63 protein-coding genes, 1 other RNA gene and 3 pseudogenes (1 of these 67 running past the window's edge) are annotated in these 56342 nt (G+C 39.4%); 29 read left to right on the top strand and 38 right to left on the bottom strand.

Annotation, left to right across the window (positions count from 1 at the left end):
- The 7 genes from atpE to zapB all read right to left on the bottom strand — a co-directional run.
- Positions 1-159: the 5' portion of a F0F1 ATP synthase subunit C gene (gene atpE, locus DK415_RS07600; RefSeq protein ID WP_005702422.1), read on the bottom strand. The gene continues 96 nt to the left of window position 1, outside the view; only the first 159 of its 255 coding nucleotides appear in the window; it begins with the start codon at positions 157-159; its stop codon lies beyond the left edge, outside the window.
- 57 nt (positions 160-216) lie between these two features.
- Complete coding sequence (gene atpB / locus DK415_RS07595; protein WP_109433116.1) at positions 217-1005, bottom strand: F0F1 ATP synthase subunit A; 789 nt, start codon at positions 1003-1005, stop codon at positions 217-219.
- Positions 1006-1023: 18 nt separating this feature from the next.
- Entirely contained in the window at positions 1024-1398 is a 375-nt protein-coding gene (locus DK415_RS07590; protein WP_109433115.1) for an ATP synthase subunit I, read from the bottom strand.
- A gap of 108 nt (positions 1399-1506) precedes the next feature.
- Positions 1507-2136: a 16S rRNA (guanine(527)-N(7))-methyltransferase RsmG gene (rsmG, locus tag DK415_RS07585; protein WP_109433114.1), complete on the bottom strand. Its 630-nt coding sequence runs from the start codon at positions 2134-2136 to the stop codon at positions 1507-1509.
- Positions 2136-4025 (bottom strand): tRNA uridine-5-carboxymethylaminomethyl(34) synthesis enzyme MnmG, encoded by a 1890-nt coding sequence (mnmG, locus tag DK415_RS07580; RefSeq protein ID WP_109433113.1) that lies wholly within the window; start codon positions 4023-4025, stop codon positions 2136-2138. Before mnmG ends, rsmG begins: the two co-directional genes overlap by 1 nt.
- A gap of 422 nt (positions 4026-4447) precedes the next feature.
- Complete coding sequence (gene mioC / locus DK415_RS07570) at positions 4448-4909, bottom strand: FMN-binding protein MioC (RefSeq protein WP_109433154.1); 462 nt, start codon at positions 4907-4909, stop codon at positions 4448-4450.
- 58 nt (positions 4910-4967) lie between these two features.
- Positions 4968-5186: a cell division protein ZapB gene (zapB, locus tag DK415_RS07565; protein ID WP_006719913.1), complete on the bottom strand. Its 219-nt coding sequence runs from the start codon at positions 5184-5186 to the stop codon at positions 4968-4970.
- A 193-nt stretch (positions 5187-5379) separates the two neighbouring features.
- On the opposite strand from zapB, the gene glpX reads away from it, so the two are divergent.
- Positions 5380-6393, top strand: a complete 1014-nt coding sequence (glpX, locus tag DK415_RS07560; protein ID WP_048749148.1) for a class II fructose-bisphosphatase — start codon at positions 5380-5382, stop codon at positions 6391-6393.
- A 64-nt stretch (positions 6394-6457) separates the two neighbouring features.
- Here the strand turns inward: glpX and cysE are convergent, their stop codons facing one another.
- The 4 genes from cysE to DK415_RS07540 all read right to left on the bottom strand — a co-directional run bounded on the left by cysE (position 6458) and on the right by DK415_RS07540 (position 9310).
- Entirely contained in the window at positions 6458-7255 is a 798-nt protein-coding gene (gene cysE / locus DK415_RS07555) for a serine O-acetyltransferase (RefSeq protein WP_109433111.1), read from the bottom strand.
- A 3-nt stretch (positions 7256-7258) separates the two neighbouring features.
- Complete coding sequence (gene gpsA, locus DK415_RS07550; protein ID WP_109433110.1) at positions 7259-8272, bottom strand: NAD(P)H-dependent glycerol-3-phosphate dehydrogenase; 1014 nt, start codon at positions 8270-8272, stop codon at positions 7259-7261.
- A gap of 76 nt (positions 8273-8348) precedes the next feature.
- Positions 8349-8855 (bottom strand): protein-export chaperone SecB, encoded by a 507-nt coding sequence (gene secB / locus DK415_RS07545; protein ID WP_109433109.1) that lies wholly within the window; start codon positions 8853-8855, stop codon positions 8349-8351.
- Positions 8856-8869: 14 nt separating this feature from the next.
- Positions 8870-9310 carry a rhodanese-like domain-containing protein gene (locus tag DK415_RS07540; RefSeq protein WP_109433108.1) on the bottom strand — a complete coding sequence of 147 codons (441 nt, stop codon included), beginning with the start codon at positions 9308-9310 and terminating at the stop codon, positions 8870-8872.
- Between the two features lie 322 nt (positions 9311-9632).
- Between DK415_RS07540 and DK415_RS07535 the strand changes: the two genes are divergently transcribed.
- The 3 genes from DK415_RS07535 to cydC all read left to right on the top strand — a co-directional run bounded on the left by DK415_RS07535 (position 9633) and on the right by cydC (position 14532).
- Entirely contained in the window at positions 9633-10955 is a 1323-nt protein-coding gene (locus DK415_RS07535) for an anaerobic C4-dicarboxylate transporter (protein ID WP_109433107.1), read from the top strand.
- Between the two features lie 177 nt (positions 10956-11132).
- Positions 11133-12881: an ABC transporter ATP-binding protein/permease gene (locus tag DK415_RS07530; RefSeq protein WP_109433106.1), complete on the top strand. Its 1749-nt coding sequence runs from the start codon at positions 11133-11135 to the stop codon at positions 12879-12881.
- A complete protein-coding gene (cydC, locus tag DK415_RS07525) occupies positions 12874-14532 on the top strand; it encodes a thiol reductant ABC exporter subunit CydC (protein ID WP_109433105.1) in 1659 nt (552 codons plus the stop codon). Before DK415_RS07530 ends, cydC begins: the two co-directional genes overlap by 8 nt.
- Positions 14533-14657: 125 nt before the next feature.
- Here cydC and DK415_RS07520 read toward each other — a convergent pair whose 3' ends face one another.
- Both DK415_RS07520 and DK415_RS07515 read right to left on the bottom strand, forming a co-directional pair.
- The gene (locus DK415_RS07520; RefSeq protein ID WP_048749132.1) at positions 14658-14750 is read right to left on the bottom strand and encodes a methionine/alanine import family NSS transporter small subunit; all 93 of its coding nucleotides are present in this window, start codon (positions 14748-14750) and stop codon (positions 14658-14660) included.
- Between the two features lies 1 nt (position 14751).
- Entirely contained in the window at positions 14752-16251 is a 1500-nt protein-coding gene (locus DK415_RS07515; RefSeq protein WP_109433104.1) for a sodium-dependent transporter, read from the bottom strand.
- Positions 16252-16576: 325 nt separating this feature from the next.
- On the opposite strand from DK415_RS07515, the gene DK415_RS07510 reads away from it, so the two are divergent.
- Both DK415_RS07510 and DK415_RS07505 read left to right on the top strand, forming a co-directional pair.
- Positions 16577-17278: an rRNA large subunit pseudouridine synthase E gene (locus DK415_RS07510; RefSeq protein ID WP_109433103.1), complete on the top strand. Its 702-nt coding sequence runs from the start codon at positions 16577-16579 to the stop codon at positions 17276-17278.
- A gap of 4 nt (positions 17279-17282) precedes the next feature.
- On the top strand, positions 17283-17999 hold the full coding sequence (locus DK415_RS07505; RefSeq protein WP_109433153.1) for an MgtC/SapB family protein: 717 nt from the start codon (positions 17283-17285) through the stop codon (positions 17997-17999).
- A gap of 37 nt (positions 18000-18036) precedes the next feature.
- Here the strand turns inward: DK415_RS07505 and DK415_RS07500 are convergent, their stop codons facing one another.
- From DK415_RS07500 to selA, 3 genes are read right to left on the bottom strand one after another with little or no spacing between them, the layout of a single operon-like run.
- A complete protein-coding gene (locus DK415_RS07500) occupies positions 18037-18942 on the bottom strand; it encodes a DUF3298 domain-containing protein (RefSeq protein WP_109433102.1) in 906 nt (301 codons plus the stop codon).
- Between the two features lie 45 nt (positions 18943-18987).
- Positions 18988-20847, bottom strand: coding sequence for a selenocysteine-specific translation elongation factor (gene selB / locus DK415_RS07495; protein ID WP_109433101.1), 1860 nt, complete (start codon positions 20845-20847; stop codon positions 18988-18990).
- Positions 20844-22238, bottom strand: a complete 1395-nt coding sequence (gene selA, locus DK415_RS07490; protein WP_109433100.1) for an L-seryl-tRNA(Sec) selenium transferase — start codon at positions 22236-22238, stop codon at positions 20844-20846. Before selA ends, selB begins: the two co-directional genes overlap by 4 nt.
- A 153-nt stretch (positions 22239-22391) precedes the next feature.
- Here selA and proS point away from each other — a divergent pair, with 153 nt between their 5' ends.
- The 9 genes from proS (at position 22392) to DK415_RS07445 (ending at position 29611) form a co-directional block, all read left to right on the top strand.
- Positions 22392-24107: a proline--tRNA ligase gene (proS, locus tag DK415_RS07485; RefSeq protein WP_109433099.1), complete on the top strand. Its 1716-nt coding sequence runs from the start codon at positions 22392-22394 to the stop codon at positions 24105-24107.
- Positions 24108-24172: 65 nt separating this feature from the next.
- Entirely contained in the window at positions 24173-24502 is a 330-nt protein-coding gene (locus DK415_RS07480; RefSeq protein WP_048749121.1) for a DMT family transporter, read from the top strand.
- A 38-nt stretch (positions 24503-24540) separates the two neighbouring features.
- Positions 24541-24795, top strand: coding sequence for an FAD assembly factor SdhE (locus DK415_RS07475; protein WP_109433098.1), 255 nt, complete (start codon positions 24541-24543; stop codon positions 24793-24795).
- Between the two features lie 124 nt (positions 24796-24919).
- Positions 24920-25495 (top strand): RNA polymerase sigma factor RpoE, encoded by a 576-nt coding sequence (gene rpoE / locus DK415_RS07470; RefSeq protein WP_006719952.1) that lies wholly within the window; start codon positions 24920-24922, stop codon positions 25493-25495.
- Positions 25496-25536: 41 nt separating this feature from the next.
- The gene (locus tag DK415_RS07465) at positions 25537-26124 is read left to right on the top strand and encodes a sigma-E factor negative regulatory protein (RefSeq protein WP_109433097.1); all 588 of its coding nucleotides are present in this window, start codon (positions 25537-25539) and stop codon (positions 26122-26124) included.
- Positions 26125-26209: 85 nt separating this feature from the next.
- Positions 26210-27169: a sigma-E factor regulatory protein RseB gene (rseB, locus tag DK415_RS07460; protein WP_109433096.1), complete on the top strand. Its 960-nt coding sequence runs from the start codon at positions 26210-26212 to the stop codon at positions 27167-27169.
- Between the two features lie 11 nt (positions 27170-27180).
- The gene (locus DK415_RS07455) at positions 27181-27618 is read left to right on the top strand and encodes a SoxR reducing system RseC family protein (protein WP_109433095.1); all 438 of its coding nucleotides are present in this window, start codon (positions 27181-27183) and stop codon (positions 27616-27618) included.
- A 79-nt stretch (positions 27619-27697) separates the two neighbouring features.
- Positions 27698-28207, top strand: a complete 510-nt coding sequence (gene mobB, locus DK415_RS07450) for a molybdopterin-guanine dinucleotide biosynthesis protein MobB (protein WP_109433094.1) — start codon at positions 27698-27700, stop codon at positions 28205-28207.
- A 12-nt stretch (positions 28208-28219) separates the two neighbouring features.
- Positions 28220-29611 (top strand): MDR family MFS transporter, encoded by a 1392-nt coding sequence (locus tag DK415_RS07445; protein WP_109433093.1) that lies wholly within the window; start codon positions 28220-28222, stop codon positions 29609-29611.
- A gap of 430 nt (positions 29612-30041) precedes the next feature.
- Here the strand turns inward: DK415_RS07445 and DK415_RS07440 are convergent.
- The 14 genes and pseudogenes from DK415_RS07440 to DK415_RS07375 form a co-directional block, all read right to left on the bottom strand.
- A pseudogene (locus DK415_RS07440) lies at positions 30042-30245 on the bottom strand (integrase); the annotation flags it as partial.
- 569 nt (positions 30246-30814) lie between these two features.
- Entirely contained in the window at positions 30815-31057 is a 243-nt protein-coding gene (locus DK415_RS07435; protein WP_109128968.1) for a hypothetical protein, read from the bottom strand.
- A gap of 196 nt (positions 31058-31253) precedes the next feature.
- Entirely contained in the window at positions 31254-31904 is a 651-nt protein-coding gene (locus DK415_RS07430) for a hypothetical protein (protein WP_109433091.1), read from the bottom strand.
- The gene (locus DK415_RS07425; protein WP_239305638.1) at positions 31891-32082 is read right to left on the bottom strand and encodes an iduronate-2-sulfatase; all 192 of its coding nucleotides are present in this window, start codon (positions 32080-32082) and stop codon (positions 31891-31893) included. The genes DK415_RS07430 and DK415_RS07425 overlap by 14 nt, the downstream gene beginning before the upstream one ends.
- Positions 32079-32324: a hypothetical protein gene (locus DK415_RS07420; RefSeq protein ID WP_109433089.1), complete on the bottom strand. Its 246-nt coding sequence runs from the start codon at positions 32322-32324 to the stop codon at positions 32079-32081. The genes DK415_RS07425 and DK415_RS07420 overlap by 4 nt, the downstream gene beginning before the upstream one ends.
- Positions 32317-32781: a host cell division inhibitor Icd-like protein gene (locus tag DK415_RS07415; RefSeq protein ID WP_204098404.1), complete on the bottom strand. Its 465-nt coding sequence runs from the start codon at positions 32779-32781 to the stop codon at positions 32317-32319. The genes DK415_RS07420 and DK415_RS07415 overlap by 8 nt, the downstream gene beginning before the upstream one ends.
- Positions 32782-33152: 371 nt before the next feature.
- On the bottom strand, positions 33153-33575 hold the full coding sequence (locus DK415_RS07410; protein WP_109433087.1) for a winged helix-turn-helix domain-containing protein: 423 nt from the start codon (positions 33573-33575) through the stop codon (positions 33153-33155).
- A gap of 72 nt (positions 33576-33647) precedes the next feature.
- A pseudogene (locus DK415_RS09570) lies at positions 33648-34413 on the bottom strand (antA/AntB antirepressor family protein).
- Positions 34414-34444: 31 nt separating this feature from the next.
- Complete coding sequence (locus DK415_RS07400) at positions 34445-34675, bottom strand: hypothetical protein (RefSeq protein ID WP_109433086.1); 231 nt, start codon at positions 34673-34675, stop codon at positions 34445-34447.
- Positions 34672-34998, bottom strand: coding sequence for a hypothetical protein (locus tag DK415_RS07395; protein ID WP_109433085.1), 327 nt, complete (start codon positions 34996-34998; stop codon positions 34672-34674). The genes DK415_RS07400 and DK415_RS07395 overlap by 4 nt, the downstream gene beginning before the upstream one ends.
- A 2-nt stretch (positions 34999-35000) precedes the next feature.
- Positions 35001-35273: a helix-turn-helix domain-containing protein gene (locus tag DK415_RS07390; RefSeq protein ID WP_109433084.1), complete on the bottom strand. Its 273-nt coding sequence runs from the start codon at positions 35271-35273 to the stop codon at positions 35001-35003.
- Between the two features lie 10 nt (positions 35274-35283).
- Complete coding sequence (locus tag DK415_RS07385) at positions 35284-35493, bottom strand: helix-turn-helix transcriptional regulator (protein WP_109433083.1); 210 nt, start codon at positions 35491-35493, stop codon at positions 35284-35286.
- Between the two features lie 187 nt (positions 35494-35680).
- Entirely contained in the window at positions 35681-36601 is a 921-nt protein-coding gene (locus DK415_RS07380; RefSeq protein WP_109128979.1) for a hypothetical protein, read from the bottom strand.
- Between the two features lie 174 nt (positions 36602-36775).
- Complete coding sequence (locus tag DK415_RS07375; RefSeq protein ID WP_109433082.1) at positions 36776-38014, bottom strand: integrase arm-type DNA-binding domain-containing protein; 1239 nt, start codon at positions 38012-38014, stop codon at positions 36776-36778.
- Positions 38015-38441: 427 nt separating this feature from the next.
- On the opposite strand from DK415_RS07375, the gene DK415_RS07370 reads away from it, so the two are divergent.
- The 5 genes from DK415_RS07370 (at position 38442) to DK415_RS07350 (ending at position 41517) form a co-directional block, all read left to right on the top strand.
- Entirely contained in the window at positions 38442-38864 is a 423-nt protein-coding gene (locus DK415_RS07370; protein WP_109433081.1) for a tetratricopeptide repeat protein, read from the top strand.
- 45 nt (positions 38865-38909) lie between these two features.
- Positions 38910-39545: an SEL1-like repeat protein gene (locus DK415_RS07365; protein WP_109433080.1), complete on the top strand. Its 636-nt coding sequence runs from the start codon at positions 38910-38912 to the stop codon at positions 39543-39545.
- A 281-nt stretch (positions 39546-39826) separates the two neighbouring features.
- On the top strand, positions 39827-40123 hold the full coding sequence (locus DK415_RS07360; protein WP_109433079.1) for an ArsR/SmtB family transcription factor: 297 nt from the start codon (positions 39827-39829) through the stop codon (positions 40121-40123).
- Positions 40120-41121, top strand: coding sequence for a permease (locus tag DK415_RS07355; RefSeq protein ID WP_109433078.1), 1002 nt, complete (start codon positions 40120-40122; stop codon positions 41119-41121). The genes DK415_RS07360 and DK415_RS07355 overlap by 4 nt, the downstream gene beginning before the upstream one ends.
- Before the next feature lie 30 nt (positions 41122-41151).
- On the top strand, positions 41152-41517 hold the full coding sequence (locus tag DK415_RS07350; RefSeq protein WP_109433077.1) for a thioredoxin family protein: 366 nt from the start codon (positions 41152-41154) through the stop codon (positions 41515-41517).
- A gap of 151 nt (positions 41518-41668) precedes the next feature.
- Here the strand turns inward: DK415_RS07350 and DK415_RS07345 are convergent, their stop codons facing one another.
- Positions 41669-41899, bottom strand: a complete 231-nt coding sequence (locus DK415_RS07345; protein WP_005564317.1) for a helix-turn-helix domain-containing protein — start codon at positions 41897-41899, stop codon at positions 41669-41671.
- 303 nt (positions 41900-42202) lie between these two features.
- Between DK415_RS07345 and DK415_RS07340 the strand changes: the two genes are divergently transcribed.
- Positions 42203-42706: a hypothetical protein gene (locus tag DK415_RS07340; protein ID WP_109433076.1), complete on the top strand. Its 504-nt coding sequence runs from the start codon at positions 42203-42205 to the stop codon at positions 42704-42706.
- 19 nt (positions 42707-42725) lie between these two features.
- On the opposite strand, the gene DK415_RS07335 is transcribed toward DK415_RS07340, so the two are convergent.
- From DK415_RS07335 to DK415_RS07325, 3 genes are read right to left on the bottom strand one after another with little or no spacing between them, the layout of a single operon-like run.
- Positions 42726-43661 (bottom strand): hypothetical protein, encoded by a 936-nt coding sequence (locus DK415_RS07335; RefSeq protein ID WP_109433075.1) that lies wholly within the window; start codon positions 43659-43661, stop codon positions 42726-42728.
- On the bottom strand, positions 43661-43840 hold the full coding sequence (locus tag DK415_RS07330) for a hypothetical protein (RefSeq protein WP_005564322.1): 180 nt from the start codon (positions 43838-43840) through the stop codon (positions 43661-43663). The genes DK415_RS07335 and DK415_RS07330 overlap by 1 nt, the downstream gene beginning before the upstream one ends.
- A 21-nt stretch (positions 43841-43861) precedes the next feature.
- Positions 43862-44677, bottom strand: coding sequence for a hypothetical protein (locus tag DK415_RS07325; RefSeq protein WP_109433074.1), 816 nt, complete (start codon positions 44675-44677; stop codon positions 43862-43864).
- Between the two features lie 242 nt (positions 44678-44919).
- Here DK415_RS07325 and DK415_RS07320 point away from each other — a divergent pair, with 242 nt between their 5' ends.
- A complete protein-coding gene (locus DK415_RS07320; protein ID WP_109433073.1) occupies positions 44920-46308 on the top strand; it encodes a coiled-coil domain-containing protein in 1389 nt (462 codons plus the stop codon).
- 29 nt (positions 46309-46337) lie between these two features.
- Positions 46338-46799, top strand: coding sequence for a hypothetical protein (locus DK415_RS07315; protein WP_006719971.1), 462 nt, complete (start codon positions 46338-46340; stop codon positions 46797-46799).
- Between the two features lie 524 nt (positions 46800-47323).
- On the opposite strand, the gene DK415_RS07310 is transcribed toward DK415_RS07315, so the two are convergent.
- Together DK415_RS07310 and DK415_RS07305 are read right to left on the bottom strand one after the other, a co-directional pair.
- Positions 47324-48220 (bottom strand): cation efflux transmembrane domain-containing protein, encoded by an 897-nt coding sequence (locus DK415_RS07310; protein WP_005564326.1) that lies wholly within the window; start codon positions 48218-48220, stop codon positions 47324-47326.
- Between the two features lie 169 nt (positions 48221-48389).
- Complete coding sequence (locus DK415_RS07305; RefSeq protein ID WP_005564327.1) at positions 48390-48812, bottom strand: hypothetical protein; 423 nt, start codon at positions 48810-48812, stop codon at positions 48390-48392.
- Between the two features lie 395 nt (positions 48813-49207).
- Here DK415_RS07305 and DK415_RS07300 point away from each other — a divergent pair, with 395 nt between their 5' ends.
- The 5 genes from DK415_RS07300 to DK415_RS07285 all read left to right on the top strand — a co-directional run bounded on the left by DK415_RS07300 (position 49208) and on the right by DK415_RS07285 (position 53010).
- Positions 49208-49471 (top strand): hypothetical protein, encoded by a 264-nt coding sequence (locus DK415_RS07300; RefSeq protein WP_005564328.1) that lies wholly within the window; start codon positions 49208-49210, stop codon positions 49469-49471.
- A 48-nt stretch (positions 49472-49519) separates the two neighbouring features.
- Entirely contained in the window at positions 49520-49687 is a 168-nt protein-coding gene (locus tag DK415_RS09515; protein WP_005564329.1) for a hypothetical protein, read from the top strand.
- Positions 49684-50652 carry a YadA-like family protein gene (locus DK415_RS07295; protein WP_109433072.1) on the top strand — a complete coding sequence of 323 codons (969 nt, stop codon included), beginning with the start codon at positions 49684-49686 and terminating at the stop codon, positions 50650-50652. Before DK415_RS09515 ends, DK415_RS07295 begins: the two co-directional genes overlap by 4 nt.
- Positions 50653-51531: 879 nt before the next feature.
- Positions 51532-51744 (top strand): helix-turn-helix transcriptional regulator, encoded by a 213-nt coding sequence (locus DK415_RS07290; protein WP_109059627.1) that lies wholly within the window; start codon positions 51532-51534, stop codon positions 51742-51744.
- A gap of 9 nt (positions 51745-51753) precedes the next feature.
- Positions 51754-53010 (top strand): hypothetical protein, encoded by a 1257-nt coding sequence (locus tag DK415_RS07285; protein ID WP_109433071.1) that lies wholly within the window; start codon positions 51754-51756, stop codon positions 53008-53010.
- A gap of 294 nt (positions 53011-53304) precedes the next feature.
- On the opposite strand, the pseudogene DK415_RS07280 reads toward DK415_RS07285, so the two are convergent.
- Positions 53305-54554 (bottom strand): annotated as a pseudogene (locus DK415_RS07280) (integrase arm-type DNA-binding domain-containing protein).
- A 237-nt stretch (positions 54555-54791) separates the two neighbouring features.
- Positions 54792-55158: a transfer-messenger RNA gene (gene ssrA / locus DK415_RS07275) on the bottom strand.
- 245 nt (positions 55159-55403) lie between these two features.
- On the opposite strand from ssrA, the gene DK415_RS07270 reads away from it, so the two are divergent.
- Positions 55404-56039, top strand: coding sequence for a TfoX/Sxy family DNA transformation protein (locus DK415_RS07270; protein ID WP_048749105.1), 636 nt, complete (start codon positions 55404-55406; stop codon positions 56037-56039).
- Positions 56040-56342 lie beyond the last annotated feature (303 nt).

Here is a 56342-nt window from a genome sequence, read left to right as displayed (position 1 = left end):
AAACATTTTAGTTAATAGGCTAGATGCAAGCTCAGGTTGACGGGCAGAAGATTCTAAGAATTTACCACCTAAGATAGCAAAGCCGATAGCTGTACCTAATGCAGCGAATGCAAGAAGGATTGATGCACCGATGATTGTAGCTGTAATTACAGTTTCCATAATGTTCTCCAATAGAAGTTAAGTTTAGCCCTAGAGCTGGTTAATAAAAAAATAAAATTAATGATCTGCTTTGTTATAAGCAATACTCAAGTAAACAACCGTCAACATCATAAAGATGAATGCTTGTAACGTAATAACCAAAATATGGAAAATAGCCCAAGCGAGGTGTAACGGGATTCCCAATGCTGCAAGTGCCATATCCGCAGAATACATCACAGCGATAAGAATAAAGATCAATTCCCCTGCATACATATTACCGAACAAACGGAAAGCCAGAGAAATCGGTTTAGCCAGTAAAGTGACGGTTTCAAGAATAAAGTTAACCGGAATAAACGCCCAATGATTAAATGGGTGTAACGTATATTCCTTAACCAATCCACCAAAACCTTTTGATTTTACTGTATAGAAAAGAATTAAGAAGAATACACAGATAGACATACCTAGTGTCGCACTAATATCCGCTGTCGGCACAGCTCTCAAATAGTGAATACCAAATAAACCTGCAAATTGCGGAAGAAAATCCACCGGGATTAAGTCGATGGCATTCATAATGAATACCCAACAAAAAATGGTTAACGCCAATGGCGCAACAACATTACGCGGACCATGGAAGTTCTCTTTTACGATACCATTAATCCATTCCACTAAAATTTCGACCAAACATTGCATTTTGCTTGGTACGCCCGGTGTCGCTTTTTTCGCAACACGTGAAAAAATGAAAAGGAAAATAATGGCTGATACGATAGAGAAAAATAAGGTATCTACATGAATATTCCAAAAACCATCACCACTTTTTAAAAATGATAAATGGTGGCTGATATATTCAGAGGTTGTTTGTCCAGACATAGTAACCCTTTATAAAAATTAAGACCTATTAAGCAAAAATGGAATGAGGTTATTCAACATTAATGCCATAAAAAAACCTATAAAAAATAGAATAAATTCTTTTATAACCAACCATTTAAATGCTACAGCGATAAGAATAATTGTTAAGATAAATTTAACAAATTCCCCACGATAAAGTGCGGTCAGTTTTGTTGATAAATTTTGTTTGCGATAAAAAACCACATAAACAAAAAAACAAAAAGGTAAAAAAGCACAGAGAAATCCTAAACTAAAATCAACCGCACTTTTTCCATTCCAGAAAGCTAACAGCACACTCAAAACGAGGATGATACCAATCTCTGTTAGCATCGTTTTTTTATAACGATTTTTAGTCTGCGTTAAAACTCTGGACATTATTTTACTTTTTATATGCAAAAACTGGCTAATTATACCTTTGAACTAAAGAGATTCAACATAAAAAAGTAAAAAAAGTGTTAAATAAATCACACTTTAAACAAATCATCACAAAATGACCAAATGCCGCTCCCCGGTTAGTTCGGGAACCTCTAATTTAATGACATTTTTCACCTTAAATTGAGGATTTAATTCTTTCACTTCTTCTTCGTGATAAAGACCTTTTAGCGCATAAAATAATCCATCCGATTTAGGTAAATGATGACACCAGTCGGTCATATCTTTTAAGGAAGCAAAAGCACGACTTAACACGCCATCAAATTGATGATCGGGATGGTAATCTTCTACTCGACTTAGTACCGGTTCTACATTGGTTAGCCCCAGCTCACGAATAGCATTACGAATAAAACTAATACGTTTACCTAAACTATCCAATAAAACAAATTGTTTTTGCGGATTAACGATAGCTAAAGGCAAACCGGGCAAGCCTGGACCGGTGCCGACATCAATAAAACGGTTACCTTGTAAATAAGGGCTAACCACAATACTATCTAAAATATGTTTCACCACCATTTCCTGCGGATCACGTACTGAAGTCAGGTTATATGCCTTATTCCATTTATCCAGTAATAAAACTAGCTTCACTAACTGTTTAAGTTGCTGATCTGTGACAGAAAGTGCGGTTTGTTTTAATAATGTTTTTAGCTTATCCGTTAATTGAAGTTCTAAATTAGCCATTACTCACCACGTTTTAACATGCCTTGTTTTTTCAAATTCACCAAAATAATGGAAATGGCTGCCGGCGTAATACCGGAAATACGGCTGGCTTGTCCAATAGACACCGGGCGATGCTGTTCCAACTTCGCACGTACTTCATTGGATAAACCAGACACTTTACTGTAATCAAAGTTAGCCGGAATAGCCGTATTTTCATGACGTTTTTGTTTTTCGATTTCGTCTTGCTGATGTTCTATATACCCTTGATATTTAATCGCAATTTCCACTTGTTCAATGGCTTCTTTATCGCCCATCGGCGGCTGAAATGGCGTAAGTGCGGTCAAAATTTGATAATTTATTTCCGGACGACGCAATAAATCTTCACCACTGGCTTCACGCACCAACGGACTGCCCAATACTTGGTTGGCTTCTTCTAAATGTTCTGAACGCGGATGTAACCAAATACTACGTAAACGCTGACGTTCTTGTTCAATATTTTCCATTTTCTGGTTGAAACGTGCCCAGCGGGCTTCGTCAATTAACCCTAATTCATGGGCAATCGGTGTCAAACGAATGTCGGCATTATCTTCACGCAATAACAAACGATATTCCGCTCGGGACGTGAATACGCGATAAGGTTCTTTGGTGCCAAGCGTGCAAAGATCATCCACCAATACTCCCATGTAAGCCTGATCACGACGTGGGAACCAAGCCTCTTTTTCTTGCACATAAAGACCCGCGTTAATTCCTGCTAACAACCCTTGAGAAGCAGCCTCTTCATAACCGGTCGTACCGTTAATTTGACCGGCAAAGAATAAACCTTGAATGGATTTGGTTTCTAAAGTTGGTTTTAAATCACGTGGGTCAAAATAATCATATTCAATGGCATAACCCGGCTTAATAATGCGCGCATTTTCCAACCCTTTCATGGAATTCACAATGCCCATTTGCACGTCAAATGGCAAACTGGTGGAAATCCCGTTCGGGTAAATTTCATTTGTGGTTAAACCTTCTGGTTCTAAATAAATTTGATGCGAATTACGATCGGCAAAACGCATTACTTTATCTTCGATAGATGGGCAATAACGCGGACCAATTCCTTCGATAACTCCCGTGTACATCGGGCTACGATCCAAATTATGACGGATCACCTCGTGCGTTTTTTCATTCGTATGTGTAATAAAACACGGAATTTGGCGAGGATGTTGATCAACGGATCCCATGAAAGAAAATACCGGCAATTGTGCATCACCATGCTGTTCAGCAAGTACGGAAAAATCAATGGTACGCGCATCAATACGTGGGGGTGTTCCCGTTTTTAAACGATCCACACGTAAACCAAGATCTCTTAAATGATGAGAAAGTGTAACAGAAGCAGGATCACCCGCGCGTCCACCTTCGTAATTTTCCAAACCAATATGGATCTTACCGGCTAAGAACGTGCCGGCAGTTAAAATTACTGATTTCGCATGAAATTTCAGTCCCATTTTCGTCACGACACCGGTAGCGCGCTCTTGCTCTACTAAAATATCGCTGACTTCTTGTTGGAAAATATCTAAATTAGGTTGATTTTCAAGAGCAATTCTTACTGCTTGTCGATATAGCACACGGTCTGCCTGTGCACGAGTCGCTCGCACGGCCGGACCTTTACTGCTATTTAGTGTACGAAATTGAATACCTGCCTGATCTGCTGCCGTGGCCATTAAACCGCCCATGGCATCAATCTCTCTGACTAAATGGCCTTTTCCTATTCCGCCAATTGCCGGGTTACAAGACATTTGTCCTAGGGTATCTACATTATGCGTAAGTAATAGGGTTTTTAATCCCATACGAGCAGGCGCCAATGCGGCTTCAGTCCCTGCATGACCGCCACCGATCACGATGACATCATAGGTTTCAGTGTAAAACATGATTATGAATGATCTCTATTTTGAATGAGGTACGGATCTTTTGATCCTTTAAAAAAATTGGTCGCTATTCTACTGAAAATCTTGTTTTGTTAAAAGGACAGTTTCAGTGAAAGAGTAAGTGAGATCGTTAAAAGGATCTCTCGCTAATAAGAATAAGATCTCTATATAAAGATCTATTTTATTATTACTACTATTAGGATCGCTGAATAACTTGAATAAGATCTTTTTTATGTTGTAAATGAAGAACATAGATCATTTTTAAAACTGTTAAGATCTTACTGATCCTACACTTCAATTCTTGTGTATAACTTCGTGGTTTATCCACAGCATGATCTTTTGAAAAACTTACCCATGTTATAAAAACAGATTTCTCACAATTTTATGTTAAGTTATCCACAAGTGTTTTTTCTTGTTAATTGATTTTATGAAAACGAAATTGATGAAATTTTATTCGTAAAATTGGGCAACCAGTTCTCTACGCATTGTTCTTGGTCGGTTTCTGTTAAGACGTCAATACGCAAAGCATCAGTTATTTTGACCGCACTTTTTGCCGATAACGTTTGTTCTACTCTATCCACGGCAAAGCAAAAGGTATCGTAATCGGAATTACCTAAACCGATCACCGCAAATTTCAATGTTGAAAGATCTATATCACTTGCATCAAGGGCTTCAAATAACGGTTTGAGGTTATCCGGCAGTTCTCCTGCGCCATGGGTGGAGGTTACCACCAACCATAATTTTTCATTGATAACCTCATTCAATGTAGGTCCATGATGTAATTCGGTACTGAAACCTTGTTGTTGTAATAGGTTTTCTAAATGTTCGGCAACATATTCGGCACCGCCTAAGGTGCTGCCGGTAATTAAGCAAATTTTAGGTTGCATTTTTTTCTCCAAAAAAAGAAGGCTTAGATTAACTAAGCCTTTGTTTTTTATTAATCGATTAGATACCATCAGTCATGCCTATGATGGAACGTAAACGCTCTTGAATATTTTGCTGTTCGTTTCTTAACTGTTCGTTTTCACCACGTAATGCATCGTTTTCTTGTTGTGATTTGTTGTTTTTTTCTTTTAATTCTTCAACTTCTAATTGAAGTAATTGAATAGTTTCAACTGTTTGCTTAATTTTGTTTTCTAACTGATCTAATACTTCGAATGACATGGTAATTTCCTCTAAAACAAATGGATAAAAGTGGCTTTATTCTACCTAGTTAATTGTTTTTATTAAAGCGGAGAATCAAATAATCTTTGAATTAATTACCCTGTAGAAAATTTCTTGATGTTTTTGGTATGCAAACGTTTGCTTAGTGATAAAATAAGCCGATTTTTTTACTTCTCATTTTTAAGGAATTCCCATGAACAGATCATTAGCCATTGAGTTTTCAAGAGTAACAGAAGTCGCCGCATTAGCCGGGTTTGCTTGGTTAGGACGTGGTGATAAAAATTCGGCTGATGATGCCGCCGTGAAAGCAATGCGTTATATGTTGAATTTAGTGCATATGGACGCAGAAGTTGTTATTGGTGAAGGGGAAATTGATCAAGCGCCAATGCTGTATATTGGTGAAAAAGTAGGGTCCGGCATGGGCGAGTTAGTGTCAATTGCCGTTGATCCAATTGATGGCACGCGTATGACGGCCATGGGACAAACTAATGCTATTTCCGTGTTGGCAGCAGGCGGTAAAAATACTTTTTTAAAAGCGCCTGATATGTATATGGAAAAAATGGTGGTTGGCCCGGAGGCAAAAGGCATCATCGATTTAAATTTACCGCTTGAACAAAACTTGCGTCGTGTCGCCTCTAAATTGGGTAAATTATTATCTGACTTAACGGTAACGATTTTGGATAAACCTCGTCATAAAGAGGTTATTGATAAAATGCATCAATTAGGTGTACGCGTATTTACTATTCCAGATGGTGATATTGCGGCATCGGTATTATGTTGTTTACCGGAAGCTGAAATTGACATGGTGTACGGTATTGGCGGTGCACCGGAAGGCGTTATTGCGGCGGCGGCAATTCGAGCTTTAGGGGGGGATATGCAATCCCGTTTATTACCAAGAAATGTCGTTAAAGGGGAAACACCGGAAAATAATGCGTTGGCAGCAGAAGAAATACGTCGTTGTGAAGAAATGGGTGTTCAAGTAAATACTGTATTACAGCTTGAACAATTAGTGCGTGACGACAATTTAGTTTTTGCGGCCACCGGAATTACTAATGGTGACCTATTAAAAGGTATTCATCGTAAAGGCAATCTGGCAACCACGGAAACCTTATTAATTCGAGGAAAATCCAGAACAATCCGTCGTATTCAATCTACCCATTATTTAGACCGAAAAGACACCGCACTTTCACGTTTAATCGGCGCTTAACAAACGTTAAAGAGCGGTCACTTTTGAAGATGTTTTAGGCTCAACCTTGAGATCCTTGTTGAGCCTAAATATTCAATTCCATTCCTAAATCAATAAAATTTTGGTTCATCTCAAATGCCGGTTTGGCGTCTTTGTCTTTTCCGATTATACGTGCCGGTATGCCTGCGGCGGTGGCATAGTCGGGGATAGGTTGTAATACAACAGAATTCGCGCCGATTTTGGCGTATTTTCCCACTTCAATATTGCCCAAAATTTTTGCACCCGCACCAATCATCACGCCTTCACGAATTTTTGGATGACGATCACCACATTCTTTTCCGGTACCTCCTAGGGTGACACCTTGTAGAATAGACACGTTATTTTCAATCACGGAGGTTTCGCCGACAACAATACCGGTGGCATGGTCGAACATAATGCCATGGCCGATTTTGGCTGCAGGGTGAATGTCCACGTCAAATGCAACAGAAATTTGGTTTTGCAAATAAATAGCTAGCGCTTTGCGGTTTTGTTGCCATAAATGATGGGTAATGCGATAACTTTGAATAGCGTGAAACCCTTTTAAATAAAGCAAAGGGGTTGACCAAAGTTCTACCGCCGGATCTCGTTGACGAACGGCTTGAATATCAAAAGCGGCACATTCAATAATGCTTGGTTTTTCCTGATAGGTTTCTTCGATAATTTCGCGTAACGCAATAGCCGGCATAATCGTGTTGGCCAATTTGTTGGCTAAAATGTAACTTAATGCACTGCCTAAATTATGATGTTTTAAAATCGTTGAATGGAAAAAACTGGCAAGCATAGGTTCGTTATCCACTAACTCTTTTGCTTCCTGACGAATATTTTGCCAAACCGTTGATGACATGGATTATTCCTCTTTACGTTCTCTACCTAATAAACTCAATGCGGCTTCTTTAGCATTTTTGCCACAGAACAGGACTTGGTAAATTTGTTCAGTGATAGGCATTTCAATGCCGTGTCGTTGTGCAAGTAAATGGGCCTCTTTGGTGTTATAGAAACCTTCTACTACTTGACCAATATTATCCATTGCTGTTTGAGCGGAAAAACCTTGCCCTAACATCATGCCAAAACGACGGTTACGGGACTGATTATCAGTACAGGTTAAAACAAGATCACCTAAGCCGGACATACCCATAAAAGTATTTGGATTTGCGCCTAGGGCGATACCTAAACGAGATATTTCGGCAATACCGCGTGTGATAAGTGCTGTTCTAGCATTTGCGCCAAATCCCATGCCGTCGGACATCCCTGCGCCAATGGCAATGACGTTTTTAATGGCACCGCCAAGTTGTACACCAAGCATATCGTTATTAATGTAAACGCGAAAATGTTTGCTGCAATGAATGCGCGCTTGAAATTGCAATGCAAATGCTTCATCGTTGGAAGCCAAGGTGATTGCTGTCGGAAGACCAGAAGCCAACTCTTTGGCAAAAGTTGGGCCGGAAAGTATCGCTAAAGGATAGTGGTTGCCTAATTTTTCTTTGATAACGTCTTCCAACAAGCGACCGGTATCTCTTTCTAAGCCTTTTGTAGCCCAAACAATACGGCTATCAGGACGTAAGTGCAGTCGAATTTGATCGAGAATTTCACCAAAACAATGGCTTGGAACGGCTAATAATAAATCGCGTGAAGCTTGAATGGCTTTAGCTAAATCCGTTTCTATTTGTAACGAATCGGGAAAAACAATCTCCGGTAAAAATTCGGTATTTTGTCGCTCACTATCAAGTTTTTGCATTTTTGTCGAATTATGTCCCCAAAGATGGGTTAAATGTCCGTTACGGGAAAATGCAATAGCCAAGGCGGTACCAAAAGAACCGGCGCCTAGTACGGTAATAGAAGAATGAGTTAAGGTCGTATTCATCATTGACTCCTTGACGGATAAAAATGAGAGTAACGAAAAAATAGAACCCACTTTATCAAAAGTGGGTTTTTTGAGATTAATTTGCTTTTGCTTGCTCGGCAGATTCTTGCTCTTGTTGTTGACGTTGTAAATATTCAACAAATAAAGCATCAAAGTTAACCGGAGAAAGATTTAATGCAGGGAAAGTACCGCGGTTGACTAAGTTAGAAACCAATTCACGGGCGTAAGGGAATAACATATTTGGGCATTGAGCTGTTAAGCAATGTGCCATTTGCATATCTTCTAAACCGCTAATAGTAAATACACCGGCTTGTTTCACTTCACAAATAAAAGCCACATCGCCGGAATCTTCCAAAGTGGTTTCAACGGAAATATTTAAACAAACTTCGTATAAATCATCGGCTAATTTAACGGTTTCGGTGGATAAATCAAAAGCCAGTTTTGGTTTCCATTCTTGATTGAAAATGTGTGGCAAATTAGGTGCTTCAAAAGAAACGTCTTTGACATAAATACGTTGAATTTGAAGTACTGCTTGAACCTCTTGTTCTTCGTTATTTACGATTTCTTTGTTTTCTTCGGTCATTTTTGTATCCTTATTTATTTTTTAACTAAAGGTAAATTTGCTGCTCGCCAGCCGGCAAGGCCTTCTTTCAAGGAATAAACGTGATTAAATCCTTGTTTTGCTAAAATTTCAGCAGAAGAAGCGGAAGTCACGCCGTTAGCACAAACCAAAATAACAGGTGTCTCTTTATGCTGTTCAATTTTACCGATATTGTGATTTTTAATTTCGGTAGGAAGCAGGTTTAAACTGTTAATGATGTGACCTTTATTAAAGTCATCCATTGAGCGTAAATCAATAACAACAGCGTTTTGGTTGTTGATTAACGAAATAGCTTCAGTATTTTCAATCACTTTTGTTTTGCTGGTGGCTGATTTGATGAAGTGGTAGATAACCATTAGAAAAATAGCTACCCAAGCAACAACAATTAAAGAATGATTTTTGGCAAATTCAATTGCCATCGGCATAAATTCTTCCATATATTTCTCAATAATTAGGTTTAAAAATAAGGGCTCAAGTATAACTTTACTTTGACTATTTATCAAAAGTTATTGTTTCTACGGAGAATGTTGATTTTGTTGAAATAACCATCAAAATTTTGTTTAAAACCTGATATGGATCATAATTTAATGAGAACATTCAAAATCAGCCATACTCAGTATTATGACATTCTTATATAATTAAGCTGAATTTTGGGTTGTTAAATCCCTATTGCCTTGGAAAGGTATCTCTATCAAAATATAACTGAGTATAATTTCTTATACGTTATACAGATTTTATTTCATTCTCTAAGGAGGCAGTATGTCTGCTATGTTTTTACTTCAATTCGCCATCGTGTTGCTATGTATTTTAGTTGGTGCACGTGTTGGCGGTATCGGTTTGGGTGTTTTTGGCGGCTTGGGGCTTGCTATCTTGTCTTTCGGTTTTGGCTTAAAACCGGCAGGTTTGCCAATTGACGTAATGTTTATGATTATGGCTGTGGTTTCCGCTGCAGCAGCAATGCAAGCAGCCGGCGGTTTAGATTATATGATCAAAATTGCTACCAATATTTTACGTCGTAATCCAAAACACATTACGTTTATTGCACCTGCAGTCACTTGGACTTTTACACTATTAGCCGGTACCGGCCACGTTGCATATTCTGTATTACCAGTCATTGCCGAAGTGAGCCGCCAAAATGGTGTTCGCCCTGAACGACCAATGTCTATGGCAGTTATTGCCTCTCAATTTGCTATTGTTGCCAGCCCGATTGCTGCAGCTGTAGTTGCAGTTGTGGCGTACCTTGAACCGCAAGGTATTCATTTAGGTGATGTGTTAATCGTCACGATTCCTTCCACTGTTCTTGGTATTTTCTGCGCGTGTTTATTTGTCAATAAAATGGGTAAGGAATTAAAAGATGATCCGGAATACCAACGTCGTTTAAACGATCCTAAATATGCCGAAGCCTTTAATTCAACTATTAGTGGAAAAGAACTTGAGATCAGCAAAACAGCAAAAATTTCTGTTTCTCTTTTCTTGTTTGGTGCATTGCTTGTTGTATTAATGGGGGCAATGCCTTCTCTTCGTCCGGTATTTGATGGCAAACCAATGGGTATGGCACATACCATTGAAATCATCATGCTATCTATCGGTGCGCTAATTATCTTAACCTGTAAACCGGATGGCACTGAAATTACCAAAGGTTCCGTATTCCACGCTGGTATGCGTGCGGTAATCGCTATTTTCGGTATCGCATGGTTAGGAGATACCTTAATGCAAGCTCACATTGAGGAAGTAAAAGATTTAGTTAAAGGTTTAGTAGAAACAGCGCCTTGGACATTTGCCTTCGCCTTGTTCGTGCTTTCTGTACTCGTAAACAGCCAAGGCGCTACCGTAGCGACCTTGTTCCCATTGGGTATTGCGCTTGGTATTCCACCGGCAATCTTGATTGGTGTGTTTGTTGCGGTAAACGGTTATTTCTTTATCCCGAACTACGGTCCAATCATCGCTTCAATTGACTTTGATACCACAGGTACTACTCGAATCGGTAAATACATTTTCAACCACAGTTTCATGCTACCAGGTTTATTAAGTATGGCATTTTGCTTAGGTTTTGGTTTGTTATTTGCCAATATCTTGCTATAAACCGATTTGAATTTTATACAAATAGCACCTTTCTTAAGGTGCTATTTTTTTGTTTTAAATTTAAGCGTCAAATATAAAAATACCAAAAATTAGAATAAAATTAATTATCATTTGTTATAAAAATGTTATGATATGGTTCTTTTTACTGATGTGATTTTTTAAGGAAAAATAAACGTTATGATGATAGATAAACGACTGATAAACACAGTCGCGGATAGCAAAAAATGGATTGCTATTAATGTATTATGGAACTGGGTTGCCTTAATCGGCGGGATAATAAGTGCGGTGGTGTTTGCCATTTGTTTGCAATGGGCGTTTGAACGTACGCTTACGCTGCAAAGTGCGGTCATTTTTACTGTTGTTTTGGTTGCTTGTCTGGCGTTGCGTGCTTGGGCGGGCAAAATGGCGGTGAAAGCTTCCTATAAAGCGAGTACGCAAGTGAAGCATAAATTGCGTACGCTGATTTATCAAAAATTATCTTCCATGCCGCTGAATCAGGTTAACCAACAATCTACCTCTTCCGTGATCCAAGTGGCATCTGAAGGCGTGGAACAACTGGAAATTTATTTCGGTCGTTATCTTCCTCAGTTGTTTTATAGCCTGCTTGCGCCGCTCACGCTGTTTGTTTTCCTGGTCTTTTTTAACGCACCGACCTCGTTAATTCTTTTGGTTTGCGTGCCGTTAATTCCAATGTCCATCATTGCGGTAAATAAAATCGCGAAACGTTTGTTGGCGAAATATTGGTCTATTTATGTCGGGTTAGGCAGCAGCTTTTTGGATAACCTACAAGGCTTGATCACCTTAAAAATTTATCAAGACGATGATTACAAAGCCAAACAAATGGATATCGAAGCGGAGAATTTCCGTACCATCACCATGAAAGTGTTGACCATGCAGCTGAACTCCGTTTCTTTAATGGATTTATTGGCTTACGGCGGTGCAGCATTGGGGATTTTGACAGCGCTTTTACAATACCAAGATGGCAATTTAAGTATTTTCGGTGTCATTTTATTCATTTTGCTTTCTTCCGAATTTTTCATTCCATTACGCTTACTCGGCTCTTTCTTCCACGTGGCGATGAACGGCAAGGCCGCTTCAGAAAAAATCTTTACGCTGTTGGATACCCCGGTAGAAGAAAACAAAAGTGCGGTGGATTTTCCAGCTAAAAATGAAGTCACCGTGCAAATTAAGGATTTACATTTTGCCTATTCTGCAGAAAAACCGGCGATTAACGGCTTAAACCTTAATATTCAACCGAAGCAATTAACAGTTTTTGTGGGTAAAAGCGGTTGCGGTAAATCCACGCTGGTTTCCTTGCTCATGGGTTTTTACCAAGCGCAGCAAGGGGAAATTTTATTTAATGGCGTTGATATTAAACAAATTAACCGTCATTCCTTGTATCGCCATGTTTCGTTGGTGAGCCACAGCAGTTACATTTTCAAAGGTAGCCTTAGAGAAAATATGTTGATGGCACTATCCAATGCCTCCGACGAAGCCATTTATCAATGCTTGGAACAAGTGAATTTGGCGAATTTCGTCCGTGAAAACGGCGGGTTGGACATGATGTTATTAAGTCGCGGAACTAACTTGTCCGGCGGTCAAATTCAACGTTTAGCGTTGGCGCGTGCCTTGTTGCACAATGCTGATTTATACGTTTTCGATGAAGCCACCAGTAACATCGACGTAGAAAGTGAAGAAATCATTCTGCAATTTATTCAACAGCTTAAACACGAAAAAACTATCATCATGATTTCTCACCGTCTGGCGAATGCGGTAAATGCCGATCAAATTTATGTGTTACAAAGCGGTCACCTGGCAGAATCAGGCGATCATGCTTCTTTAATGGCTGAAAACGGAATTTATGCAGAAATGTTTAATCAACAAAAGAACTTAGAAAATATCAGAACGGGGGCAAATCATGCGTAAGAATGGATTTGTCGTTATGTGGCAGCTCATGAAATTGGTGACGCCATTGGCGCATATCATGAGTTTCACCATCATTATGGGTACCCTCGGTTTCCTCAGCGCTATTTTCATTATGGTGCTAGGAGCTATGGGCTTGTCGGAATTGCTTAACTTCCACACCCACTTAAATTTATCGCAAATTTTGACCGCACTTATTGTGCTGGCGGTAGCGCGTGGCATTTTACGTTATTTGGAACAAATGTCCGGCCATTACATCGCCTTCAAATTATTGGCGTTGTTGCGCGACAAAGTGTTCAGTGCATTACGTCGTTTGGCGTTTGTGAAATTGCAGGACAAACAATCCGGTCAATTGCTTTCTTTGGTGACCAACGACATTGAATTGTTGGAAGTGTTTTATGCGCACACCATCGCGCCGATCGCCATTGCTTTTTTAACCTCCGGTATTTTATTGGCGGTGTTCGCGCATATTTCTTGGTGGTTCGTGTTGGTGGCATTTTTAGCGTATGTGACTGTCGGCATTATTTTGCCTATCGTTACCACCCAAATGGCGCGTGAAGATGGCCGTAAATACCGTGACTTAGTCGGCGAAATGAACGATTTCTTCCTCGATAGCATTCGTGGCATGAAAGAAATTCAACTTTTCGGGAACGAGGAAAAACGTTTACAGGAAATCCACCAACGCAGTGAAAAAATCGACCAAGCCTTTTTAAAAATCAAACAACAAGAAGGCAACGTGCGTTCGCTCACGGAAATCGCGGTGTCTTTCTTTAATATCGTGATTTTATTGGTGGGCTTAACGCTCTTTGCTTACGATTACATTGATTTTGCCGGCTTGCTCATTGGTGTGATTTTATTGATGTCGAGTTATGGCCCGGTGATTGCTTTAAGTAACCTGTCTAACAACTTATTGCAAACCCTCGCTAGCGGCGAACGTGTGTTAGCGTTATTGGCAGAACAGCCGGAATTAAAAGACGTAGAAAATGGTGTGAATATCGCTGATGTGCAGCAAATTAACGTAGAAAACGTCAGTTTTGCTTATGCGGACGAACAAATTTTGTCTGATGTGAATTTGCAGCTTAATAAAGGTGAAATTCTCGGTATTCACGGTCGCAGCGGTAGTGGGAAAAGTACGCTTCTGAAATTAATGATGCGTTTTTACGATCCGCAACAAGGCCGTATTCGCATTAACGATACGGACTTAAAAAACATTAATACGGTGAATTTGCGCGACAATATCGCTTACATCACCCAACAAACCTATATTTTCAATGAAACCGTGTATGAAAATATTGTGTTGGCAAACCGTAAGGCAACGAAAGAGCAAGTAATTGAAGCAGCGAAAAAAGCCTCTATTCATGAATTTATCATGAGTTTGCCGGAAGGCTACGACACTAAAATCACTGAAATGGGGAACAACCTTTCTGACGGTGAAAAACAACGTATCGGTATTGCCCGCGCCTTCTTGCACAATGCACCGATTATTTTGTTGGACGAACCGACCAGCAATCTGGATAGCTTAAACGAAGCCATGATTTTGCAATCCTTGCTAAACGTGAAAGCAGAAAAATTGATCATCCTAGTGAGCCATCGCGCCTCTACTATGGCAATTTGTGATCAGGTTATTCCCATCGCTAACGGACGGATGTCATAAGGCTTGTTGAACCAAAATGCGGTAGGTTTTTGCGGTGTTTTAAAACGTATGAAAAAACCACCGCACTTTTCCCATAAAAAATCCCATCAAACATTTGATGGGATTTTTATTTTTGAAAGCCTAAATTATTCTTTCGGTAATCTAATGAGGGAAACCAATAATCCGCCCCAGATAATGATGAGCGCGATAGCCATCATGATAATTGCGTTGGTTGACATCTTATTTTTCTCCTTGTGTTTGTGTGAGATTTTTCCACGGTAAACGGGAAAGTAAGAAACTGATAATGACTAAACCGATTGCCATGCCCCAACCGAAGGTGTTAACGAACCATTCAGGATAGCCTTCGTAGCCGTTTGCCAATACTTTGGTGGCTTCTTTGTAAAGCATGAACGCCAATACGCCGGTAGTGACTACAATGCAGGCTTTCCAGATTGCGCCAACTTTGAAAGAACCGGTTTCGTTTAAGTGTTCACCAAGTTCTTTTAATCTGCCGGTAACGATGATGGAGAGTAAAGAGAAGAACGCCACAGCCACGATACCGAACATGTTGACGAAGTTGTCCATGGTATCAAGCATCGGTAAGCCGGCAGCCGTACCAAATAATAAGGTGGATGCCACCATCATTGGTAAGCCCACCAAGAATGTTGCATGTGCACGACGTAATCGTAATTTATCTTGTACCGCCGCAATGATCACTTCTAATACGGAAATGAAAGAGGTTAAGCCGGCGAAAACTAAAGACCCGAAGAATAATACGCCCAATAATTGACCTAACGGTGCTTGGTTAATGATGGTTGGGAAGGCAAAGAAGGCTAAGCCGATACCGCCTTTGGCAACCTCGCTGACATCTTGTCCGTTGGCGACAGCAATGAATCCTAACGCAGAGAATACGCCGATACCTGCTAATACTTCAAAGCTACTATTAGCAAAGCCAACCACTAAGCCCGCGCCGGTTAAATCCGATTCTTTTTTCAAGTAAGAGGCATAAGTCAACATGATGCCGAAGCAAATGGAAAGTGAGAAGAAAATCTGGCCGTATGCGGCAATCCAAACGCTTGGGTCGGCTAATTTGTCCCAGTTTGGTGAGAATAAGGCATCAAGGCCTTTTTCTGCACCCGGTAAGAACAAGGAATAGACCACTAAGGTAATGAACATGATCACCAAAATTGGCATAAAGATAACGGAAGAACGTGCTACGCCTTTTTGTACGCCAAAAGAAAGAATCAACAATGTGATAATCCACACGGCAAGTAACGGACCGACAACAGTGTCAACGAAATCCAAGCTTAATGCCACCTCACTTGCCATCTTAATGTGTTCATGTAAGAAGAAATCTACCGGATTGCTCCCCCAAGCGGAGCTGAAGGAATAATAAGCATAGCTTGCTGCCCAGCCAAGAATAACCGCATAGTAAAGACCAATAATCACGTTGATCATCACTTGCCACCAACCGAAGGTTTCAAAAGCGGTTTTGAGCTTGCGATAAGCTAATGGTGGAGAGGCGCGGAATTTGTGGCCTAAAGCATAATCTAAAAAGACTAAAGGAATGCCGGCCGTTAATAACGCCACAATGTAAGGGATAATAAAGGCGCCGCCGCCGTTTTCATAAGTAACATAAGGGAAACGCCAAATGTTTCCTAAGCCAACTGCCGAACCGATCGCCGCAAAAATAAAGGCTCTGCGTCCGGAGAATGTTTCACGTTTATGTGTTTGAGTCATGGAACAACCTGTTAAAGTTAAAAAAATGTTAGAGCCTCAATATAAATCAATAAAAACGCGAGTCAATAGACAAAAATAACAAATTACGAAAATTTACGTTATTTTTAATTAAATTATTTTTAAATTATAGTTTTTTATTCTTTTTTAAAATTTAATTTTTAGAATAAAAAAATGAGATTTATAAAAAAACAACGTTAACTTGCTAAAAAAGGGCGTAAAATGCCGAATAAAACGCTAATGATGAAAAAGTTCCCTATTTTGTGCATTTATTTAGGACGTAAATTTAGATTTTGCTTCAATTGGTGATAAAGTATGCAAAATTTTTATGAATATCTTATTTATGCAGCCAACATCTTTTCGGCGAAAATCCCAAAAACGGAGAAAACCAGCACAAAGTGCGGTTCATTTTGGTGGTGTTTCTAAGCCTAAAATCGCGTTTTCTCAAACTCAAGTAATTCTGTTCAACAAACCCTTTGATGTGTTGTGCCAATTTAGTGATGAAAATGGCCGTAGCACGTTGAAAGATTTTATTGATATCGGTGACGTTTATCCTGTCGGGCGGCTGGATCGCGATAGTGAGGGATTATTGTTGTTGACTAACAACGGGGAGATTCAACATCGCTTGGCGGAACCTAAGTTTAAAATGGAAAAAACTTACTGGGTACAGGTGGAAGGCGTGCCTGATGAAACCGCGTTAGAGCAACTTCGGCGGGGTGTGCAATTAAAAGATGGTATGACAAAACCGGCAAAAGTGCGGTTGATTTCCGAACCGGACTGTTTATGGCAACGTGTTCCGCCCATTCGCGAGCGAAAAAATATTCCTACATCATGGTTAGAAATTAAAATTTATGAGGGGCGAAATCGCCAAGTGCGTAGAATGACAGCGCATATTGGTTTTCCGACATTGCGTTTAATTCGTTATCAGCTTGCCGGTTTTACGCTACAAAATTTAGCGCCAAAAACCTACCGCACTTTAACGCAAGATGAACTAAAACAACTTTATCAATCACTTGGATTAACAATTTAACATGATGAGTAACCTATCCGTTTTTTTTGAAACATTGGCGCGAGACAGCCATTTCTTTATTTTCGTTAAAATGGCGTTTGCCATGGTGCTGGGCGGCATCATTGGTTTGGAACGTGAATTAAAAGCCAAACCCGTGGGGGTAAAAACTTGCATGATTATTGCGGTGACGACCTGCGTACTCACCATTGTTTCCATTCAATCAGCCGAACATTATGCGCAAGTGTCGGAAAATATTCGTACCGATCCAATGCGTTTGGCGGCTCAGGTGATTAGCGGCATCGGTTTCCTTGGTGCAGGCGTGATTTTGCGTAAACATAACGATGCCATTTCTGGCTTGACCACGGCGGCGATTATTTGGGCGGCCGCGGGTATCGGTATTGCTTCCGGCGCAGGATTCTATTTTGATGCGATTATTGCCACCTTCATGATTTTAATCGCCATTCGTTTGAGCCCGTCTGTGCATCGTTGGGTGCGCCGTTATGAGAAAAAGAAGAAAACCCGCATTACCGCCACATTGGCGTCGCCAGCCGCAGTGGGGCAATTTATTCAGCTGCTACATACCCATAACCATCTGATTGAAAATATTAATATGAAAGATCAGGCAAACGGTGAAACCAAATTGACGATTCGTTGTACGATTAATGACAAAGACACCATTCATGAATTGTACTTATTACTAAAGAATGAACCGGATGTGCTGAGTTTAGAATTAGAGAATTAAAAAAATCCCCAAGTATGCGCTTGGGGATTTTTGTTTGTTATTCAACGTAATTTTTTCCTAAAAATTTAAATGCCGGTGTTAACAAGGCTTTGACTTCATCATCATATAAAGACAGGCGCAGTTCCTTTTCACCTGCTGCATAAGGGCCAAGGGCATAAGGTGGATAGACAAACACAATGCCATCTTGTGAAAAATAGAAATTATCACTGAGGTAAAAATCGGCTTTTGCGGTAAAAGGCTCTTGCTGTTCACCGTTATCGCCACGAGATTCATTTTGGTAAATCTCCCATAGCAACGCTTTAACTTTGTTTTGTTGTGCTTTAGTAAAGACATCGTCTAATCGAATGACGGCTTTTTTGTCTAAATCAACGTTCACAAAATGGGTGGAATACATCCCGTGCGCACCACCGGAATAACTATAATAGTGGAGGGTGAAGGAGGCTAAGTTTTCCCGTTGCCCTAAATATTCCATGCCAACTTTGGTTTCTATCGCCAAGGTTTCATACTCTCTTGCTTCTTTTAGGGTTTCAGCCATGTCTTTCTCTAATCGTTCAATAAACTGTTGTTTAGTTTCGATTTTAGGCTGCCCTTCCACATTGAATGAGGCAATGACTTCATTTAATAACAAAGCAGTTAGCCAATCCGAATTGGTTTTTAACATCGTAATATCGAATTTGACTTTGTTAATGGAAGTATCATCGGTAGCTTTTGTAGGTGAAATGATTTCTGATCTTTGGAAGAGGACTTCCGGTTCTACTTGAATGGCTTGATTTTCCGCCAAATCCAAAACCTGTCTTTGTAAGGTATTCACTTGTGCATTTAGCTGCTCGATTGTTTGGGTTTGTTTTTTCACTTGTTCGGAAAGAGCATTTTTTTCTTCATCATTGCAGCCTGTAAGCGTTAGACCGGCGACGGCTAAAGCAGAAACGAGAAGTTTTTTCATGGAAGCTCCTATGTGTTAAAAAACGTTGTCAAAAACGGCCGCACTTTATAGATCAAACACGTCCGCATCGCGTAACACGTGAATATTACCTTTGCGACGTAAGAAACCACAGCGGTCGAAATATTCCACCAGTTGCACGGTCATTTTGCGTCCGAATTGTAACGCATCACGCAATTCGTTTACCGATATACCTTCTTTTCCGGCGACAAGCTGTTTAATTAAACGGGCGGTGGCATAAATGTTTTCGGTCAGGAAGAAACGGTCTTTTACCACGGCGGTGAGATAGCCTAATTTACCGGCTTTGTAGAGGAAGTTGCGCATAGCGCTTTCTTCCTGTCCTAATAAGCCCGCAAGATCACGCACCCACAATGCTTGTCCGTTATGTTGCTCAAATTGTTCAAGAACTTGCTGCCATAATGCACGCTCTTGTTCATTAAATTGAATTTTATGATCGGCGGTGTGTAGCCAACCACGGGTTTGCTGTAGCTGGTTCTCGGCTAATAATTCATCAATAAAATGATAAATCAGTTTTTCCGGCTGATTCAGTGCTGCAATGCGATATAAACGGGCTTTACCTAAGCCGAGTTGGTCGGGATGTTGTTCGTGATATTGCGCAAGTGCGGTCAATAATTTCGCTGTTTGTTGCGTGCGATAATCGGCATTAAAGCACCAGCTTTGGAAGCGAATGTCGCCGTTCTTTTCAAGAATGTCGTTCAGTTGGGAGTCTGTCAGCTGTTCAATCCACATTAACTGCTCGGCTTCCACCGCATGATTTTGCAGATAAAGTGCGGTGCGTTTTTCGGCTGTTTCTGCTTGAATCAGTTGGCGTAAATAATCGAAACGGGCTTCTGTACGCTTATGGCGTTTCGGCGAATGGATTTCAATTACTTTTGCGCCACCGAGTACGGTGGTCGAGTTGCTGTTACGTAAGATGATTTTGTCGCCATGCGCCAAAAATAACGGTTGTTCTAAAATCAGTTCTGCCAGCGCGTGTTGCTGAGGTGCGAGTTTGGGTTGTTGCAATAACGTCAGCTTGCCCGTGGTGTGTGAGGCGGCGTGATAAATATGCACCGGTTGGCTTTCGTTCAGTGGAATTTGGTTTTCGAGCCAAACGGTGACGCGATCTGTCGCCTTGGCAGGCGGTTGGGAGAACAACCAATCGCCGCGTTCAATTAACGTGCGGTCGAAATCCAGGTTAATATTTAATGCCAGGCGTTGCCCCGCCAAGCCTTCCGTGCTTTGTTCGTTTTGTGCGTGGATATTTTTCACCCGCACTTTTTGCCCATTGCTTAAATACAATTCGTCGTCGATGGCAACTTTGCCCGCAAATGCGGTGCCTGTCACCACGGTGCCGGCACCTTTAATGGTGAAAATACGGTCGATGGCATAACGGAACGGTTTTTCCGTGTCCGATAATTCCGGCAACTGCGCCAAATAATCGCGTAATGTTTCAATACCCTGACCGGTGGTGGCAGAGGTCACGAAGAATTTGCTGTTCGCCAAGAGGGCGTATTGTTGGCGTAGCTGTCGTTCTAATGCGTCAATTTGTTGCGCATCGGCGCGGTCGGCTTTGGTGATCACCACCATGATTTCCTGCAATTGCAACAAGCTCAAAATGTTTAAGTGCTCGATGGTTTGCGCTTGCACGCCTTCGTCTGCGGCAACGATAAGCATGGCGTAATGAATGCCGCCTAAGCCTGCCAACATATTGGCAAGAAAACGTTCGTGCCCCGGTACATCGATAAAGCCGAGGATTTGATCTTTTAACGGCAAATAGGCGTAACCTAAATCAATGGTCATGCCGCGTTTTTTTTCTTCCGGTAAATGTGCCGTATGCGTGCCGGTGAGGGCTTGCAATAGTGCGGTTTTGCCGTGGTCAACGTGTCCAGATGTAACAATAATCATAGCGCCTCCAACGTGTTGAGCAAGCGTTCGAGATTAGCCAAACTGCGTAAATCCAACCAAATTTTATCCCGTTCAATGCGCCCGATAACCGGTTGCGGTAGCGCCAATAAACGGGCGAAAAGTGCGGTGGTTTTTGTCGGCATTTTTTCTGTTGCCGGCGCAATGGTGACCGCAACTGACGGAATTCGTGCCAATGGTTGAGAGCCGCTACCAACCTGCGCTTCGCTTGGTTCAATAGTAACAAGGTAGTCTGCATTTAAGCGATTTTCCAACCGCACTTTCAGTTGTTCTGCTTGTGCTTGTAATTGGGCTACAGGCTGAGTGAGCAGATGAAGTGCGGTCAGTTTTTCAGTGATTTTTTCCGGTTGCAAATACAAACGCAAAGTGGCTTCCAGCCCGGCGAGTGTGACTTTGTCGCAACGTAGCACGCGTTTGAGCGGATGGGCTTGTAGCTGTTGAATCAATGCTTTTTTACCCACGATAATGCCCGCTTGTGGCCCGCCAAGCAGTTTGTCACCGGAGAAGGAAATCAAATCCAGACCCTGTTGTAATTTTTCTTGCACCGTCGGTTCTTCCGGCAAGTCAAATTGTTTCAGATCGATTAACGCGCCACTGCCTAAGTCCGTTATGACCGGAATGCCAAATTCTTTGCCTAATTCCGCCAGCTCTTGTTCATCAACAGAATGCGTGAAACCGCAAATTTGGTAGTTACTGCTGTGAACTTTCATTAAAAAGGCGGTATTTTCATTAATTGCGTTGCGATAATCTTTTAAATGGGTACGGTTGGTGGTGCCCACTTCCACTAGTTTGCAACCAGCCTGTGCCATGATGTCGGGAATGCGGAAAGCACCACCGATTTCAATCAATTCACCACGGGAGATGATCACCTCTTTCCCTTGCGCGAAAGTTGCCAGCATCAGTAATACTGCCGCTGCGTTGTTGTTTACTACACAGGCCGCCTCTGCGCCCGTGAGTTGTTGCAGTAAGTCGCTGATGTAGTTATCTCGATGACTGCGCTCGCCAGCCGCTAAATCATATTCCAGCGCCACATTGCCCTGCATGGCATCCAGCGCAGCTTCTTGTGCCGCCGGTGACCACAACGCGCGCCCGAGATTGGTGTGCAATACTGTGCCGGTTAAATTATGTACACTCCTAATATTCACCCGTTGTTGTAACAATAATTGTTGGTGGATATGTTGAAAGGTAGCGTCGGTTGTTTGCAAAAAGTGCGGTAGATTTTCATGGCGTTTTATATATTCGCGCGCTTGTTGCAACATCTCGCGAGACACGCTGACAGTGGCACTATGGCCAAATTCTGCCACGAATTGTTCTCCTTGCGGGGTTTTGAGTAATTTATCGACGGCGGGAAGGGCTTGATAAAGGGCTGACATGATGATTCCTTTTTCTGGGGTTAAATTGGCATTTTTAGCGGGGATTATAAGGCGTGAAACCTGATTTCTTCTTTGCTTTTGCGTGCGCATTAGATACACTAACGCCAATTTTTTTCTCGTATTTTTAAAATTCTTGGAATTATAGGTAATTCAATGCGTACAAGTAAATATTTATTATCCACCTTAAAAGAAACCCCGGCAGAAGCGGCGATTGTTAGCCATCAACTCATGTTGCGTGCGGGCATGATTCGCCCTCTAGCTTCCGGGCTTTATAACTGGATGCCAACCGGTTGGCGCGTGCTACAAAAAGTGGAAAACATCATTCGCGAAGAAATGAATAAAAGCGGTGCTATCGAGATCAAAATGCCCGTTGTGCAACCGGCAGAATTATGGCAAGAGTCCGGTCGTTGGGATCAGTATGGTCCGGAATTATTGCGTTTCACCGACCGCGGCGAACGGAGTTTCGTGATCGGTCCGACCAATGAAGAAGCCATCACCGATTTAATGCGTCGTGAAGTGACCTCTTACCGTCAGCTTCCTCTTAATTTATATCATATTCAAACCAAGTTCCGTGACGAAGTGCGTCCACGTTTCGGTGTGATGCGTAGCCGCGAATTTATCATGAAAGATGCTTATTCTTTCCACATGGACAAAGAAAGTTTGCAACAAACCTATGAGGTGATGTATCAAACTTACAGCAACATTTTCACCCGTTTAGGTTTAGATTTCCGTGCCGTGCAGGCGGATACCGGTTCTATCGGCGGTAGCGCATCCCATGAGTTCCAAGTGTTGGCAAACAGCGGTGAAGATGATGTGATTTTCTCCACGGAATCCGATTATGCGGCGAACATCGAACTTGCCGAAGCGGTGGCGGTGGGGGAGCGTGCCGCACCAACTAAAGCGATGGAATTGGTGGATACACCGAATGCGAAAACCATTGCGGAGCTTGTCGCGCAATTTAACCAACCGATTGAGAAAACCGTTAAGACCTTGATTGTAAAAGGGGCTAGTGAAGAACAGCCGCTAGTGGCGTTAATCATTCGTGGCGATCACGAATTAAACGAAGTTAAAGCGGAAAAACTTGCAGAAGTGGCTTCCCCATTTGAATTTGCTGATGAAGCCGCCATTAAAGCCAAAATTGGCGCAGGTGTAGGTTCCCTTGGGCCGGTTAACTTAGACATTCCGGTTATTATTGACCGCAGCGTGGCAATCATGTCCGATTTCAGCGCTGGCGCTAACATTGACGGTAAACACTATTTCAACATTAACTGGGAACGCGATGTGGCGTTGCCGAAAGTGGCGGATATTCGTAACGTGGTGGAAGGTGACCCAAGTCCGGATGGCAAAGGTACCTTATTAATTAAACGCGGTATTGAAGTCGGCCATATCTTCCAATTAGGCGACAAATACTCCAACGCGATGAATGCGACAGTGCAAGGTGAAGACGGTCGTCCTACGGTCGTTACCATGGGCTGCTATGGTATTGGTGTGACCCGTGTTGTCGCTGCTGCTATTGAACAACATCATGATGAACGCGGCATTATTTGGCCGAGCGATGCGATGGCGCCGTTCACCGTGGCGATTGTGCCGATGAATATGCACAAATCGGAAAGCGTGCAAGAATTCGCTGAGGATTTATACCGCACTTTATTGGCACAAGGCGTGGAAGTGATTTTTGATGATCGTAAAGAACGCCCGGGCGTGATGTTTGCTGACATGGAACTTATCGGTGTGCCGCACATGGTCGTCATCGGTGAGAAAAATTTAGCCAACGGCGAAATCGAATACAAAAATCGTCGTAGCGGTGAGAAACAAATGATTGCGAAAGAGCAATTGATTGACTTCTTAAAAAGCCAAATTAAGGCGTAATTGAAATAAAAAGTGCGGTCGGATTTTTAACTGAATTTCCGACCGCACTTTTGTATAGGGAAAACATGAATCCATGGATTTTATTAGCCGTTTCCATTTGTTTGGAAATTGTTGCCACCAATCTATTGAAAGTCAGCGACGGTTTTACTAAACCGTTGCCGACGCTTGGCGCTTTGGCTTTTTATGGCTGTTCGTTCTATTTTGTTGCCATTATTTTTCGTACGCTTTCCGTTGGTTTGGTGTATGCCATTTGGTCTGGCGTGGGGATTGTGTTGACAGCCATTGTGGCTTATTTCGCCTTTGGGCAGAAAATTGATACTGCCGGTTTAATTGGCATGGGGTTGATTATCTGTGGTGTGTTGGTGATTAATTTATTTTCGCAAACAGCGCACTAACGCTATAATCCAGTTGATTTTTTGGAAAGGAGAATAGGATGAAAAAGTATGATCCGCTGCGCATTGAGTGGGATTGTCGGCGCGGTATGTTGGAATTAGACAAGGTCATCATGCCTTTTTATAAACAGTATTTTGACGGGCTTAGCGAGCATAAAAAAGAGGTTTTTATTCGTTTGTTAGCTTCAACCGATTTACAACTTTTTTCATGGTTCTTTAATAACGGCGAAATCAATGATCCGGAATTGCGTGAAATGGTGCTCGAAATTCAGCGAAAATTGAGTCTAACGCACTGATTTTCATTGTTTTATTGGTTTTTTCTAAAATAACTGAACTTTTTTTTATTCATCTCGTCTAACGCATAACAATAGCTTGCTGGCTTTGAAATTAAAGTTTGTTAGACGTGATATTTGAGGTTATATGGCTGAACAGCTAACAGATCAAGCTTTGGTAGAAAGGGTGCAGCAGGGAGATAAGAAAGCTTTCAATTTGTTGGTATCGCGTTATCAAAATAAAGTAGCTGGATTACTGACTCGGTATATTTCACCGAATGATATTCCCGATGTTGTACAAGAATCATTTATAAAAGCATACCGTTCCATCGGCTCTTTTCGTGGTGATAGTGCTTTCTATACTTGGCTATACAGAATCGCAGTGAACACTGCAAAAAATTATTTGACTGCACAAGGCCGTCGCCCACCAAGCGAAGATATTTTAGCTGAAGATGCAGAATCTTACGATGTAGGAACAAATTTACGGGTTGTGGATACGCCTGAAAATGAAATGTTATCCAACGAGTTGAAGAATATCGTATTTGATACGATTAAAGGTTTACAAGAAGATTTACGCACAGCAATTACTTTACGCGAAATCGAGGGATTAAGTTACGAAGAAATTGCAGAAATTATGGATTGTCCGGTGGGGACTGTGAGATCTCGGATTTTTAGAGCGCGTGAAATCATTGAAAGTAAAGTGAAACCGCTTTTACAACGTTAATAAAAAACAAAAATACAACTACGATTAGTCGGAGTACAAACATGCAAAAAGAACTACTTTCAGCATATATTGATGGTGAGCAAGTTAATCATGAACTCACCGAACAATTATGCCAAGATGCGGAATTGCAGGAGAGTTGGGCAAATTTCCACACCATTCGTTCTGTTATGCGTCAAGAAACAAATGTTTTCTTGGGTGCTGATTTCACTGCAAAAATGGAAAGTTTGATTGCTTCAGAAGAAATTCAAATGGCTGAAGTCACTGAGTCTCAACCATTGCCGCAGGAAGTCGAAAACTCTCCGTTTATGCAAAAGTTAAAAGCATGGTTTATGCCGATGACGCAGGTTGCTGTTGCTGCGGGTGTGTGCTTGGTGGCTGTATTAGGTGTACAATCTTTCACTGCAAAATCTACCGTACAAAATGCAGCAGATACCCCAGTGTTACAAACATTGCCTTTTAACAACGGTGTGCAAGAAGTCAGTTACAATGCGCCAAGCAAAGATGTTATTACGACGGAACAGCTTGAACAAAAAAATAAACGTATTGGCGCTATGTTGCAAAGCTATGAATTACAACGTCGTGTTTATGCCGATTCAATGAATTTAGGACAGAATCAAAGCAATAAATAATAATTCATGTATTCCGGCATAATTGTTTTTTATGAGAATTCACCACCATTTTTTGGTGGTGAATTTGTTTATTAGGAATTTGATCATGTTAAAAACATTTCTAAAAACCACCGCACTTTTTTTCTTATTTAGCACGTCATTTTCTTCCCTTGGTGCAGAAACATTTTCGCCGAAACAGTTTTTGCAGGATATGAAGAAAGCGACGGAACAGCTAAATTATGAATTTTCTTTTGTACAAACTACGCCTTCTAACATGGATTCATTGCGGTACCGTCATTTTAAATCTCATGGCAAAACTTTTGCGCAATTGGTGACGCTAGATGGCGCACAACAAGAAATTGTGCAACGTGATAATTTAATTAGCTATTTTCAACCGAACTATCAACCTTTCACCATTAATAGTGAAGGCATTACCGATAATTTACCGCCACTCATCCGAGCGAATTTTGATACGTTGGAGCAATACTATGATTTCGTTAATATCGGGCGTAATCGCGTAGCGGATCATGTGGTACAAACCATTCGAATTTTGCCGAAAGACGATTTTCGTTATCAATATGTGGCCTTTATTGATGAAGACAATAACTTACTGTTGCGCAGTGATATGCTTGATCGGGATGGCAATTTATTGGATCAATTTCGTGTTGTAAATCTGTATGTGGGAGACGGGATTTCCGGTTTGGTAGATTATCTCAATCAAGTCGCTTTCCCTCCGTTATTAATGGATAAAAACGCGAATCAAACACCGGATTTTAATTGGACGCCAGGTTGGTTGCCACAAGGTTTTAAAGCGGTAAATCGCAGTATTGAACGTGATGGCGACGATAAAATCGAATCGCAACTTTACAGCGACGGACTGTTTTCTTTTACGTTATATGTGTCCGACAAAATCCTAGAAAATACACTGCAAGATAATACTTGGCGACAAGGTGCCTACACGATTTATAACGAAACTGTGGATAACAAAGACGTGACGATTATTGGGCAATTGCCGATTTCTACGGCAAAACGTATCGTGCAAGACATTCAATTTAAGAAAAACTAAACAGGCTTATTATGTTGACAGAAAGTGCGGTCGTCATTGAATACGAATCCGGCAAGGCGAAAGTAAAATGCCAATCGCAAAGTGCCTGTAGCGCTTGTGCGGCAAAATCTGTTTGCGGGAATTCGGCATTATCGGAATTAGCCGGTAGCGGTGAGCGAGGCGAGCATATTTTCACCATTGAAACCATTACACCGTTAAAAGTGGGTCAGTTGGTCGAAATTGGCTTGTCTGAACATTCCCTGATCAAATCTGCGTTGCTGATGTATTGTGTCCCGTTGTTCACTTTAGTCTTCAGCACCTTATTGTTCGATTCGTTGTTTAGTCACGAACTTGTCAGTGTATTTTTTATTTTTATTTCCACCGCACTTTCCTTCCTTGGTGTACGTTGGTATGCACGAAAACTGAATCGCAAATCAGCTTATCAACCGGTGTTGCTGCGCGTGCTCTAAATCTTTGAGCATCATTCGTTTTCTTTGGCGGGCTGGTATATAATCAGCCCGTTTATTTTATTGTCTTTAAGGAAATATTATGCTCCCCATGCTTGGCATTACCGGTTACAGCGGCAGTGGCAAAACCACCTTGTTGGAAAAATTACTTCCCCAATTAAAACAACGTGGCTTGCGCCCGGCGGTGATTAAACACAGTCATCATGATGCGCAAGTGGATAAACCGGGCAAAGACAGTTGGCGTATGAAAGATGCCGGTGCCAGCCAAGTGATTATGGCTTGTGACTACCGCTGGGCGCTTATGACGGAAACACCCCAACAACATATTTCCCTGTCTTATTTATGTGAACAATTTGATCACGAATTAACGGATCTTATTTTAGTAGAAGGCTTCAAACAGGAGCCTATTGAAAAGATTCTGTTGCACCGTAAAGACATGATTAAACCGTTACCTGACATTGATGATCTGGTGCTGGCCGTTGCTACAGATTACCCTTTAGCGGCAGATAAACCTTGTTTGGATATTAATAATATCGCGCAGATTGCTGATTTTATTACGGCTTGGTACGAGCAAAAGTGCGGTCGAATTTAAGCGTGGTTTTTTATGCCTGAGCTCCAACATTATCGCCATTTATCCTTAATTGCCGCCATGGCATTATTTATGCAGTCCCTTGATGCCACCATTTTGAATACGGCATTGCCTGCCATTTCTGCCAATTTGTATGAATCACCGTTAGAAATGCAAATGGCGATAATCAGTTATTCCCTCACTGTTGCATTATTTATTCCACTCACCGGTTGGATTGCCGATAAATACGGCACGCTCAATGTGTTTCGGGTTGCGGTGGCGATTTTTGTGCTTGGTTCTGTTGCTTGTGCCGCCTCCAATTCATTAAACGCATTGATTTGGTCGCGCGTGTTGCAAGGGCTGGGCGGGGCAATGATGATGCCGGTAGCACGCTTGGCAATTATTCGTCATGTCCCCAAAAATCAATTGGTTGCCGCATGGAATGCCATGGCGATGGCGGGATTGATTGGTCCGGTGCTCGGGCCGATTGTGGGTGGATGGCTTGTGACGCATGCCAGCTGGCATTGGATTTTCCTAATTAACATTCCTATTGGTATCCTTGGGATTGGATTTGCCGGTCGGTATATGCCAAACAGCACAGGCAATATTAGCAAGCTGGATTGGTGGGGCTTTTTGCTGTTTGGTGGTGGGCTGGTAGGCTTAACACTCGGCTTGGATTTGTTGTCTGAAGACCGTATCGACCAATGGCTGACAGCGTTAATTTTGGCTGTGGGGTTCGGCTGTTTCTCCTTTTATTATTGGTATGCTCAACGGGTTCAGAATCCCTTATTACCGTTAAATTTATTTACTACGCGTACGTTTCGACTTGGCATGGTGGCGAATATTTTCATCCGTTTGTGTGGTTCAGGCATTCCGTTTTTGATGCCGCTGATGTTGCAGGTGGTGTTTCATTATAGTGCCGAAGTTGCCGGTTGGTTGTTGGCGCCTATTGCACTAAGTTCGGTGTTAACCAAATCTTTTGTTGGCAAAATTCTGGCGCATTTGGGTTATAAAACGACATTAATGTTGACCGCACTTTCGATGGCTCTTGCTATTGCTGCCATGAGCCTGTTGCAACAAGACACACCGATTTGGTGTTTGGTGCTGATTTTGGCGTGGTATGGTAGCTGTATGTCGATTATTTTTACTTCCGTCAACACACTTACGATTAGTGATTTAGACGAACACAATGCCAGCGCAGGCGCTACTTATCTCAGTGTGATTCAACAAGTGGGAATCAGTATCGGTATTGCCGTGTCCGCTGTGATTTTAGATCTTTATCGCCATTTCATTGGGGACAGTGGCGAATTGCTTCAACGTGCTTTCAGTGCGACTTTCCTCACCTCAGCCATTTTCGGCGTCGTTTTAGTATGGGTTTTAACTTACCTTAGAAAAGAGGACGGTGCGGAGAATTTTCGTCGAAAATAAAAAACTTATTTTTTGAAGGTGTTTTCGGGGGATGGTCTGTTAGGCGTGAGGGAAAAGCTGGATTGGCGAAAGAGCGTAAGCGACGTGATCTATGAATTGGACTTCCGTTAGTATTCTTCTTAACATTGCCTAGATGATCAATAACGATTTCTCTGTCTTCTCTGTGTTTTCTAACGACCCTTAACCGACCACTGCACTATAATAAAGTCGCCTCTGGTAATGGAATAACTTCATAATCAATAATAGAACATTCAGTAAGAGAATAATATTGTTGGGTTTTAGCCATTTTTTAACGTCCATTATAGTGAAAGCGCGACAAATAGTAATAAGGGGTACTATCTCTCGGTTCGGTTAATTAAGCCGCGCCTAGCCGCATTAATTCTTTAAATTATCAAACAGTAAAACGCTATCAAAATCGACCGCACTTTACCTCAGGCTTCAGGGTTTTAAAATGTTCAACCGTCGGACTGTCAAATTCCTTTTCGATATTTGCTGTGGGATTAAAAGAGATTAAGTCTCGGTGTAGGGCATAAGTCATGATCTCGTTATGCTTCTGAATTGTTCGTTTGAGCTTTTCTAAATGCCCTTCGTCTTGATACAGCTTAAATGCCTTTAATGCCATTGGCGCGGTAATTCAGACTTTTAAAAAATCGGGTATAGCTAAAACATCGTTAACGTTTTTTTATAATAGGTTTTGTGTGATTTTGGTTATACCGGTTTTGCTATACGGCTATCAGTATAACTAAAACCCAAGGATTTTATAGGATTGGATAGGAGCGCTTAGGATATAAAAAAGCCCTTGAAGTCAATATTTTAAAGGACTTTTAGGATTTGATAAGTTTGTCTGGGGTCATCTGAATTAATGTTTATAAATCCTTATAGAATAGTATTTTGATTAATTCAGAAAATCATCGTGTTACTATTTGTGTTACTAAAATCAAAAGTCATTATATAAAGTAGCGGCAATAGGGAGGTTTCTGAACGCTATAAAAAAGAGGTTTTCGGAAATTATAAAAAAGCGATTTAACCATAAGATGATGATGGTTAGAAATGTGAAAAACCGGCAATCTCCGCGTGCCTGCTACCCCGTGGAAGCCTTAACCCGCCTAGGAGTACCTTTATTCAAGAGGAAACAAGTCCGCTTTTAGCCGCCATTATCTGCCATCATCATAAAATCTTAATTTCGCGGTAGTGGAAATTGAGTTAATCAGGCGGTTCTGAGTTTGGAATACTGTAGAGATTTTCCCCCGCCCCTTTATCGATTGGAGGAATTTTAAAATCAACCACATGTAAACGCTTTTTGCTACGGTTTAACCGGTCGAAAATTTGCTCCCGTTCTTCCTTACTCAAAGAGAGAAAAGCCGTACTATATCCGCCATGCTTCACGGCATTAAATCGGCTGTTACGGTAGCTATCCGTTTCGCAATTTGCTTTAACCTTTCGCATTTCCGCCACCGAATGGGAGTTTTTTGACATTATAAAAAGAGAATTCCAAAAAGTAAAAACGACTGTTTAAGTCATTTTGCTGTTTTGGAATAAAACAAAAGGCTCACAATTTTTAACTGCCTTCGGGCTTCAGTTGCCGTCACATATGCAGTCAGATGCAAGCCTTTCTGTAAATCATATTAAGACTGAAGCCGATCTAAGTCAATATAACGTCCTGTAACCGCTCAATCTGTGCTACCACCTCTGAAAACTTGTAGATTAGATAGCCGCTTGCCTGATTGAAGTCTTTTAAAAGTGCGGTCTGTTCCGCGTTTAAATTTGTGCCTTTGGCTAAGTCATTGAATAACTTTCCACCACCTTTTAATCGCTCCACTAAATCAACACATTCCCCACGCATTTTTAGTTTGTGATGGAAGTCGTCCGGATAAACTTCAAGGCATTTGCGGTTACTATCATGAATTAGCTTAAATTGGCGCGTAAGCTGGCTATATTCCGCCACCAATGGATTGATAAACAGTTTCTCTTGGTATTTGCGTTTCTCTCCGCCTTGCGCTTCCTGTTGCGTTTTTTGAACAGAATGTAAATTTGCATTGTGCGCTTTCGCAAATTCGCAACCTGTTTCGCAGTTTCTTTTTATAAAGCCAGTATTATCAAGGGTTCGCTGTGTTTTGCTTCGTTTCGCAGTTTCGCAATCAATTTCGCAGTTTTTTATCGCACTTTTAACCAGCTCAATTTTGAGCGCGTTAGGGTGTACGCCGTTAACTGATACTCCACCATCGCTTACTAACCTCTTAGTATTGTTCGCTTTCCATTGTTGAAGTTGTGCCATTGGGTTAGTTGGTTTCATTTCCGCCCTCCCAAAGCACATTTACCGCGTCTTTAGTCCGCGCAATCAGATCACGCACCGCCCAAAGTGAATCACTTACTGCCGTTTCCTTTATGTTGTTATCCACCATAAGCAAAATGGCTTCCGCTTGGGCAAGATTTTTTGTAATTTCGTCCATTGCGTCTAATTGCTTCATCATTCGCCCCCTTTCGTGAAATAAAAATCTACTGTTGAGGATTGCTCCGCTTGCTCTAAATAATCATCAATCGCAGATAAGGCGGCTCGAATAACTTCTTCACTTGTATAAAAGCCTTCTAAATCCATGTCCGCCCCATCGTTCCGAATTAATGCCAAAATTGCTTTCGCTCTGCGAATAGAACTCTGAAGTTTACCCACCTTAGCCATTGGAATAGCGCAATGTGTAGGAATTTGATTAGCCATGAGCCACCTCCATAGAATCACGAGAGATTGCCGTAAAAGTACGGTCGTTTTTCACGTTGTTTTGAAGATTGATTTTGCCGGTAAGTACAAGAACAAAATCACGGGCGCATTGAGTGCGCGCAGCTTGTTCTGTGTCAGCGGTGATACGGATTTTTTGAATGTGATTGGTTAGATCGGTACGGCGAATAGCCGCAAAAATGAATTGTTTCATTTGCGTAAGTTCCAATGTTAGATTTTCAGGAACTACTGCTAGACTTCTCACGGTCGGGCGGTAGTGCGTAACAGGGTGAGAAACTGCCAACATTGGAAAGCAGCCAGCCAATAAAGACTGCCCATTACGAACTACCATTGAGAGGATGATCGGATTTAGATTGCAAATAAAATCCGCATATTCTTTAGGTGTGCGAATGTTACGAACAAAAAAAGCACGGTTCAAAGGCGTGCTATCGTTCGCCAATGTTAAATAATTCAGCTTCTCACGGCTGGCAATCGTTTTTGCGACTGCATGATTATATTGGCAAAAATACGGGGAGTTTGTAAAGCGGTTTTTGAAAGTAATTTCGATTTTTTGATATTAACTGAGTTAATCAAATTAAGTAACTGAGTTAATCAATGTGCGCATTTTTTGCCCAATTTTAATGGGGATTGAGTAACTGAGTTAATCAGTCAGATGGTTTTCAAAGTTCTCATTGAGTAACTGAGTTAATACCTTTATATATTATAGCCATATGCTATGTTTTTTATTGTGCTTTTTATCTGTAAAATTATTCAGAAAATGAACGATAAATATAATTTGCTTTTTCGCAAAAAAATTCGGGTCAAAAGTGATTATGGTTTTTTCCATTTGTCGCTTGGTCTATCTGTAGCCTTAAGTAAAATTCCTGCTTTGTTCACATCATTAAGCGGAAAGCACGTTAAGGCATAAAGTGAACATTGATTCTTGCCGCCCTGCCGGGTGGTATCAATAAAACCGTTCTGCTCAAGTTCCTTTAACGCCACGCTAAGCCCTGGGGAAGATAAATTAAAATATTCCTTGGCTCTGTTCAGTGGCGCGGATAAATCCCCGTTATTCTTACGGTTATATTTTGCCAATAAGTGTAGAAAAGCCACTTTTGCGGAATTGCTTAAGCCTAAGAAGCTAGGGCTATTGATTACATCATGCCGTAAGGCAGTGAATGTACTGTCATTAATACTTTTTTTCAGTTCGCTACGTTTACCGCTTCTGCCTTTTCTTTCTGCGTAACCCGTCATATAATAAACCTGTTCAATTTAATACTTAATCTTGCCTATGCCCATTCTTGAAGAAAGCATAGGCATTTTTGTTTATGAATGGTGGCGTTCCCGTTCTGCCAGTGTTATCAATCGCCCTTTGCGCTCATAGTAGTTCATGCCTAAATTAATTAGCGCGGTGTTGGTGGCCTGCAAGGTTTTCAGTGTGTTTAGTTGTTCTGTGGTGAATTGGTCGCGCACATTGCCAATAATGCCTTGTTGTTTCTTCCACCGGCGCACGTTTTCACCTAGAACAAGACTATCCAGCATTTCCTGTTCCCTTGAGTAATAAAACGCTTTAGGGGCTTTATTGGTGCGCTGTAATGTTGCCTTGATTGCGTCCGTCATTTCGCGGTTATGGTCGATTGCCGCCAGCCGTGCCTGTGTTTTGGCAAGCGTGTTTTTATAAACTGTCGGTGCGACCTGTTTTAACTGTCTTTCCGCGTCAATAAAGTGCTGTCTAACCGCTCTGCCAATTTCGTTTTTCTCCATTAAACAAAGGTGCTTTGCCATATCAAGGGTAACGATATAATCAACCCTATTATGTCCTCCTCGGGTTTCTTTTTGCTCCCCCATTTTGTTGCGCAAAAAACAATCGCTTTTTTTGCTTGCCAATTTTGGCAAATCAACGACTAAACTTTGAACAATGGCGAAATCTTAATTTTCAATAAAGCCCGATTGTTCGATTCGTGCTTTAACCCACTATTGAATAGTGCCGTTTTGATTTCAAAAGTCGGTGAACATCGCGCGCATTAATACCTTGATTTCCACCATCAAGGGCTTGTGTAGTTTGTAATAGATTAATAATTTCAGTTTTCATCTTGTCGTATTTCCTTCCTGTAACTCATTGCCTAAATTCTCTTTAGTTGCTCTTGTGCGATTTCAATCAGGCGATCTGCTTTGCCTAAGTGCACGTGAACAAGTTTCCATACGTCGGCGGGCGTCAGGTGGTCTTTAAGTTTTCTTCCCTCTACCATTGCGCCGGTGACTTCCCGTAGTTTGGCGATATATTCCCGCGCCATTTCTAACGTGGGCTTTTCCTGTTCTTCGTTGGTGGTTTGGTCTGTCGCTTGCTCTGTCATTGCGAGCCTCCTAAATCTACCATCGGCAAATTAACCGATTCGCTTTTGTCTTCTTGATTGCTAATTAGCATTTCAAGCTGTCCTTTCAGTAGGTCTATTTCCATCAGGGCATAAGTGGCTTGATCGCAAATAAACTCTAAAGCGTCTTTATGCGTGAACGGAATCTGTACTTTTTGCCCGGTCTCATCAATTCGGGTTTGTGTTATTTTTCCATCAAGTGATAAATCAGCCATTTCATACATACGCTCAATAATTGCGTAAATACCCCATAGCGTCACTGTGTTGCATTTTTGGGGTTGGGTTAGTGATTGTGTATTATTCATAGTTAAAATCCCTCTATGCTCGTCTCATTGCGTTTTTGGCTTACTGTGTTTTCATGTAGAACATAAACGCCTACACGGTGGGTTAAGCCGGTGTTGTCGGTTTCATCACGAAAGAACGTATCAATCAAATAACCTTGATTGCGCAATTCCTTAATACGTGCCGGTGGAGAATAAACGCCCATTTGTCGTAGTTCGTTGGTGCTGTGCGGGCGTTCTCTTAACCGTTCAATGGTGAATCGGCGTTGTTCGCCCGTGCTGGTGGTGGAAATAATCATTAACGTCCTCCTACGCTCTCGCTTCTGCCAGTTTGGCAATATAAGAGTTGATTTCACTTTCCAAGTAACCGACTGAATTAACCCCTAATTGAATTTTCTTTGGAAAGTCCGGGCGGTAACGCTTCGATTTAGGGTTTTGCCAATCGACAAAGGTGGATTTGCTTACGCCTAGCATTTTCATGGTGTCAAGGCGGCGGATAATGCGATCAGTTTGATTCATTGTTTTACTCCGTACTGGTTGGAATGGTTAAAACCGCTTAGGGCTTCGTTGTGTCGGAGTAGATTGTAGAAAAGTGAAAATATTGAATCATCGCAACGAAAAAGATATTTTCGCAACGAAAAAATAGGATTGATTTTTAAGGAGTTTTAGCGGATATGAAAAACGCCCTAAAATGGGCGTTGGTGAATTATGGTTTTAGTCTTTTGTTGGCATTGGCAAAATATTCTTCGATTGTTCGTTGCTCTAAACCTTGTGTTGTTCTATTTTCATTTTGTCGGTGTTCTAGAATCTTGTCGGTAATTTCGTTTTGCGTCCATTTTCTTCTATCATTTTTAACCGCAAGAAGAACTTCACCTAATAAATAAAGTGCGTTATCTAAGGTTAGTTTATTGTTAGGATTGGCAGATAAAGCATTGTGCTTATTTAGCAATTCTCTATACGCATGACGACCTTTTTCTAATCGTTCTTCAGCGTCTTGTTGGCTTGCTTTAGACTGTTGAAGTTGAATAGATAAAGATTGCATTGCTAAATCTTGATCTCTAATTTGACTTTCTTTAGATGATAATTTTGTATGTAGTTCATTCACTTTTGCTTGTAGATTAGTATTTTCAGCTAGGAATTTTTGATATTCTTTGCTCATTCGTTCATATTCTTCTAAATTTATTACATTTTTTAATTCCTCATCGTGAAAAATTGTTTTAGGTCGATCGCTTGGATAGTTTTCAGAAATAAAATTTTTTAAATCAGCTATCCAAAAGTGCCTGCGATCATAAGCAACGTGATCTATAATTGGGCTTCCGTTAGTGTTCTTCTTAACATTGCCTAGATGATCAATAACGACCTCTCCACCTTCTCCATGCTCTCTAACTGCTCTTAATCGACCTTCATTAATTGCACGGTTAATTATTCTTGTTTTTTTCTCTAAGCAAGGTATATAAGGGTGAGAATAAATACTTTGAGATATTCTTGATAGTAAATTAACTTCTTCTGATAAATCTTCAAATTTTACACCACACCATAATAAAGCCGCCTCTGGTAATGGAATAACTTCATAATCAATAATAGAACATTCAGGAAGAGAATTATAATATTGTTGGGTTTTAGCCATTTTTTAACGCCCCTTAACGTTGCTCTTATTAGTGGAAGTGCGACAAATAGCAATAAGGGTTACCATCTTTCGGTTCGGTTAATTACGCCGCACCTAGTCGCACCAATTCTTTAAATTCTCAAACAGTAAAACGCCGTCAAAAACGACCGCACTTTCTTCATGTTTTAGCAGTTTCTAAGCCACAATCTTTAAATGAAATTGCGGCAACATGCCTTGTGAGGATTGTTCTACAAAATCCGCCCATGCTTGCAATAGCTTAAATCTCTGTTCTAATTTTTCCCCTCTGTCATAGGCGGTTTTTACCCGGTCTGAATTGAGGTGCGATAGTGCCACTTCAATCAAATCACTATTAAAGCCCTGATCGTTTAAATAGGTGCTAGCGATACTGCGTAAACCATGCGCTACCAATTTACCGGCATAACCCATTCGCTTAATCGCGGCATTTGCCGTTTGCGTATTAACGTGGGATTGTGGGTTCTTTACACTGGGGAATAGGTAAGTTTTTCCACCACTCAATTTTTTAATTTGTCCTAACAGGGCTAAGGCTTGCCGTGATAACGTGATTCTATGCTCAATGCCACGCTTCATTTGCTCCGCCGGAATAGTCCATATTCTGTTTTTCTCGTCAATATCCGCCCATTTCGCCGTAGCCGCTTCGTTCGGTCTTGTCATGGTGAGCAGTTGCCATAAAATCAAATAACGCGTCTGTAAGTGAATCTGAGCGTTTTGTAGTGTGAACATAAATTCACTTAAGTCCTCCGGCTTAAGGGTTTTGAAATGTTCAACCGTTGGGCTGTCAAATTCCTTTGCGATATTCGCCGTAGGATTAAAAGAGATTAAGTCTCGGTGTAGGGCATAAGTCATGATCTCGTTATGTTTCTGAATCGTCCGTTTGAGCTTTTCTAAATGCCCTTCATCTTGATACTGCTTAAATGCCTTTAATGCCATTGGCGCGGTAATTTGGGAAATAGGCAAATGGCCAAAATGCGGTAATAAGCAACGATTAATCAGGCTTATAACGTCTTTTTGATAATTATCTGAAAAGTTCTTTTTGGTTTTGCGATACTCAAGCCACGCCCACGCTACTGCTTCATAGGTATTATTCAGCTCATTTTGCTTAGCTTGTTCTTGCTGTAGGCGATAGGTTGCCGGATCTATCTGTTGAGCTAACAAGGATTTGTATTCAGCTCGCTTTTCTCTGGCTTGCTTGAGTGTAACTGCCGGATAGTCACCTAACGCAAGATTATTCCGTTTTTTAGTGATAGGGCGGTAGTAATTAAATAACCATGTTTTCACGCCATTAGACTTAATGCGCAAAAATAATCCTTGTCCGTCCGCAAGGTTATATTCTTTTTCTTGTGGTTTTGCCTTATCTATCTGTGTTGGTGTTAAAGCTGTGGTTACTCGTGCCATAGTCTGTGTTACCAAAATCAATGTTCTGTGTTACTAAAACTCAAGGATTTGATAGGATTTAATAGGAACGCTTAGGATATAAAAAAGCCCTTGAGGTTAATATTTTCAAGGGCTTTTTGGATTTAATAAGTTTGCTTTGGATGCTGGGGTCATCTGAATTACATGTCACAAACCCTCTAATTATAAGGAAGTATCTAAATTCAAACTTTACCGATGTTACTTTCAGTGTTACTAAAAGGAGAAATCACAAGGAAATTGGCAGGTTTTTTAGGTTATCCAAACCCCTTAATTAATTTATAGATTGGTTTTAACTTTACTTTATATCGTAATACAATCATCAAATCATTTTCTTTCGATGGTTCTTCATCATGATAGGCGTTTTCACTATACTACTCGTATCAAATTCTATACTTAATAGGTGGAAAATATGATGTATATAGAAACTATTATCGGTAAGCCTAAAACAGAAATGCCGTATTATACCAATGATGCAATGGAATTATTAGCAAAATTAGCAGATTATGGCGATAGGAATGCTCAGAAAATGCTAGGTTGGCATTATCTTAATGGTATTTTGGTTAAAAAAGATGCTCAAAAAGCATATCACTATCATTGTAAAGCAGCGAACCAAAATGATGTTGAGGCGAATTTAATTCTAGGGTGGCATTATGAATATGGTGTCGGTACGGAAATGTGTTACTACAAAGCTATTGAACAATATGAGAAAGCAGCTCGTAAGGGTAATGAAGAAGCCTCTCTTCGTTTGATTGAGCTTTATCTATATGGAAAGAATATAGAAGATGACTATGAAGCCAAAATTGATAGTCATCTTGAGCGTGCTTTTTATTGAGCAGAATTTGTCAGGAATAGTAAGAATCCGCTTATCCAGCGATATTTGGGTATTTTATATCGAGATCATAAATGGGATTTTGCCGCTGCATTACATTATTTTCTACTTTCAGCTAAACAAAATGATAGTGCATCATTATTTTCTGCAGCTTCTGTTCTAGAAAAGATAGATGTAGACAGATGGATATCTCAAAAAAACTCTGAGTTAATTTGGAAAATCTATAATGAAAAACAGCTTCATCCAATCAGTGACACGACAAATGAATTTGAGCAACTTGCTCTTGAATTTTATAAACAATTAGCTGAACAAGGCGAACTGCTTGCAGCCACTTATGTGGCTCTATGGTATGAGAAAAGAAAATTATATGATGAAGCACTCAAATGGGCGAAATTGCCCGCTAAGGAAGGCTATTTTACAGCACAGAGAATCATTGCCAGATGTTATCCCAAAACCAAATATTTAGGCCTTTACCTTGATGATGCAATAAAATCGCTTGAGTGCATTAAACAGAAAGCGGATAACAAGGACATTTCAGAAACTCTTCAAGAATGCTACCAAATTTCTTTTGCAATGAATAAAGAGTTACATGAATTTTCAGGCACTCCAGAATCATTGGAAAAACTGGCATATTGTTATGAAAATGGATTTGGCGTAGAACAAGATTTCCAAAAAAGCGTTTGAACTATATAAAAGTGCAACAAATGGGATAACTTGGAGTGCGAATATATCGGAGCGTCTAGGCTATTTATGCTCAACAGATAAGGTAAAATCACGGTATTATGCAGCAGTTGCACAAAGACCAAAATTCAAACAAAAATGCCCTTATTTCGATAAGGGCATTGTTTTTTATAACTGTATTTTACAGAATTCTACTAATTGTAGTGCACCACTACACATTGACATCAATCTATGTATAGTGTATAAAACCAAACATAGACAACTATCTATGTAATGGGGAAAATATGAATACAATAGACGTAGCATTAATTTGTAAAGCTCTGGGAGATAGTAACAGATTGCAGATTATCCAAATGCTCTCCGATGGGGAAAAATGTGGTTGTAAACTATTGGAGGCATTTGAAATTACACAGCCAACACTATCTCATCATATGAAAATTTTAAATGAATGTGGATTGGTGAATTACCGGAAAGAAGGTAGATGGCATCATTATTCCTTGAATTGTGAGACCTTGAATACTTTTAAAACTTTTGTTGAAGGATTATCTTGCTACAAAGAAGAAAGCGGGGGCAGTCAATGATGATTTGGGATTTTATTCAAAACCAGATTCTGGGAATGAAGTGGATGAATACACTAATTGGAAATCTATTAGAGAAAGCGGGAGTTGACACTTCAGGCAGAATGGGGGGAAGTGTACAGTTTTTCCTATATGATGTTTTGAAGATTACGATACTACTTTGCATCTTGATTTTTATAATTTCATATATTCAAAGCTACTTTCCACCAGAGCGAAGTAAGAAGCTTATGGGGCGTTTTCATGGAATATGGGCAAACTGTATTGCGGCATTGCTTGGCACAGTGACACCATTTTGTTCCTGCTCGTCTGTTCCGCTTTTTATCGGATTTACCAGTGCGGGGCTTCCATTAGGTGTGACATTTTCCTTTTTGATTTCATCGCCAATGGTAGACTTAGGGAGCCTTGTTTTACTGATGAGTATCTTTGGTTCTAAGGTTGCTATCATATATGTGATTGTAGGGCTTGTTATTGCGGTGATAGGTGGAGCGATTATTGAAAAACTGGGTTTAGAAAATGAAGTGGAAGAGTTTGTTCAAAAAACGAATGCAGTCGATATCGATATGGATGAGCCAACACAAAAAGAAAGGATTTCTTTGGCAAAACAACAAGTTATAGACACGTTTAAGAAAGTATTTCCCTATATTTTGATTGGCGTTGGAATAGGAGCTGTTATTCACAATTGGATTCCACTGAGTTGGGTAGAAAAGATTCTTGGCAGTAATAATCCATTTGGTGTTATTCTGGCAACGCTGGTTGGTATTCCTATGTATGCAGATATTTTTGGTACGATACCAGTAGCAGAGGCACTACTTGCAAAAGGTGCACAGCTTGGAACAATTTTAAGCTTTATGATGGGGGTAACTACACTTTCCTTACCGTCAATGATTATGCTTAGAAAAGCAGTAAAACCGAAGTTAATTGGGATTTTTATTGTAATATGTGCTGTTGGAATTGTTATTGTAGGCTATTTCTTTAATATAATTCAGCATCTATTAGTTTAGAAAAATATAAGAGAAAAGGAGATTGAAATTATGATCTTATTTAGAAAGAAAAAAGAAGAAAAGGAAATGGTTAAGGAACAATCTAACTGCACATGTGGAGGAACTTGTAATGAAGAAAGTGTTGAGGCAGTGAAGGAAACTCTTTCATCAGGAGCAAGTGTCAAAGTTCTTGGTAGCGGTTGTGATAAATGCAATGCATTGGAGAAGAATGTGAAAGAAGCACTTAGCGAACTTGGCATGACGGATGAAATTGATCATGTTACTGATTTTGGTCAAATTGCAGCAATGGGAGTTATGAGCACACCAGCTCTGGTTGTTGATAATAAAGTTGTTTCAATGGGGAAAGTATTAAGCAAGGATGAAGTGATAAAGGCATTAAAGAAAATAAGGGAATAGGTATTATGAAAGAAATGTTATGGGGGAAAATAGCTGCTGAAAATGAAAATCCTCATGCTATAGAACACCTTTCTGGTTTGCTTAAATATCAAGATATGTAATTACCTCTAAAAATACAAAAGCCAATCTTAAAAAAGATTGGCTTTATTGTTTATAGTGAGTTATCAAACAACTTGTCTAGCGAAACATCTAAGGCTTTTGCTATCTGTACTAGATTGATAACCGTGATATTACGCTCGGCACGCTCCACCATACCTATATAAGTACGGTGTAAACCGGCCAATTCTGCCAACTCTTCTTGCGAAAGACCTTTTCGTACTCTTGCTAATTTAATCGACAAACCGAGCTGTTTTAATAACATTTTGCGTTCTTCTGTATTCATATTGATGACTTTATAAAAGACATCAATAATAAACTACATACTTTGCGTAGCATTCAGAAAGAATACTGATATTTAAGTAAAACATCATTAGATTCTTTTGTATAATCCATCATTATGATACTAATGGTATTCTTTTTGAGGCTTTAAAAATTTTTATAATGTCAATATATTGACACCATGAAATTTTATGAGTACATTAAATAAACGTAAATTAAATCCTCTTCTAGTTATTTTTTGTTGATAAAAGTCACTAGAAGAGGATTTTTTATTGCCTTCTTCTAGCTAAATAAGTAGGAGAAAAATATGGAGAATGAATGGAATTGCTATGATAAGTGGAGAGAAATACGCGATAAATTGCACTCTTTAGGTATCAGAGATAAACATGAAATCTATATCTTAGAAAGCCTAGAAGAGTATCGAATTAAAGATATGTATGATATGTTAAATAATCGTGATGTACTTGCTTCCTCAAATGGTTTTATCCTTTTCTCATATGAACAATACATTTATTTTATAAGAAATGGTGAAGATCCATTTTTAAGTTCTTTTTTTATCAAGTTCCCGATAAAGCACCCTGTTGAAGGAAGAAGAATGTCTAAAGTAATTTTTAGGGTTATCCATATTATTTGTAACTTTTATGAAAGACATTATTTGAAATCAAATAAATCAGAAATTTTTAGTAAAGAAATTGAACGATATGGCTGTGAGATTAAGATAAATTGCTTGGTAGGAGAGGTTATTGAGGTTTTGGCTGTTTTGCAGAAAATTGTGAAGGGGCTTTATGTTTATGAAGAAAATAAGGGCTGATTAGCCCTTATTTGAATTATTATTTAGTTTTCCATTTTATTGGTATTTCTTCAAGTAATTCCCAGCGGTTTCCTTTGTCATCATAAGGATCTATAGGGCTTGAATATTGTTGCTTTTCTCCTTCAGAATTGTAATATCCATCAAATTTGATAAGCTTTATCGTTGCACTATCCAATTTAGTTGCAATGCAAGCTGACGAGCTTGTGGTTGTCTGACCGCCTAACCCGAAAAATGTTGATACAGTATGGCTTGAATAATTACAACCGGCAGCACCTAATTTTTTTAAACTTTCTAAATTTAAGTCCATTCTAGTATATACATTTGAAACAACCTCATTACTTTCTGATAAAACTTCAAGTTGTTTCTTACTTGGTTTAATATAGAATTGAACATTTTCAAATGGAGTATTATCCACATTTTCTATTCTAAATGAACTAACAGTGGGTTCTAACTTAAGGTTTACATTACCTGTTTTTTCATATTCTTCATGGTTATACTCTAACTGAAAGTAAATTCCAGAGTTTTTGATTTTATATGAGTTTTCTTTAAATAGATACTTTTTAGCATCTTCTAAGTGCTCCCTATAATCAGCTTCAATTTTTTCGCGATTTTTCTCAAAATAAGCTTTAGTTTCTGCTTCTTTTCTATTAAAAGAATCATCTTGAGAACAATAATCTTTTTTAAAGTAATCACTTCTATCAAGATCTGTCTTTCCTTCAACAAAATAATCTATATATTCATGACTATGAAGAATATCAGTAACAGAAATTTTCTTTATTTCAGAGTTACAGGAGTTTTTAATATTGTGTGGAAAGCTTGCTTCTAACAGATCTCCAGTTTCGCTATAGCTGATATCATATGAGGACATATCGTGATATGCTGAAGATAATACATCTAAACTAAAGATTGTAGTTACAGCAGGAAAAATAAATTTCCCAAAGGTTTGAAATGACATTACATTTCTCCTTTGCTATTTTTTTTATTGCTTAACTCGCGTAATATCTCAATAGGATAAGTAACAACTGTTTTTACATATGAGATTAAAAATTCTTTAGAGTTTACATCTAGTTTTGATGTTCTTCTATGAGCAATATAGCAACCAATAATTAAATATATGTAAATAAATTCTTTCATGTTAATACTCCTTTTATACTCTTAGTTGATAAAATCAACCTTAATCTTTCCACCATTATTGATTTCATTTACTAGATCTTTACTTAATCCAAATAAGATTTTTCCTTCCACACTTCCAGTAAAGAAATTCAGATTGGATTGGCTAATTTGAGGTTTAAACCCTTTATCTTCTATTAAACTAGAAATTACATCCTGATTTTGGAACTCATTATTATATTTAATGATATATCCTCCATTAGAAAGTCTGTGATTATATGCAGGTTGAATAGATGTAAGCTCTGTACCATCTTTTTCTTCTAATACTAAGCGGAGTTTAAATGCTTTTTCCTCAGTTAATTTATTCATTAAATAGTTCAATTTCTCTTCACTAACATTAGCTTGATTAATGTTTCGTTCATTGGCTGTATTAATTTCAGTACTGTTCAGAGAAAATGATTTACCTTCGCTATCTTTTAATGCAGTAAATACTTTTCTAATGCTTTTGGTATATTCTTTATCTAAAGAAATTTTAAATGGCAGTTCAAAAACTAAATCACCACTATTACCTTCAACATTGTTGCCATTTTCATCTTTAACCTCTACCAATGCTGTTGATGTTAACTCAAACTTTGAAATGGTATTTTTATTAATAGGCTCGATAAGTAAATCATCGACTAACTGCTCAAAAGTAACTTCTTTTACCTCACTTGAAGCAGTTACTACTTTGCCATCTTCTTTAGAAAATACTTCAGCAGTGGCAACCTCCGCCGTTTCACCCGTCCCCGAGCCTTCTACCACAACAGCTTGAGCCAGTGATGAAATGCCGAATAAACCTGTTAAAAGCAGTTTATATTTCATATGAGTTTTCCTCTTAATTGATACCAACAAAATCTTTTAGAAAAAACAGGGTTTCTTTTTGATGACTATAGTATTCATATGTTAGCATAAAAGTTTGTATTTCAGTCAATACTCGCTGAAAAATAAATCAGTAAATTCACTTATCAAAGGGCAAACAGATGAATAAAATTTTCAAAGTGGTTAAAAATTAATCAGGAAAGCAAACGGTTGTATCGGAATTGGCTAAAGGGAAGCGAAAAGGCATGATGTCTTTGATTGCGATGACGTTAGCAACAATGTCGCCGTTGGTATTTTCTGCTCCGACTTTAGTTGAAGATGGCTTGATTGCGCCAAGTTCTAAGCAGGCAATTAACGGTGGGCAATTTGCTCAGTTGGAACAAACGCTTTATACCAGCGTGGTTCAGTCTGTAAATACGAAAAAAGTCGCGGAGCAAGCAGTCACCCTAGCCACCGAAGCCAAACAAACAGCTCAAACCGCCAATTCAAATGTGAATAGTGCGATTGCTCGTGTGAGTGAAGTAGAAAAACAAGTAGTTAAAAATACGGCAGATATTACCAAACTCAATGGTAGTGTATCAGGTTTATCTGACCGCATTACTACCGCAACAAATACGGCAAATGAAGCTAAAAACGGTATCTCCGACTTAAACACCCAAATTGAAAGAGTAAATCAAAATGTTACCGCTTTAACAGGGCGAGTCACGCAAGCTGAACAAACCGCAAACCAAGCACTAGAATTAGCTAAATTAAATACAGGTTCAAGTGCTGAAGTTAGTCAAAATGCTATCAATGCAGCAAGCGAAGCGAAAGCGTTGGCACAATCAGCTAACTCAAATGCCACTCGTGCTTTAAATACAGCAACCAGTGCATTAAGTACGATCAATGATATTCAGGCAGATGTTGCCTTAGCGAAAAGTGATGCAAATGCCGCAAAAAGTAATGCAGAAAATGCGTTTAATGCGGCAACAGCATCACAAGATACAGCAAATTTAGCCGTGCGAAATTCAAACAATGCTGAAAGTCTTGCAAATAATGCAAAAATAACAGCAGAGGGAGCGGTTCGCACAGCAACTACCGCTAATCAAACCGCAGAGCGTGCGCAAACCACGGCAACCCGTGCAGCAGCAACAGCAAATCTTGCAAGTATTTCAGCAGGTAATGCAGAGCAGTTAGCGCAAGAAGCAAAAGATACTGCGACTCAAGCTAAATCAGGTTTAGTGGTAACAAACGCAGAACTTGCAAAAGTTGCTTCAACTCAAACCGATTTAAAAGCAAAAAGTGAAGCAAACGAAAAAGCGGTTAGTGGCTTAACTGGTCGTGTCGCAAATGTAGAAACAGGCGTGCAAACAGCCCAAACCCAAGCAAGTAATGCGTTGAACCAATCAACAGAAGCCAAAGCGACCTCAGAGCAGGCAAATAATAACGCTACTCAAGCAAAAACCGAGGCGCAAACCGCATTAAGCACAGCGAACATCGCAAATGCCAATGTAAATAGTGCATTAACCCAAGCGCAAAGTGCGGTTAAAACAGCGCAAGAAAATACAGCACTTGCCAATCAAGCGATTGCCAAAGCAGAAAGTGCAGAGCGTACCAGTACGCAATTAAGAGAAATCGCTAATGAGGCAAAGTAAATGCCGAAAGCGCAGTTGAAAGTGTAAAATTGGCAAATACACAATCTACTCAAGCGTTAACTAAATCAGGTGAAGCCGTAGATAAAGCTAATAATGCTGAAACTATTGCAAATCAAGCTCATTTAGCAAGTCAGCAAGCGGTAGAAAAAAGCGATCAATCTGTAACAACCGCAAACATTGCTTTAAGAAAAGCTAATAATGCGGATAAAAATACGGCTGAAGCAAATGTTAGTGCAACAAAAGCGATTGAGAGTGCAACACAAGCATTAACTCAAGCAACAGAGGCTAATAAATTAGCTGTTATCGCAGATGGTAATGTGAAACAAGCACAGGCTCAATCTGTTAGCGCAAACAATCTTGCAACAACAGCAAAAACAAATGCAGATAAAGCACTTCTGGATTCTTCAAAAGCAATTTCAGATGCAAATCAAGCTAATGTGACTGCTAATACAGCAAATGATAAAAGCATTCTTTTTTGGGTCAGCGGTTAATGTGGACGGTTTAACGGTTTTTCCCCTGCGGGTCGTATTGAAAAGCTGTTGGATAACTCTTCTAGTTACCCACTAGCTTTTCAACACTAAAAACCTACCGCCCACAATAATCACTTCCCTAATAATAAATTTTGTTATTTTTATATTGGTTCAAAGGCTCGCAAGCTCGCCTAATAAAATGAAGTCGCCTTCGGCTCCGCTGATTTTTTAATATCACTCTCGGGGCTTTTGGCGTACTATTGTCTAATAGTTAAAGCAAGGACACATAGCCCCGTATCTGTGATACTAAGTCTATGCCCTTGCAAGAGGGATAAATCCCCCTTGACCCCCTGTGGTTTCACCGCTAATTTGAAGAACGGACACCTAATGAAAAAGCGAACCAAACGCCTAGAAATAGCATTGTCAGAAGATGAATACAATGCCTTGCTTGAAACGGTAATATCTCAACGCAAAAAACAAAGCAGGGGTATAAGCAGATAAAACAGGGCATACGGCGAGAGCTTTTTGCCAATAATGAGCATTATTTAACCCTTCAACGCCAAAATGCGTCTGGCACCGTTAAGTACAATCCCCCCCGCGATGGTGCCGATAATCAGATCTGGATAATTGGAACCGGTCCACGCGACCAGGGCGCCGGCGGTGATGCCCCCCAGGTTGATCACCACGTCGTTGGCCGAGAATATCCAGCTTGCCTTCATGTGCGCCCCGCCTTCCCGATGTTTGGATATGAGCAGCAGACAACTGGTATTGGCAATCAATGCGACGAATGCGATAGCCATCATCACCAGAGATTCAGGCTCACTACCGAATACAAAGCGTCTCACCACCTCTACGAGCACGCCCACAGCCAAGATCAGTTGCAGTACACCAGCAAGATGCGCGGCACGTACCTGCATTTTCACGCTATGTCCAACCGCATAAAGGGCAAGCCCGTACACCGCCGCATCGGAAAAATTGTCCAGGGATTCTCCAATCAGGCCGGTGGACTGGGCGATCAGACCGGCAGTCATTTCCACCACGAACAGAAGTGCATTGATGCCGAGCAACCAGCGCAGGGTCCCGGATTCTTGCTTAGCAGAAGCTGCCGAAAACTCGGCGGCCTTGATGGTCTCTGGATTTGCAGCGACGGTTTCCTGAAGCGAGGCGCCTAGCCCCAAGGTCTTCAGTTTCGAGGTGACGGGCTCGACCTCGCCGTCATGCACGACCTTCAGCCGGCGGTTCGACAAGTCGAAGGACAGCGCCCGAATCTCCTCAAAGCCGTTCAGGGCTAGGCGAATCATTCGTTCTTCTGATGGACAGTCCATCTTCGGCACTGCATAAACACTGACCCATCTCCCTGGCGCCTCGGAGGAGGCCTGTATATCGGTATCCGCTGCGGACGTTGCATCACCGCCACAGGCGCCACCACAGGATTTGCTCATAATACGACTCCACTTGAACAATGTTGTGGTACCATTTTAAACTATAAAGCTACTATAAGGTCAATAGAGTAAAGAATCCGTTGGGGAGGAGGCTGATGCGCATTGGTCAGTTGGCACAGTTGAATGAAGTCGCCTACGGCTCCGATTTTTTATATACCACTTCGGGGCTTTATGGTTTCTTTTGCTTAAAATCCATATTAATAAATAATCTTTTTAATTCTTTCTTTTCTTCATCTGATAGCCTAATCCCTTGAGCAATGCGAATAGCAAAATCATTAGGAATCTGATTAAATTCTGCAATAGTAGTAAGGAATCTTTCGGCTAATACGCCATTCCTAACGATTGTATGAGCGATATATGAAAGTTGCTCCTCTAATCTATTGCCAGATGAATTAGATCCTGATTCTATATTCTCTAGTTTTTTCTTTTCTATACGTGCGCCTAGTTTTAATAATTCTAATGCAACACTACTTCTTGTTGCATTTGCCTCACCATCATTAACTTTATTGAGAACAATACGATCTATAACCTCTAATACAGAAAAAGGAACGCGAACTGTTATACGATTATTTTGAGAATTTAAATTTTCCATATCAAAACCTGTTTGTTTTTTAACCTAAAACAAGCACTATATAGCACCATATAGCACTACATAGTGCTATGTATGCACTATACAGCATTTTTGATAAGAAAATCTTTATTTTTCAATGAGCACTGTATATCATCTAAAAAGATGCTATTCAGCACACAAAATTCACGCCTATTTTCTGGTCGAAAACGCACAAACACTTGATTTATAAAGGAAAAAAGGCAAATTTTAAATTTGCGTTAGGTGTGTAATTACTTCATTTTTGGGTCTGTTTTTAGGTTAAATTTCTGTTGTTTTTTTAAGGGATTTTTATGCGTTTTTATTCTCCCGAATTAAAGGCGATCACTATGCGGAATGAAAAAAAATACTCATAAAAATTAAATAGGAGAGAGGGAAAAATGAATGAGGTTTTAGCCATTATTTTTTATAACTTGGCGATTATTTTTGTTTTACTTTTAGGGTTGGGGTTATTCATAAAATACCAACACAAAAAACGTGCAGATGCCCTTTTAGAAAACATGAAAAAAGCCCATTCAGCATTTTCGGTTGATCGTAAATCACAAGCGATCTTTGAAAAACGCGTAAAAGAATGGGAAAGAAAACACCCGGTTCACGCCATAAAACAACGGATTAAAAAACGCATTGAATGGCTGCTGCCATAGCAACGTGCTTTTCTGATAAACTACACGCATCTAAACACAGGAGGTTCTATGCAAATAGCCTTACCCAATACACCGACTTTTGAGAAAAAAGAGTCTTTCTACTCTGAAGATGAGCTGTATTTGCTACATCAGTTAGAAAACGACTTAGTGAAAAGTAAATCTCATGATGATGTAATGGAAAACTTGAGACAGGTACTAAAACTCGATGAAGTTTGATTATTCGATTAGATGGTACTACTTGGCAGAAGAAAAACTGCTTACTCAGGCTAAAATCGGATAATGCTGTTCGTACTGCTAATAACTCTGCTCAAAAAGTCGATTTAATGGACGTAAAAGTGCAAAAACACGATACAGAAATTAGCGCAATGCAAACCGCATTAATTGATACGGTAGGTAAAGCTGAAAAAGCTGAATTAGCAGGTAATCAAGCTCGCTCTATGGGTGAAAATGCGATTAAAAAAGCTGAACAGGCTTCTGAGAAAGTGGTTGAACTTGAAAAAACAGTTGTGCAGTACAATGCAGACAAAACTTCTGTATCACTTAACAATGCAACCTTAAATGATTTAGCGGACGGTGAAGTTAGCGAAACCTCTAGTCAAGCGGTTACTGGTAAACAACTTTACGCTACTGAGAAAAAGGTTGAAAAAGTGGTACAAGAACAATTAGTGCCTGTACAAAAACAAGTTAAACAAACAAAAGAAGAAGTTACAACAAATAAAGCAAGTATTGCTACCAACAGCTCTAACATTGCGAAAAATTCACAACGAATGGAAAAAGTTGTTGAAGTAGTAAACAGCCAAACTGTTCGCATTAATGAAAACACTCGCATTGTTGAAACTCAAGCAAGGCAGGTAACTCAAAATACACAAGCAATTACTGAAAATCGTCAAGCGATCCAAAGTAATAGCAAACGTATTGATGAACTTGAAAACCGCTCTCGCCAAGATCGCCGACAAGCTCGTGCAGGTGTGGCAGGGGCAATGGCAATGACCCAAATCACGCCAGTACAGGGTAAAACCTTTACGGTTGGCGCAGGTGTCGGTTCTTATCGAGGTGAAACAGCGGTTGCAGTCGGTGTGAAATATGCACCCAAACCGAATTTTGTCATCAGTCTTTCAGGCTCTGCCGACTCTCGCGGAGGTGTTGGGGCTGCAACTGGAGTAAGTTTTGGGATTGATTAGCCCGAAATTATCCTAATTTTTTCAATAAAAAGCATCTTTTGGCATTGCTGGAAGATGCTTTTTTCTTGTTAAGCGCTCTCGATTTTGCCTTCGTCAGGTAGTCATTTGGGGCAAAAAGCTCAGAAAAAGTTGCTGAATTGAACAAAAATTAAGCAATCAAACTTTTCTTGTACTAATTGATTTTTTTAATGCCAATATGATTTTCATAGTGTTTTATTTTATTTATAGCGTATGCTTAAATTAGATAATTTTAATATTTATTAAATTTTTTCTTTTTATTTTTTGATTGATGATTTTCAAAAAATATTTAATAAATTCATATTTAATTTGGATGAAATAATTTTTGTATTAAAAGGATTTAAGGTCTTTTTATTATTTTAGGTTTTAAAAGGTAATTAAATCCTTTAAGGTTTTAAAAAACGACTTTAAGGTTTTAAAAAAGGACTTTAAGGTTTTAAAAAAGACTTTAAGTTTAAAAAAACAGCATAAAACAATGTGACAAGATTGTTTTCTTTATTTTAAAAATGATTTTTTATCCAATAAAGAGAGCACTTAGAGCATGTTAAACTTACTTGAATGATATTGTAAGCCTTGTAATTTTTTCTTTTCTCTTCTCTTAAAGTGTATTCTTATTTTGGGTATAAATACTATTTATAACAACTATTAAGCTTGTAAATATAAAGTAAAAAATAAATATTTCTCCTTGGTCTGAATATTTATTTCTTGTTAGTAATTTGTATTTTTTATTATTGTTAATTTAATCTTTTATTTATTTTTCACTTAAATAACACTTTTCTTATGCTTTCTTTTTGTGTTGATCGTTTCATTTTTGTGGTGTAGCCTATTTTCATTGTTTATTAAATTTTTAAGAGGGATTAAATGAACGATAAAATTAAACTCCTTAGACCAAAAGAGGTTATTCAAAAGCTCAGTATTTCTAAAAGTACATTCTATGACTGGCAGAATAAAAAATCGAAAAGATATAGAAATGACTTTCCTAAGCCGCTCTCTATTGGTGCAAATTCTGTAGGTTATTTAGAAAGTGAAATTAATGCTTTTATTTTAAATATGGTACATCGTAGATCTAAATAAGGAGATACTATGTTAAAACTAGTTGAATTAATGATTAATACACTACCAATGCTTGATACTCAATCTCAAGCATTAGCAAGATTTTTCTTAGAAAAGCAAGATAAATGCGGCACTTATTTAGGTTCGGGAAAAACAATGGGGAGAGTATTTTCGGCTACATCTAAATGTGTGTTCTTAACTTGTACATCTTGTTACAATGAAAAATTATTGAAATTACAAAAAGAAGTGATAGCTAGTTTCAAATTGATTATCAAGAACCCTCGTATTCTTGATTTATTATCAGGTTTCATTCCCAGCAAAGATAATTCCTTGATTCAGTGGGTTGCGCGAAATAAAGCCAAATTATCTTATAAGCTAGATGATTTTAAAGCTGTTTTCTGCACGCTTTCTCCTGAAAATGTGATTGCTGCATCCACTTATCAATCTTTTGAAGAGATTAAAGAAAATATAAATCTTCTTTATGCTTCATTGGTTCATCATCTTGGATTGTTTTCATTACTAGATTGTAGATGCACTGAACAAGATAACAGAATTAACACTCATGGGCATGCTATCATTTTGTTTGATAAAAACTTTAATTATTCAAATATTGGAAAGGATATTAGATTCAATACTAATGAAGCAATAAGAGTGCAGCTGTCAAAAATTGGCTATCAAGAACAATCTAATACCCAATGGATTAATACTTACTATGATCTCTTTAGAATTATTGCTTACATTACTAAACCAAGAGAGAAGGAGTTTGAAGAAACCATAGATCCCTTTTCTTGGTTAAATGTTGGTTTATCCGTTCACTATGATCATACTCAAGATAATAAGCCACGCCGTTATCGGAATTATATCTTTAAAGATGCCTTGAAGGAGAGCAGAGCTGAAAATAACAAACACATTACGAACGAGAAGTTACATAATGAACTTGCGACACCAATGGATGAGAAAAAAGATGATCATATTCAGATAGGCAATTACAAGCGATCTCATTATTTGAATAAATTGAAAAAAGAAGTGGAATATTCCTATAAAAGAACAAGTAAGATTATTATTCCTGATGAAAAAATGAGTATTCTTGAAGCGGTTTATTTGTATGAAAAATCACCACATCAATTTTGCGATTGTGCGGAAAAGCTAGATAGAAGAAGGCTGGAAGCATTATCCGAAAAATTGAATATATCTACATCTAAAATTAAATCATTAATTATTACGCGGAAAAAATTCCGCTGGATAAAAGGAAAAAGAGGTAAATTTCAAAAAGTGTGGGTAAATTGAACTATATAAAATCTTGGGCCTGAGTGCAGTCAATTTTAGTAAAATTTGATTTTCTATAGGTAAACATCGCAAAAGAGAGAAGGCAATTATCAATCTTATAATTGCTTTCCCTCGTTAAATTACATAATGAATTTGAGTATTCACCACTCAATTTCTTACCGCAAAATGAGCCAAAATTCGCAATTTAATCGTTGTTGAAATATGGCGAAAAAATCTTGTAAGTAACGTGAACAAGATTTATGAAAATCGGTTGCTAATTCGTAGAGAAATTGTGGTTTTTTAGTATTCAGCAGATTACGCATTAACAACTTTTAAATGATACTGCGGAATAGTTTCATGTGAGCATTGATCGATAAAATCTGCCCACGCTTGTAGTATAGTAAAACGCTGTTTAAGGTAATCACTTCGGTTGTATGCGGTATGAATGCGATCTTGATTGATATGAGATAACGCCACTTCAATCATATCTTTGTTATGACCTTGTTCATTCAGGTAAGTACTGGCAATGCTCCTTAATCCGTGAGCAACGAGTTTTCCGTGATAGCCCATACGTTTAATCGCAGCATTAGCGGTTTGCGTGTTGGTATGCGATTTTGGATTTCTTTCACTTGGAAAAAGATATTCTTTACCACCACTCAATTTTTTAATTTCCTTTAGAAGTGCCATTGCTTGGCGAGAAAGGGTAATTTTATGTTCTCGACCACGCTCATCTTGCTTAATCCCTTTTTGAATATAGATTGTCCAAATCTTAGATTTCTCATCAATATCTTCATAACGAGCCATGGCAGCCTCGTTAGGGCGTGTCATGGTCAGTAGTTGCCATAAAATAAGATAACGTGTTTGTAGCTTAATTTGAGCACGGTTTAAGGTCATCAGAAATTCAGGCAGATCTTCTGGACGGATCGTTTTAAAGTGTTCAACTGTAGGATTATCAAATTCTTTCGAAAGATTGGCTGTGGGATTATGCGAAATAATGTTGCGGTGCAAAGCAAAATCCATAATCTCATTCAACTTTTGAATAGAACGTCTAAGCGTTTCTAACGTGCCTTTATCTTGAAGTGTCTTAAATGCTTTCAAGGCTAAAGGTGCAGTAACTTGAGTAATCGGTAATTTACCAAAATGCGGTAATAAAATACGTTCAATCAGGCTTTTGACATCTTTTGCATAGCCCTCAGAGAAATTCTTGCGAGTTTTGCGATGTTCAAACCATTGCCAAGCGACGGCTTCAAATGTGTTGTTTAGCTCGTCTTGTTTTGCTTGTAGTTGATTAGCTCGATATTCGGCAGGATCAATATTTTGGGCTAGTAATGAGCGATATTCATCTCTTATTTTACGAGCTTGAGCAAGCGACAATTCAGGATAAATACCTAAACTGATATTTTTACGTTTTTTAGTGGAAGGATGGTAATAGTTAAAAATCCATAATTTAGAGCCATTAGTTTTAACTCTTAAGAATAGCCCACTCCCATCTGCAAGGTTTCCTTTTCGGCAGGCTTTGCTCTGTCTATTTCGGTGTTCGTTAAAGATTTTGTTGTTCTTGGCATAGCTGAATCACCTGTCATTTAAGAAATATAAAAAGCGGTAAAAGCCTTGTAGCATAAGACTCTTAATGCTTGTAGTAACATCGGCCTAAGTTATTTTATCATAGTGTTACTATCGGTGTTACTAAAATCGTTGGATTAGGTCGGAATGGATAGGATTAAATAGGACAATAAAAAAGCCTTGGGGTGTTATGCGCCAAGGCTTTATCGGACTTTATAAAACTTGTTTGGAATTGGACTTGGTGGAGCTGGGGGGAGTTGAACCCCCGTCCGAAATTCCTCTACCGTCAGCACTACACGTTTAGTCAGTCTTTAAGTTTTGCTTAATCCTGCGGACAGACACGCGATAATTAAGCTAGTTTGATTCAATTTAATGCTTCGATCCTCAAACAGCGGCGTCCACACGATCTCGTTTGGGTTTGACTCCGCTTTATCCCCGTCTTACGAGCGGAAGCTGGGGAGCGAAGGCTATGAGCAGGTTATTAAGCTGCTAAAGCGTATTGTTCGTCGTTTGCGACTATTTTTTTTGCGGTTTATTTACGAGGCCTACCGCACCTCGACGTGCACCTCGGGCTTCGCTAATCCCGTCGAATCCAAAATCAGCCCCAAAAGTGTGCATAAGAATAGCAAAATACAGTAATAAAGGAAAGTAGCCAAAATAAATGGTGTATCCAAGATAAAGAATAGTACGCTAATTTTTTACATATCTTATGTGCTTTTAGCTGATATTTTAGTTAAAAAATTTTATTTTTTCGATCTACTTCACATTTTTGAATGTTATTAGTGATATCTTTTTCTTAAAAAATAAAAAGTATGATATAACTAATTCACATAATAATGTGAGGGAAAACTATGTGTAATACAAAACAAGAACTACGCAATGAATTTACTGAACTGATTGGTGAGGTAAGAGTTAAGAATTTGTTTACCGGTTATGGAATATTCCAAGAAGATGCCATGTTTGCTTTGTCCCAAAATGACGCAATTTTTGTTAGAGCCGAGGGAGAGTTGGTGCCTTATTTGGAGAGGCTTGGGGCTGTTGCCTATTCACTCAATCCTAATAATATGAGTAAATTAGCTCTTTATCATTATTATCAATTGCCTCCTTCAGTTCGTAAAAACAAAACTCTTTTTAAACAAGTCATTAACCTTTCTATTCAACAAATTAAAAGAAAGAAACTTTCTGAAAACTTAGCTAAAAAAGAACGTATCAAAGAATTGGCTAATTTCACTATTAAGCATGAAAGGCTGTTAGCCAAAATTAATATTCATACAGTCAGTGATTTTAGAACATTGGGTGCTATTCATAGTTATGTCAGATTAAAGAAATTAGGTATTCCTGCAAGTATTGATTTACTCTGGACATTTAGAGCTGCTTTAATGGATAAACACGTCAACTTGTTGACAGAAAAAGAAAAATCATCAACCCTTATTAAATTAAACCTTATGCTTGAAGCTAATGGGATGAGGAAAATCAAAGGGTGCTAGAGAATGATAATGAAAATGGCGTAATACATAAAACACCATTTTTGATCTAATGCTTGCAAGTTAGTTGAATAGTTTAAGATGTAATTTTTATTGCGCTTAAATTATTATCAATTAAAAAATATTTTGCAAAAAAACGCAAAAAGGGGTTGCAAGGTCATGATAAATGCCTATAATACGCCCCCACAACGACGCGCCGTTGTAAAGCATAAAACCGCGCGTCGTTTTTTGTTCTTTAACAATCAATCAGACAAACTGTGTGGGCACTTGAAGATTCGTTTTTATCATTAAAGATTTTAAAATTGA

Source organism: Aggregatibacter segnis, from assembly GCF_003130075.1.
Classification (GTDB): Bacteria; Pseudomonadota; Gammaproteobacteria; order Enterobacterales; family Pasteurellaceae; genus Aggregatibacter; species Aggregatibacter segnis_A.
Note: the sequence above shows the minus strand (reverse complement) of the source record. Positions and strands in the feature narration are given on the sequence as shown.

Bases quoted from the DNA above. Each gene is read 5' to 3' on its own strand.
- DK415_RS07305 (WP_005564327.1), bottom strand. From the start codon at position 48,812: ATGGAAAATTTAAATTCTCAAAATAATCGTATAACAGTTCGCGTTCCT.
- DK415_RS07325 (WP_109433074.1), bottom strand. From the start codon at position 44,677: ATGAAATATAAACTGCTTTTAACAGGTTTATTCGGCATTTCATCACTG.
- DK415_RS07330 (WP_005564322.1), bottom strand. From the start codon at position 43,840: ATGAAAGAATTTATTTACATATATTTAATTATTGGTTGCTATATTGCT.
- DK415_RS07510 (WP_109433103.1), top strand. From the start codon at position 16,577: ATGAATATCTTATTTATGCAGCCAACATCTTTTCGGCGAAAATCCCAA.
- DK415_RS07375 (WP_109433082.1), bottom strand. From the start codon at position 38,014: ATGGCACGAGTAACCACAGCTTTAACACCAACACAGATAGATAAGGCA.
- DK415_RS07475 (WP_109433098.1), top strand. From the start codon at position 24,541: ATGAAAAAGTATGATCCGCTGCGCATTGAGTGGGATTGTCGGCGCGGT.
- DK415_RS07435 (WP_109128968.1), bottom strand. From the start codon at position 31,057: ATGCGAAAGGTTAAAGCAAATTGCGAAACGGATAGCTACCGTAACAGC.
- DK415_RS07505 (WP_109433153.1), top strand. From the start codon at position 17,283: ATGAGTAACCTATCCGTTTTTTTTGAAACATTGGCGCGAGACAGCCAT.
- DK415_RS07535 (WP_109433107.1), top strand. From the start codon at position 9,633: ATGTCTGCTATGTTTTTACTTCAATTCGCCATCGTGTTGCTATGTATT.
- DK415_RS07355 (WP_109433078.1), top strand. From the start codon at position 40,120: ATGATGATTTGGGATTTTATTCAAAACCAGATTCTGGGAATGAAGTGG.
- DK415_RS07480 (WP_048749121.1), top strand. From the start codon at position 24,173: ATGAATCCATGGATTTTATTAGCCGTTTCCATTTGTTTGGAAATTGTT.
- selA (WP_109433100.1), bottom strand. From the start codon at position 22,238: ATGTCAGCCCTTTATCAAGCCCTTCCCGCCGTCGATAAATTACTCAAA.
- mnmG (WP_109433113.1), bottom strand. From the start codon at position 4,025: ATGTTTTACACTGAAACCTATGATGTCATCGTGATCGGTGGCGGTCAT.
- DK415_RS07530 (WP_109433106.1), top strand. From the start codon at position 11,133: ATGATGATAGATAAACGACTGATAAACACAGTCGCGGATAGCAAAAAA.
- DK415_RS07380 (WP_109128979.1), bottom strand. From the start codon at position 36,601: ATGGCTAAAACCCAACAATATTATAATTCTCTTCCTGAATGTTCTATT.
- DK415_RS07300 (WP_005564328.1), top strand. From the start codon at position 49,208: ATGAATGAGGTTTTAGCCATTATTTTTTATAACTTGGCGATTATTTTT.
- DK415_RS07395 (WP_109433085.1), bottom strand. From the start codon at position 34,998: ATGAATAATACACAATCACTAACCCAACCCCAAAAATGCAACACAGTG.
- gpsA (WP_109433110.1), bottom strand. From the start codon at position 8,272: ATGAATACGACCTTAACTCATTCTTCTATTACCGTACTAGGCGCCGGT.
- DK415_RS07520 (WP_048749132.1), bottom strand. From the start codon at position 14,750: ATGTCAACCAACGCAATTATCATGATGGCTATCGCGCTCATCATTATC.
- mobB (WP_109433094.1), top strand. From the start codon at position 27,698: ATGCTCCCCATGCTTGGCATTACCGGTTACAGCGGCAGTGGCAAAACC.
- DK415_RS07590 (WP_109433115.1), bottom strand. From the start codon at position 1,398: ATGTCCAGAGTTTTAACGCAGACTAAAAATCGTTATAAAAAAACGATG.
- DK415_RS07270 (WP_048749105.1), top strand. From the start codon at position 55,404: ATGTGTAATACAAAACAAGAACTACGCAATGAATTTACTGAACTGATT.
- glpX (WP_048749148.1), top strand. From the start codon at position 5,380: ATGAACAGATCATTAGCCATTGAGTTTTCAAGAGTAACAGAAGTCGCC.
- DK415_RS07540 (WP_109433108.1), bottom strand. From the start codon at position 9,310: ATGGAAGAATTTATGCCGATGGCAATTGAATTTGCCAAAAATCATTCT.
- DK415_RS07360 (WP_109433079.1), top strand. From the start codon at position 39,827: ATGAATACAATAGACGTAGCATTAATTTGTAAAGCTCTGGGAGATAGT.
- zapB (WP_006719913.1), bottom strand. From the start codon at position 5,186: ATGTCATTCGAAGTATTAGATCAGTTAGAAAACAAAATTAAGCAAACA.
- DK415_RS07430 (WP_109433091.1), bottom strand. From the start codon at position 31,904: ATGAAACCAACTAACCCAATGGCACAACTTCAACAATGGAAAGCGAAC.
- DK415_RS07370 (WP_109433081.1), top strand. From the start codon at position 38,442: ATGATGTATATAGAAACTATTATCGGTAAGCCTAAAACAGAAATGCCG.
- DK415_RS07350 (WP_109433077.1), top strand. From the start codon at position 41,152: ATGATCTTATTTAGAAAGAAAAAAGAAGAAAAGGAAATGGTTAAGGAA.
- DK415_RS07465 (WP_109433097.1), top strand. From the start codon at position 25,537: ATGCAAAAAGAACTACTTTCAGCATATATTGATGGTGAGCAAGTTAAT.
- mioC (WP_109433154.1), bottom strand. From the start codon at position 4,909: ATGCAACCTAAAATTTGCTTAATTACCGGCAGCACCTTAGGCGGTGCC.
- secB (WP_109433109.1), bottom strand. From the start codon at position 8,855: ATGACCGAAGAAAACAAAGAAATCGTAAATAACGAAGAACAAGAGGTT.
- proS (WP_109433099.1), top strand. From the start codon at position 22,392: ATGCGTACAAGTAAATATTTATTATCCACCTTAAAAGAAACCCCGGCA.
- DK415_RS07320 (WP_109433073.1), top strand. From the start codon at position 44,920: ATGATGTCTTTGATTGCGATGACGTTAGCAACAATGTCGCCGTTGGTA.
- DK415_RS07515 (WP_109433104.1), bottom strand. From the start codon at position 16,251: ATGACTCAAACACATAAACGTGAAACATTCTCCGGACGCAGAGCCTTT.
- DK415_RS07445 (WP_109433093.1), top strand. From the start codon at position 28,220: ATGCCTGAGCTCCAACATTATCGCCATTTATCCTTAATTGCCGCCATG.
- DK415_RS07425 (WP_239305638.1), bottom strand. From the start codon at position 32,082: ATGATGAAGCAATTAGACGCAATGGACGAAATTACAAAAAATCTTGCC.
- DK415_RS07390 (WP_109433084.1), bottom strand. From the start codon at position 35,273: ATGATTATTTCCACCACCAGCACGGGCGAACAACGCCGATTCACCATT.
- DK415_RS07345 (WP_005564317.1), bottom strand. From the start codon at position 41,899: ATGAATACAGAAGAACGCAAAATGTTATTAAAACAGCTCGGTTTGTCG.
- DK415_RS07290 (WP_109059627.1), top strand. From the start codon at position 51,532: ATGAACGATAAAATTAAACTCCTTAGACCAAAAGAGGTTATTCAAAAG.
- DK415_RS09515 (WP_005564329.1), top strand. From the start codon at position 49,520: ATGCAAATAGCCTTACCCAATACACCGACTTTTGAGAAAAAAGAGTCT.
- cydC (WP_109433105.1), top strand. From the start codon at position 12,874: ATGCGTAAGAATGGATTTGTCGTTATGTGGCAGCTCATGAAATTGGTG.
- DK415_RS07335 (WP_109433075.1), bottom strand. From the start codon at position 43,661: ATGTCATTTCAAACCTTTGGGAAATTTATTTTTCCTGCTGTAACTACA.
- DK415_RS07400 (WP_109433086.1), bottom strand. From the start codon at position 34,675: ATGACAGAGCAAGCGACAGACCAAACCACCAACGAAGAACAGGAAAAG.
- rsmG (WP_109433114.1), bottom strand. From the start codon at position 2,136: ATGGCTAATTTAGAACTTCAATTAACGGATAAGCTAAAAACATTATTA.
- atpB (WP_109433116.1), bottom strand. From the start codon at position 1,005: ATGTCTGGACAAACAACCTCTGAATATATCAGCCACCATTTATCATTT.
- DK415_RS07310 (WP_005564326.1), bottom strand. From the start codon at position 48,220: ATGAGCAAATCCTGTGGTGGCGCCTGTGGCGGTGATGCAACGTCCGCA.
- cysE (WP_109433111.1), bottom strand. From the start codon at position 7,255: ATGTCATCAACGGTTTGGCAAAATATTCGTCAGGAAGCAAAAGAGTTA.
- rseB (WP_109433096.1), top strand. From the start codon at position 26,210: ATGTTAAAAACATTTCTAAAAACCACCGCACTTTTTTTCTTATTTAGC.
- rpoE (WP_006719952.1), top strand. From the start codon at position 24,920: ATGGCTGAACAGCTAACAGATCAAGCTTTGGTAGAAAGGGTGCAGCAG.
- DK415_RS07285 (WP_109433071.1), top strand. From the start codon at position 51,754: ATGTTAAAACTAGTTGAATTAATGATTAATACACTACCAATGCTTGAT.
- DK415_RS07340 (WP_109433076.1), top strand. From the start codon at position 42,203: ATGGAGAATGAATGGAATTGCTATGATAAGTGGAGAGAAATACGCGAT.
- DK415_RS07500 (WP_109433102.1), bottom strand. From the start codon at position 18,942: ATGAAAAAACTTCTCGTTTCTGCTTTAGCCGTCGCCGGTCTAACGCTT.
- DK415_RS07420 (WP_109433089.1), bottom strand. From the start codon at position 32,324: ATGGCTAATCAAATTCCTACACATTGCGCTATTCCAATGGCTAAGGTG.
- DK415_RS07455 (WP_109433095.1), top strand. From the start codon at position 27,181: ATGTTGACAGAAAGTGCGGTCGTCATTGAATACGAATCCGGCAAGGCG.
- DK415_RS07385 (WP_109433083.1), bottom strand. From the start codon at position 35,493: ATGAATCAAACTGATCGCATTATCCGCCGCCTTGACACCATGAAAATG.
- selB (WP_109433101.1), bottom strand. From the start codon at position 20,847: ATGATTATTGTTACATCTGGACACGTTGACCACGGCAAAACCGCACTA.
- DK415_RS07410 (WP_109433087.1), bottom strand. From the start codon at position 33,575: ATGACGGGTTACGCAGAAAGAAAAGGCAGAAGCGGTAAACGTAGCGAA.